The organism is Nocardia sp. bgisy134 (assembly GCF_057708325.1).
On the sequence record NZ_JBYIRW010000002.1, the window covers coordinates 517,472 to 573,253 of the forward strand.

At 69.0% G+C, this 55,782-nt stretch carries 54 protein-coding genes and 1 riboswitch (2 of these 55 only partly in view); of the genes, 33 read left to right on the plus strand and 21 right to left on the minus strand.

Annotated elements, in window-relative coordinates; all coding sequences use genetic code 11:
• Positions 1–377: the final stretch of a GuaB3 family IMP dehydrogenase-related protein gene (locus tag AC3ERS_RS05865; protein WP_141807277.1), read on the plus strand. It extends 784 nt beyond the left edge of the window; 377 of the gene's 1,161 nt are visible here — the last part of the coding sequence; the start codon falls outside the window, past its left edge; it ends in the stop codon at positions 375–377.
• Positions 378–458: 81 nt separating this feature from the next.
• On the opposite strand, the gene AC3ERS_RS05870 is transcribed toward AC3ERS_RS05865, so the two are convergent.
• Positions 459–1,259 (minus strand): alpha/beta fold hydrolase, encoded by an 801-nt coding sequence (locus AC3ERS_RS05870; RefSeq protein WP_431964237.1) that lies wholly within the window; start codon positions 1,257–1,259, stop codon positions 459–461.
• Positions 1,260–1,418: 159 nt separating this feature from the next.
• Between AC3ERS_RS05870 and guaA the strand changes: the two genes are divergently transcribed.
• Positions 1,419–2,999, plus strand: coding sequence for a glutamine-hydrolyzing GMP synthase (gene guaA / locus AC3ERS_RS05875; protein ID WP_431964239.1), 1,581 nt, complete (start codon positions 1,419–1,421; stop codon positions 2,997–2,999).
• Positions 3,000–3,061: 62 nt separating this feature from the next.
• On the opposite strand, the gene AC3ERS_RS05880 is transcribed toward guaA, so the two are convergent.
• From AC3ERS_RS05880 to AC3ERS_RS05905, 6 genes are all read right to left on the minus strand, one after another.
• Positions 3,062–3,235 (minus strand): hypothetical protein, encoded by a 174-nt coding sequence (locus tag AC3ERS_RS05880; protein ID WP_431964241.1) that lies wholly within the window; start codon positions 3,233–3,235, stop codon positions 3,062–3,064.
• A gap of 31 nt (positions 3,236–3,266) precedes the next feature.
• Positions 3,267–3,482, minus strand: a complete 216-nt coding sequence (locus AC3ERS_RS05885; protein WP_431964243.1) for a hypothetical protein — start codon at positions 3,480–3,482, stop codon at positions 3,267–3,269.
• Positions 3,475–5,040: a PspC domain-containing protein gene (locus tag AC3ERS_RS05890; protein ID WP_431964245.1), complete on the minus strand. Its 1,566-nt coding sequence runs from the start codon at positions 5,038–5,040 to the stop codon at positions 3,475–3,477. The genes AC3ERS_RS05885 and AC3ERS_RS05890 overlap by 8 nt, the downstream gene beginning before the upstream one ends.
• 88 nt (positions 5,041–5,128) lie before the next feature.
• Positions 5,129–5,770: an MspA family porin gene (locus AC3ERS_RS05895; protein WP_431964247.1), complete on the minus strand. Its 642-nt coding sequence runs from the start codon at positions 5,768–5,770 to the stop codon at positions 5,129–5,131.
• Positions 5,771–5,899: 129 nt separating this feature from the next.
• Complete coding sequence (locus AC3ERS_RS05900) at positions 5,900–10,180, minus strand: NACHT and WD repeat domain-containing protein (protein ID WP_431964249.1); 4,281 nt, start codon at positions 10,178–10,180, stop codon at positions 5,900–5,902.
• 17 nt (positions 10,181–10,197) lie between these two features.
• Positions 10,198–10,854 carry an MspA family porin gene (locus AC3ERS_RS05905; RefSeq protein ID WP_431964251.1) on the minus strand — a complete coding sequence of 219 codons (657 nt, stop codon included), beginning with the start codon at positions 10,852–10,854 and terminating at the stop codon, positions 10,198–10,200.
• Between the two features lie 540 nt (positions 10,855–11,394).
• On the opposite strand from AC3ERS_RS05905, the gene AC3ERS_RS05910 reads away from it, so the two are divergent.
• Complete coding sequence (locus AC3ERS_RS05910; RefSeq protein ID WP_431964253.1) at positions 11,395–12,816, plus strand: ATP-binding protein; 1,422 nt, start codon at positions 11,395–11,397, stop codon at positions 12,814–12,816.
• Positions 12,817–12,977: 161 nt separating this feature from the next.
• Positions 12,978–13,613 carry a response regulator gene (locus AC3ERS_RS05915; protein WP_357407925.1) on the plus strand — a complete coding sequence of 212 codons (636 nt, stop codon included), beginning with the start codon at positions 12,978–12,980 and terminating at the stop codon, positions 13,611–13,613.
• Between the two features lie 71 nt (positions 13,614–13,684).
• Here the strand turns inward: AC3ERS_RS05915 and AC3ERS_RS05920 are convergent, their stop codons facing one another.
• On the minus strand, positions 13,685–14,812 hold the full coding sequence (locus tag AC3ERS_RS05920; RefSeq protein ID WP_431964255.1) for a serine/threonine-protein kinase: 1,128 nt from the start codon (positions 14,810–14,812) through the stop codon (positions 13,685–13,687).
• A gap of 329 nt (positions 14,813–15,141) precedes the next feature.
• Between AC3ERS_RS05920 and AC3ERS_RS05925 the strand changes: the two genes are divergently transcribed.
• Together AC3ERS_RS05925 and AC3ERS_RS05930 are read left to right on the plus strand one after the other, a co-directional pair.
• A complete protein-coding gene (locus tag AC3ERS_RS05925) occupies positions 15,142–15,894 on the plus strand; it encodes a hypothetical protein (RefSeq protein ID WP_431964257.1) in 753 nt (250 codons plus the stop codon).
• Between the two features lie 85 nt (positions 15,895–15,979).
• Positions 15,980–17,554 (plus strand): DNA polymerase Y family protein, encoded by a 1,575-nt coding sequence (locus tag AC3ERS_RS05930; RefSeq protein WP_431964259.1) that lies wholly within the window; start codon positions 15,980–15,982, stop codon positions 17,552–17,554.
• Here the strand turns inward: AC3ERS_RS05930 and AC3ERS_RS05935 are convergent.
• Positions 17,545–18,417, minus strand: coding sequence for an NmrA family NAD(P)-binding protein (locus AC3ERS_RS05935; RefSeq protein ID WP_431964261.1), 873 nt, complete (start codon positions 18,415–18,417; stop codon positions 17,545–17,547). The two genes, AC3ERS_RS05930 and AC3ERS_RS05935, sit on opposite strands and share 10 nt — an antisense overlap.
• 57 nt (positions 18,418–18,474) lie before the next feature.
• Between AC3ERS_RS05935 and AC3ERS_RS05940 the strand changes: the two genes are divergently transcribed.
• From AC3ERS_RS05940 to AC3ERS_RS05955, 4 genes are all read left to right on the plus strand, one after another.
• Complete coding sequence (locus tag AC3ERS_RS05940; protein ID WP_431964263.1) at positions 18,475–18,831, plus strand: winged helix-turn-helix transcriptional regulator; 357 nt, start codon at positions 18,475–18,477, stop codon at positions 18,829–18,831.
• A 141-nt stretch (positions 18,832–18,972) separates the two neighbouring features.
• Positions 18,973–19,701: an alpha/beta fold hydrolase gene (locus AC3ERS_RS05945; RefSeq protein WP_431964540.1), complete on the plus strand. Its 729-nt coding sequence runs from the start codon at positions 18,973–18,975 to the stop codon at positions 19,699–19,701.
• Positions 19,698–20,612, plus strand: coding sequence for a ferredoxin family protein (locus tag AC3ERS_RS05950; RefSeq protein ID WP_431964265.1), 915 nt, complete (start codon positions 19,698–19,700; stop codon positions 20,610–20,612). The genes AC3ERS_RS05945 and AC3ERS_RS05950 overlap by 4 nt, the downstream gene beginning before the upstream one ends.
• 91 nt (positions 20,613–20,703) lie before the next feature.
• On the plus strand, positions 20,704–21,474 hold the full coding sequence (locus AC3ERS_RS05955) for a hypothetical protein (RefSeq protein ID WP_431964267.1): 771 nt from the start codon (positions 20,704–20,706) through the stop codon (positions 21,472–21,474).
• 7 nt (positions 21,475–21,481) lie between these two features.
• Here the strand turns inward: AC3ERS_RS05955 and AC3ERS_RS05960 are convergent, their stop codons facing one another.
• The gene (locus AC3ERS_RS05960; RefSeq protein ID WP_431964269.1) at positions 21,482–22,465 is read right to left on the minus strand and encodes an SDR family NAD(P)-dependent oxidoreductase; all 984 of its coding nucleotides are present in this window, start codon (positions 22,463–22,465) and stop codon (positions 21,482–21,484) included.
• Positions 22,466–22,618: 153 nt separating this feature from the next.
• Here AC3ERS_RS05960 and AC3ERS_RS05965 point away from each other — a divergent pair, with 153 nt between their 5' ends.
• The 6 genes from AC3ERS_RS05965 (at position 22,619) to AC3ERS_RS05990 (ending at position 28,599) form a co-directional block, all read left to right on the plus strand.
• The gene (locus AC3ERS_RS05965) at positions 22,619–23,074 is read left to right on the plus strand and encodes a hypothetical protein (protein WP_431964271.1); all 456 of its coding nucleotides are present in this window, start codon (positions 22,619–22,621) and stop codon (positions 23,072–23,074) included.
• Positions 23,075–23,209: 135 nt separating this feature from the next.
• Positions 23,210–26,572 carry an error-prone DNA polymerase gene (locus AC3ERS_RS05970; RefSeq protein WP_431964273.1) on the plus strand — a complete coding sequence of 1,121 codons (3,363 nt, stop codon included), beginning with the start codon at positions 23,210–23,212 and terminating at the stop codon, positions 26,570–26,572.
• 79 nt (positions 26,573–26,651) lie between these two features.
• Complete coding sequence (locus tag AC3ERS_RS05975; protein WP_431964275.1) at positions 26,652–26,894, plus strand: ribbon-helix-helix domain-containing protein; 243 nt, start codon at positions 26,652–26,654, stop codon at positions 26,892–26,894.
• Positions 26,891–27,325 (plus strand): type II toxin-antitoxin system VapC family toxin, encoded by a 435-nt coding sequence (locus tag AC3ERS_RS05980; RefSeq protein ID WP_431964277.1) that lies wholly within the window; start codon positions 26,891–26,893, stop codon positions 27,323–27,325. The genes AC3ERS_RS05975 and AC3ERS_RS05980 overlap by 4 nt, the downstream gene beginning before the upstream one ends.
• A gap of 115 nt (positions 27,326–27,440) precedes the next feature.
• Complete coding sequence (locus AC3ERS_RS05985; protein WP_431964279.1) at positions 27,441–28,412, plus strand: DUF4349 domain-containing protein; 972 nt, start codon at positions 27,441–27,443, stop codon at positions 28,410–28,412.
• Positions 28,366–28,599 carry a DUF167 domain-containing protein gene (locus AC3ERS_RS05990; RefSeq protein ID WP_431964281.1) on the plus strand — a complete coding sequence of 78 codons (234 nt, stop codon included), beginning with the start codon at positions 28,366–28,368 and terminating at the stop codon, positions 28,597–28,599. Before AC3ERS_RS05985 ends, AC3ERS_RS05990 begins: the two co-directional genes overlap by 47 nt.
• A 19-nt stretch (positions 28,600–28,618) precedes the next feature.
• Here AC3ERS_RS05990 and AC3ERS_RS05995 read toward each other — a convergent pair whose 3' ends face one another.
• The gene (locus tag AC3ERS_RS05995) at positions 28,619–29,083 is read right to left on the minus strand and encodes a tRNA (cytidine(34)-2'-O)-methyltransferase (protein ID WP_431964283.1); all 465 of its coding nucleotides are present in this window, start codon (positions 29,081–29,083) and stop codon (positions 28,619–28,621) included.
• 158 nt (positions 29,084–29,241) lie between these two features.
• Between AC3ERS_RS05995 and AC3ERS_RS06000 the strand changes: the two genes are divergently transcribed.
• Positions 29,242–29,487 (plus strand): DUF3017 domain-containing protein, encoded by a 246-nt coding sequence (locus AC3ERS_RS06000; RefSeq protein WP_431964542.1) that lies wholly within the window; start codon positions 29,242–29,244, stop codon positions 29,485–29,487.
• Between the two features lie 125 nt (positions 29,488–29,612).
• Here the strand turns inward: AC3ERS_RS06000 and metX are convergent, their stop codons facing one another.
• The 3 genes from metX to AC3ERS_RS06015 all read right to left on the minus strand — a co-directional run bounded on the left by metX (position 29,613) and on the right by AC3ERS_RS06015 (position 33,095).
• The gene (gene metX, locus AC3ERS_RS06005; protein WP_431964285.1) at positions 29,613–30,761 is read right to left on the minus strand and encodes a homoserine O-acetyltransferase MetX; all 1,149 of its coding nucleotides are present in this window, start codon (positions 30,759–30,761) and stop codon (positions 29,613–29,615) included.
• A gap of 2 nt (positions 30,762–30,763) precedes the next feature.
• A complete protein-coding gene (locus tag AC3ERS_RS06010; protein WP_431964287.1) occupies positions 30,764–32,092 on the minus strand; it encodes a bifunctional o-acetylhomoserine/o-acetylserine sulfhydrylase in 1,329 nt (442 codons plus the stop codon).
• Between the two features lie 87 nt (positions 32,093–32,179).
• Positions 32,180–32,290, minus strand: a riboswitch (SAM riboswitch).
• Positions 32,291–32,342: 52 nt separating this feature from the next.
• Complete coding sequence (locus tag AC3ERS_RS06015; protein WP_431964289.1) at positions 32,343–33,095, minus strand: TetR/AcrR family transcriptional regulator; 753 nt, start codon at positions 33,093–33,095, stop codon at positions 32,343–32,345.
• Positions 33,096–33,232: 137 nt separating this feature from the next.
• Between AC3ERS_RS06015 and AC3ERS_RS06020 the strand changes: the two genes are divergently transcribed.
• Both AC3ERS_RS06020 and AC3ERS_RS06025 read left to right on the plus strand, forming a co-directional pair.
• Complete coding sequence (locus tag AC3ERS_RS06020) at positions 33,233–34,726, plus strand: MFS transporter (RefSeq protein WP_431964291.1); 1,494 nt, start codon at positions 33,233–33,235, stop codon at positions 34,724–34,726.
• 362 nt (positions 34,727–35,088) lie between these two features.
• Positions 35,089–36,306, plus strand: a complete 1,218-nt coding sequence (locus tag AC3ERS_RS06025) for an NADP-dependent isocitrate dehydrogenase (RefSeq protein WP_431964293.1) — start codon at positions 35,089–35,091, stop codon at positions 36,304–36,306.
• 226 nt (positions 36,307–36,532) lie between these two features.
• Here the strand turns inward: AC3ERS_RS06025 and AC3ERS_RS06030 are convergent, their stop codons facing one another.
• The gene (locus tag AC3ERS_RS06030; protein WP_431964295.1) at positions 36,533–37,420 is read right to left on the minus strand and encodes an NAD(P)-dependent oxidoreductase; all 888 of its coding nucleotides are present in this window, start codon (positions 37,418–37,420) and stop codon (positions 36,533–36,535) included.
• 188 nt (positions 37,421–37,608) lie between these two features.
• Here AC3ERS_RS06030 and AC3ERS_RS06035 point away from each other — a divergent pair, with 188 nt between their 5' ends.
• From AC3ERS_RS06035 to AC3ERS_RS06045, 3 genes are all read left to right on the plus strand, one after another.
• The gene (locus AC3ERS_RS06035; protein ID WP_431964297.1) at positions 37,609–38,604 is read left to right on the plus strand and encodes a helix-turn-helix domain-containing protein; all 996 of its coding nucleotides are present in this window, start codon (positions 37,609–37,611) and stop codon (positions 38,602–38,604) included.
• A 113-nt stretch (positions 38,605–38,717) separates the two neighbouring features.
• The gene (locus AC3ERS_RS06040; RefSeq protein ID WP_431964299.1) at positions 38,718–39,971 is read left to right on the plus strand and encodes an MFS transporter; all 1,254 of its coding nucleotides are present in this window, start codon (positions 38,718–38,720) and stop codon (positions 39,969–39,971) included.
• Entirely contained in the window at positions 39,968–40,606 is a 639-nt protein-coding gene (locus AC3ERS_RS06045) for a TetR/AcrR family transcriptional regulator (protein ID WP_431964301.1), read from the plus strand. The genes AC3ERS_RS06040 and AC3ERS_RS06045 overlap by 4 nt, the downstream gene beginning before the upstream one ends.
• 191 nt (positions 40,607–40,797) lie before the next feature.
• Here the strand turns inward: AC3ERS_RS06045 and AC3ERS_RS06050 are convergent, their stop codons facing one another.
• Positions 40,798–42,423, minus strand: coding sequence for a hypothetical protein (locus AC3ERS_RS06050; protein ID WP_431964303.1), 1,626 nt, complete (start codon positions 42,421–42,423; stop codon positions 40,798–40,800).
• Between the two features lie 698 nt (positions 42,424–43,121).
• On the opposite strand from AC3ERS_RS06050, the gene AC3ERS_RS06055 reads away from it, so the two are divergent.
• From AC3ERS_RS06055 to AC3ERS_RS06075, 5 genes are all read left to right on the plus strand, one after another.
• A complete protein-coding gene (locus AC3ERS_RS06055; protein ID WP_431964305.1) occupies positions 43,122–44,378 on the plus strand; it encodes a lipid-transfer protein in 1,257 nt (418 codons plus the stop codon).
• 32 nt (positions 44,379–44,410) lie between these two features.
• Positions 44,411–44,845 carry a type II toxin-antitoxin system Rv0910 family toxin gene (locus AC3ERS_RS06060; RefSeq protein WP_431964307.1) on the plus strand — a complete coding sequence of 145 codons (435 nt, stop codon included), beginning with the start codon at positions 44,411–44,413 and terminating at the stop codon, positions 44,843–44,845.
• A gap of 8 nt (positions 44,846–44,853) precedes the next feature.
• Positions 44,854–45,732, plus strand: coding sequence for a MaoC/PaaZ C-terminal domain-containing protein (locus tag AC3ERS_RS06065; RefSeq protein ID WP_431964309.1), 879 nt, complete (start codon positions 44,854–44,856; stop codon positions 45,730–45,732).
• A gap of 120 nt (positions 45,733–45,852) precedes the next feature.
• Positions 45,853–46,734: an SDR family oxidoreductase gene (locus AC3ERS_RS06070; protein ID WP_431964311.1), complete on the plus strand. Its 882-nt coding sequence runs from the start codon at positions 45,853–45,855 to the stop codon at positions 46,732–46,734.
• Between the two features lie 28 nt (positions 46,735–46,762).
• Positions 46,763–48,025: an acyl-CoA dehydrogenase family protein gene (locus tag AC3ERS_RS06075; protein WP_431964313.1), complete on the plus strand. Its 1,263-nt coding sequence runs from the start codon at positions 46,763–46,765 to the stop codon at positions 48,023–48,025.
• Between the two features lie 114 nt (positions 48,026–48,139).
• On the opposite strand, the gene AC3ERS_RS06080 is transcribed toward AC3ERS_RS06075, so the two are convergent.
• From AC3ERS_RS06080 to AC3ERS_RS06090, 3 genes are all read right to left on the minus strand, one after another.
• Positions 48,140–48,424, minus strand: a complete 285-nt coding sequence (locus AC3ERS_RS06080) for a helix-turn-helix domain-containing protein (protein WP_431964315.1) — start codon at positions 48,422–48,424, stop codon at positions 48,140–48,142.
• Positions 48,421–48,708: a hypothetical protein gene (locus AC3ERS_RS06085; protein ID WP_431964317.1), complete on the minus strand. Its 288-nt coding sequence runs from the start codon at positions 48,706–48,708 to the stop codon at positions 48,421–48,423. The genes AC3ERS_RS06080 and AC3ERS_RS06085 overlap by 4 nt, the downstream gene beginning before the upstream one ends.
• A 68-nt stretch (positions 48,709–48,776) precedes the next feature.
• Entirely contained in the window at positions 48,777–49,673 is an 897-nt protein-coding gene (locus tag AC3ERS_RS06090) for an alpha/beta fold hydrolase (RefSeq protein WP_431964319.1), read from the minus strand.
• A 69-nt stretch (positions 49,674–49,742) separates the two neighbouring features.
• Between AC3ERS_RS06090 and AC3ERS_RS06095 the strand changes: the two genes are divergently transcribed.
• The 3 genes from AC3ERS_RS06095 to AC3ERS_RS06105 all read left to right on the plus strand — a co-directional run bounded on the left by AC3ERS_RS06095 (position 49,743) and on the right by AC3ERS_RS06105 (position 51,792).
• Positions 49,743–50,522: an exodeoxyribonuclease III gene (locus AC3ERS_RS06095; protein WP_431964321.1), complete on the plus strand. Its 780-nt coding sequence runs from the start codon at positions 49,743–49,745 to the stop codon at positions 50,520–50,522.
• A 281-nt stretch (positions 50,523–50,803) separates the two neighbouring features.
• Positions 50,804–51,301: a guanyl-specific ribonuclease gene (locus tag AC3ERS_RS06100; protein WP_431964323.1), complete on the plus strand. Its 498-nt coding sequence runs from the start codon at positions 50,804–50,806 to the stop codon at positions 51,299–51,301.
• A complete protein-coding gene (locus AC3ERS_RS06105) occupies positions 51,301–51,792 on the plus strand; it encodes a barstar family protein (RefSeq protein ID WP_431964325.1) in 492 nt (163 codons plus the stop codon). Before AC3ERS_RS06100 ends, AC3ERS_RS06105 begins: the two co-directional genes overlap by 1 nt.
• Positions 51,793–51,819: 27 nt before the next feature.
• On the opposite strand, the gene AC3ERS_RS06110 is transcribed toward AC3ERS_RS06105, so the two are convergent.
• Positions 51,820–52,455, minus strand: a complete 636-nt coding sequence (locus AC3ERS_RS06110) for a TetR/AcrR family transcriptional regulator (protein WP_431964327.1) — start codon at positions 52,453–52,455, stop codon at positions 51,820–51,822.
• Positions 52,456–52,579: 124 nt separating this feature from the next.
• On the opposite strand from AC3ERS_RS06110, the gene AC3ERS_RS06115 reads away from it, so the two are divergent.
• The 3 genes from AC3ERS_RS06115 (at position 52,580) to yhjD (ending at position 55,712) form a co-directional block, all read left to right on the plus strand.
• On the plus strand, positions 52,580–53,584 hold the full coding sequence (locus AC3ERS_RS06115; RefSeq protein ID WP_431964329.1) for an oxygenase MpaB family protein: 1,005 nt from the start codon (positions 52,580–52,582) through the stop codon (positions 53,582–53,584).
• Entirely contained in the window at positions 53,547–54,578 is a 1,032-nt protein-coding gene (gene trpS / locus AC3ERS_RS06120; RefSeq protein ID WP_431964331.1) for a tryptophan--tRNA ligase, read from the plus strand. Before AC3ERS_RS06115 ends, trpS begins: the two co-directional genes overlap by 38 nt.
• A 114-nt stretch (positions 54,579–54,692) precedes the next feature.
• Positions 54,693–55,712 (plus strand): inner membrane protein YhjD, encoded by a 1,020-nt coding sequence (yhjD, locus tag AC3ERS_RS06125; RefSeq protein WP_431964333.1) that lies wholly within the window; start codon positions 54,693–54,695, stop codon positions 55,710–55,712.
• A 27-nt stretch (positions 55,713–55,739) separates the two neighbouring features.
• Here yhjD and AC3ERS_RS06130 read toward each other — a convergent pair whose 3' ends face one another.
• A protein-coding gene (locus AC3ERS_RS06130; RefSeq protein WP_431964335.1) for a D-alanyl-D-alanine carboxypeptidase family protein crosses the window boundary here: on the minus strand, positions 55,740–55,782 show its 3' portion. Its footprint extends 1,265 nt past the window's final position; only the last 43 of its 1,308 coding nucleotides appear in the window; its start codon lies off the right edge, out of view — the gene reads right to left on this strand; the stop codon is at positions 55,740–55,742.

A 55,782-nucleotide genomic window follows, 5' to 3' on the forward strand; every position in this document is an offset into this window, starting at 1 on the left:
TGCACGTCATCGCGGACGGCGATATCGCCACCTCCGGTCAGCTGGCGAAGGCGATCGCCTGCGGCGCCGACGCCGCCATGCTCGGGGTGCCGCTGGCGCTGGCCGCCGAGGCGCCGGGCCGCGGCTGGTACTGGCCGTCGGCGGCCGCGCACCCGTCGGTGCCGCGCGGTTCGCTGCTGCACGTGGACGATCCGTGGGATCTGGGCGGCGAGTCCACCGAGCAGGTGCGCCCGAGCCTGGAGCGGGTGCTCTTCGGTCCGTCCGACGACCCGTTCGGCTCGCTGAATCTGGTTGGCGGCCTGCGCCGCTCGATGGCGAAGGCCGGGTACTCGGACCTGAAGGAGTTCCAGAAGGTCGGACTCAGCGTTCGCGCCTGAGGCCGTCCGCGTTCGCCTCGAGCCCGCGCCCGACCGATCGGGCGCGGGCTCAGCGCTGTTCGTCGGCTGTGCGAACCGGCGTCACCGCGCGTGCGTTGGCATCACGTGGTCGCGGAGGAACTGCCGGATCGTGTGATTCACCGGTTCCGGGTGGGTCATGGTGACCGCGAGGCGAGCGCCCGCGATCTCCACGTAGGTCGCCGACGCCAGGCCCGCGGCCAGTTGTTTAGCGCGGTCGTGCGTGATGCCGCTGTCGGTGGCGTGGATGACCAATGCGGGACAGGTGATTTCGGGAAGCCGGTCGAGCACCGACTCCCTGGCGAGCAGGCAGCCCGCGGCGACCTCGATGCCGTCTCGATCGCGGCCGAGCCAGCGTTTGGTCCAGATCGCCCGATACCAGTCGTCGTCGCCGATCAGCCAGGTGGCGAGCCGGCCGACCGCGTGCTCCCTGCTGTCGTCGTCGTACCACTCGTCGAGGAAGCGCTGGGTGGCCGTGGACTGCTCGGGCGTCGGTCCGTGCGCCTCGGTGCTGATGAGGATGAGTCCCGCGATCCGCTCGGGCGCGATGAGCGCGGCGCGCAGCGCGGTGAAGCCGCCCTGCGCCGTGCCGCCGAACACCGCGCGCTCGGCGCCGAGCTGGTCGAGCACGGTGAGCGCGTCGCGCGCCGCGGTCCAGTACGTGAAGGGTAGGCCCTGATCCCTGGTGCGTCCGTGCCCGCGAGCGTCCCAGGACACGATCCGGAATTCCGGCGCGAGCGCGGCCATCTGTGCAGCGAACATGGTGCGGTCCATGAGGAATTCGTGCGCGAGCAACACCACCGGACCGTTGCCGCCGCTGTCCTCGTAATGGATGTCGGCGTCTATCGCACGGGCGAAGGGCACGAGCAAGAGGATAACGAGCCGCGGCCCGGTCGATGCGGGATTCGAGCCGCCCGCTTCGAGATAGTCGGAGGAGGCCGAGGGCGCCCGGTGTGTCGGAGACAACGTGCCTGCACAGGGGACCTGCCCGTTGGTTCGGGCGCGCACCCGGCTCACTAGACTGTGGCTGTGGCAGAATCCCAGAGACCGGTCCTCGTCGTCGACTTCGGTGCCCAATACGCCCAGCTGATCGCTCGGCGGGTGCGCGAGGCAAGTGTGTACTCCGAGGTGATTCCGCATACCACCACCGTCGAGGAGATCGCCGAGAAGAACCCGCTCGCGGTGATTCTGTCCGGCGGCCCGGCCAGCGTGTACGCCGAGGGTGCGCCGCAGCTGGACGCGCGGCTCTTCGATCTGGGGCTTCCGGTCTTCGGCATCTGCTACGGCTTCCAGGCGATGGCGCAGGCGCTGGGCGGCACGGTCGCGCACACCGGCACCCGTGAGTACGGCCGCACCGAGCTGAACATCGACGGCGGCCTGCTGCACGGTGGTCTGCCCACCATCCAGCCGGTGTGGATGAGCCACGGTGACGCGGTCACCGACGCGCCGGAGGGCTTCGAGATCACCGGCACCACCGCGGGCGCGCCGGTCGCCGCGTTCGAGGACCGGGCCCGTCGCCTGGCGGGCGTGCAGTACCACCCCGAGGTGCTGCACTCGCCGCACGGTCAGCAGGTGCTCAGCCGCTTCCTGCACGAGCTCGCGGGCATCCCGTCAGCGTGGACGCCCGCCAACATCGCCGACGCGCTGATCGCGCAGGTCCGCGCGCAGGTCGGCGACGGGCACGCGATCTGCGGCCTGTCCGGCGGTGTGGACAGCGCCGTCGCGGCCGCGCTCGTGCAGCGCGCCATCGGTGACAGGCTGACCTGTGTGTTCGTCGATCACGGCCTGCTGCGCTCGGGCGAGCGCGAGCAGGTGCAGCAGGATTTCGTCGCCGCGACGGGCGCCAAGCTGGTCACCGTCGACGCGGTGGACAAGTTCCTCGGCGAGCTGAAGGGCGTCACCGATCCCGAGGAGAAGCGCAAGATCATCGGCCGCGAGTTCATCCGCTCCTTCGAAGACGCGGTGAGCGAGGTCGTCGCCGAGCACGGCGCCGAGGACGGGCAGGCGCCCGAGGTCGAGTTCCTGGTGCAGGGCACGCTGTACCCGGACGTGGTGGAATCCGGCGGCGGCAGCGGCACCGCGAACATCAAGTCGCACCACAATGTCGGTGGGCTGCCGGAGGATCTGGAGTTCGAACTCGTCGAGCCGCTGCGGCTGCTGTTCAAGGACGAGGTCCGCGCGGTCGGCCGCGAGCTGGGCCTGCCCGAGGAAATCGTTGCGCGCCAGCCGTTCCCGGGTCCGGGCCTGGCAATCCGCATTGTCGGCGAGGTCACCGGTGATCGTCTCGCCACGCTGCGGCAGGCCGACGCGATCGCCCGCGAGGAGCTCACCGCGGCCGGGCTGGACCGCCAGATCTGGCAGTGCCCGGTGGTGTTGCTCGCCGATGTGCGCAGCGTCGGCGTGCAGGGCGACGGCCGCACCTACGGTCACCCGATCGTGCTGCGCCCGGTGTCCAGCGAGGACGCCATGACCGCCGACTGGACCCGTTTGCCGTACGAGGTGCTCGAGCGCATTTCGACTCGTATCACCAACGAGGTCGCCGAGGTCAACCGCGTCGTGCTCGATGTCACGAGCAAGCCGCCGGGCACCATCGAGTGGGAGTGATCCCCTGAGACCTCGACGGCCCCCGCACACGAGGTGTGCGGGGGCCGTCGGCGTTTCGGGATTCAGTCCGTCTCGGCGCGGCTCCAGCCGAGGCCGAGGACGAGGTGGCCGAGTAGTGTGCCGCCTCCGGCGTGGGCCCTGGCCGGCGTGACCGGCACGACCCGCGCGACGGGCGTGCCCGGTCGTTGCGGCGGCGTCGGATCGGCCGCGTCGGTCTCGAATTGTTCTCGCGCCATGAGGTTCTCCTGTGCGACTCGGGCCATCGCGCTAGTGCCGTCTGCGGGGGGAGATCACCAGCAGGACGCCGACGACGATGGCGGCGATGACGACGATCCAGCCGAAGGAGATCGCTCCGCTGGCCGTCGCGGTGGGGCCGATGAAGCCCCAGACGCTCACCGCGAGGGCGAGCAGGCCGACTATCAGCAGGGACGCCGACGGTCCTCGGCCTTCGGTCGGGTCCTTGGGGCGGGGTTGTTCAGCCACGCTGCACCTCCACACTGCCGAGATGAATGTCCACATCGAGGTCGAGCACCGGGGCGCCCGGGGTGTTCGGACCGGTGACGCCCTGCGGGCACAGGTTCTCGCCCATGTTGACGGTGCAATCGGTGCGAACGGTCATACCCGCCGGCACCAGGATGCGGGCCTCGCCCATCTGCACATCGACGTTCACCGTCCGGTTCTCGGTCAGGTTCAGCGAACGCAGGTCGAGCGTTCCCGAACCCATCGAGATCCGGTAATCCTGCTGTAGTTCGGCCATCGTCGCGGGCGTCCAGACGTGATCGCCCATGGCGCCCCTGTCGAATTCGATGGGTCCGATCATCGAGGCGAGCATGACGAAGCCGGCGAGCGGAGCGGTGACGACCAGCAGGCCGTAGCCGCGCCGCAGGAACGCGCCGAGCACCAGGCCGAGGCCGATCACGGCCAGGGCCACCGAGGCGATCCGGCCGGGCGTCATCCAGTCCACGCCCGCGGCGGCGATCGCGCCCGTACCCGCCGCGGCCAGGATGGCCAGGCCGAGCACGACCGGGGTGAGCCGGGAACGGGGACGCTTCGGCGGCAAGGCGACCACCGGGCGGGCCGGGGTCGGCTCGGGCAGGTCCCAGGCCAGCGGCGCCACGCCGAGCGGATCCCACGACGGCGGGGTCACGCCGGTGAAGGCCGCGGGCGTCGGGTGGGCCGGGATACGGGCAGGCTGTTCCGCGAGCGTCTTCGGCTCGGTGGGGGCTTTCGGCTCGGCGTCGGGCTTCTCCAGCGAAAGCGATTCCCCGGCGCTCGGCTGCGGTGACGAGGTCCGCGCTTCGAGCACTTCGGTTTTCGCGTCGGTCACCTCGGCGGGTTCGTCGACGCTTTTGTCCAGCGATACGGTCTCCGGCGCATCGGCGCGCAGCACGGGGGTCTCCGCCTCCGGCTCGCGCGGTGTGTCGGGAACGTAGGCGTCCGGCAGCTTGGTGTACGGGCTGTACACCGGCGGGACGTCGGGGACCGGGTAACCGGGGTTGCGCAGCGGGCCGGTCGGGAACGCGGCTCCGGGGTAGCCCGTCGCGGCGAGGCCGTCGGCGAACCCGCTGTCGGCGAAACCGCCGTCGAGTGCGCTGGTGCCCGGCGGCGGCTGCGGGCACCGCATGAACAGCATCCACCAGCCCGCCAGCATCAGGGCCAGGCTGATCATTCCGGAGCCCGCCAGCCCGACGCCGAACGGGCCGACCGTCGTGACCGCGATGGCCAGCGCCACGATCAGCACGACCGTCTTCGTCTGCGACTGTGAGCTGTGTCCCTTGCCGAACAGCGATTCGGCGGCCGAGGACTGATCCCCGGATTCGTTCAGCAGCAGCCAGGCGAGCAGGTACAGCACGATGCCCGCGCCGCCGAAGAAGGTGGACACCACGAACGCGACCCGCACCAGCACCGGGTCGACGTTGTAGCGCTGCCCGAATCCTGCCGCGACGCCCGCGACCGGACCCTGCCGCGGCAACCGGACGGGCCGCGTCTGCCACATCTGCTGCAGCTGATCGCCGAAGGTTGTTCTCGTCATAATCCCCATGGTGCGGCTGACCAGCGGCGCGGCGCATCGGGGGGAACCCTGAAATACATCCTGATCCGGTTGGACGGGCGGGCGCGGGCCCCGGCGATCACATCGTGAACGGATCCCCGAACACCGCGCCGTCCGCGGTCACCTCCGGCGTTTCCGCCGTGATGATCGCGTAAGCCTGCACCGTCAACGGCCCGCCGCAATCCTCGACGTGGACGCGCCGGTCCCGGCTGAACACGTACCCCGTGCTCCCTGGCAGCAGCTCCTTCTCGCCGACCGGCACGTCGACCACCTTGCCCGGGCTGATCGAGAGATCGACGCCGATCCCCGCGCTCAGGTACGGCCCGACGCTCACGTCCACCCCGGGCAGCAGCGACTCCGGCGTCAAACCCAGGTGCGCGCTCGCATCCGCGTCGATGCCGACCTCGGCCCCGAGATCGAGCTTTGCCTTCAGGTCGACCGCGCAGGCCACGAAGTACCCGGTCTTCAGGTGACCGGTTCCGTCCGACACCTGCCCGTAGAACGTATTGTCCAGGAACACGTCCCGATTCGTCGGCATGCCGTTCAGCGATCCCGTCGGCCGGGCCGCATGCTCGGTGTGGCCCACCGTGAACTCCAGCCCGCCCGGGGCGGAGTACGTCTTCTCGTGCGGTGCGAGATCGACCGCCGCCGCCTGCGGTGCGAGCCCCGAGAGGCAACCCACCGCGATCGCGACAGCGGCCAGCCCAGACTTCCCATACATACGGGTATCCCCCTCGTTCCACGCCCGGGCTCCCTACCCGGCGCGACCACGGACTGCCCCCGTGGTCGCTTTCAGCATGGTCGGCGGTCCTGAAGGAATGCTTGGAAAGTCCCTGTAAGAGGGTGTGATTCAGGAGCAGGGTGGGCGGTAGGGGAGTTGGGGGAGGTGGCGTTGCCAGAAGTCCTCGGTCAGTAGGGAGCCGGTGACGTTGCAGATTCGATCGATGGCATGGGAGATGTCGAGGTCCCAGACGCGCAGCCCTCCGCCGGAGATGACGAGGTGGTTGCCGTGGGGGAGGAATTGGGCGGTCCAGTTCTCACCGTCGCGCGGCGGTGCAATGGGGGCGCCGACCTGTCGAGGATTGGCGTGATCTGTCAAGTCCCACAGGGTTATTCGGCTGTCGCCACCTGTGATGACGGCGCTGCGGGAGTCTGCGGCGAAGGAGATACGGTCGACCGAAAGGCTGTCCGCGACGATCGGCGCGCTGATCGGTTGGATGTGGCTGCGGTCGCCGATGTCCCACACCTGCATCAGCTGGTTGTTCACCAGGAGCATCGTCCGGCCATCGGGAGCGAACTGTGCGGTGCTCAGGTTGGTGTCCAGGTCGGGAAGGGCGTTGCCGAGCGGGATAGGTCGTAGCGGATCGGCGAAGTCCCACAACGTGAGTGGCTCCCACACGACATGGCCCGGCACTAATGTGCGGACCGCGAGGAGGCTGCCGTCGCTGCTGAATGCGATGTCTCTCGCGCCGGCGACCGACACCTTTTCGCCGAGCGGGGTGGGGTTGGCGAGATCCTGGAGGCTCCACACTTGGAGCGAGTCGTCGTGTGACGTCACGGCGACCCGCCAATCCGGCCGGATCGCGTAGTGGTCGGTGTTCTCCAGCATTTTCGCCCAGTCGCCGAGACGACGCACGTTCGCCGGATCGGAGATGTCATACAGCGCGATGGGGCGTCCGAGCGAAGTGATGAGCAGGGTAGTGCCGTCTGGGCTGACCTTGGACGGGTAGCTGCCGGATTGGTGCGTGAAGCGACCTAGCAGCCGCCACCGCAACGGATCTCGGGTGTCCCAGATCTCGCTCGCGTCAGCGCCCGAATAGGTGACCGCGCGGTGGCCTGCCGCGTCGAAGAACGGAAAAGCCGACTTCTCTGCCGCGCCCGACACCAGTCCAGGCGGCATCGACCAGACGCGCAGGTTGCCGTCCGGGCCGCTCGCTGTCAGGGTCCGCCCGTCGGAACCGAACGCCAGGTCGGTGGGACCGCCGCGGCAGGGCATCGCCAAGCCGTTCGAGTACCGACAGGTCACCGGACTGATCGCCAGCGGCTCGTCGATAGGTGCGGGCCGGGACGGATCCGCTACGGTCCACAGTGCCGCCCGTTTGGTGGTGGCGACTGCGAGCACCAGGCCGTCCGGGCTGAAGGCGAACGACGACAGGACGAACTCGCCGATATCCACCGGTGCGCTGATCGGTGCGGGCGATATATCTCGCCCGACCCGCCACAGCCTCACCGCCGCCTGTTCCGCCTGCCGGTTGGGTCGCAGCGACCCGTCGCCCGTGCCGACGGCGAGAATTCGCCCGTCCGGGCGGAAGTCCATGTGGCGCAGTGCCGCCGTGTCGGCCTCGATCGGCGATCCGATCGGCACGATGCCCTCGGGGCGGCCGACGTCCCACAGCTGAATCCGCCCGTCGCTGGGCAGCGTAGTCGTAGACAGCTTGTTCGTCAGGACGGCCAACACCGGCTCGGTGGGGCTGAACAGCACGTCGGCACTGATGTCTCGTCCAAGCGGCAGCACCTGCCGAAGCTGTGGGCGAACGGGATCGGTGACGTTCCACAGCGTGACCGAGTCGGCGTTCACGGCGGCGAGGATGTTGCCGTCCGCACTGAAGCTCGTGGCCACGTACGGTCCAGCCTCGGCGCGCGGCAGCTCGGCCAACTGTCGTGGTGTGCCCGGCTCGGAGATGTCCAAGAGCCGCGTGACCTCGTTGCCGCTCGTCGCCATCACGCGACGGATCGGACTGAACCCGACATGCGAGATCTTGCCGGGGAGCTGCGTCAGCTTGCGGGGGTGCTGTGGGTTGCGCGTGTCCCACAGGTAGGCGACGCGGTCGTGGTCGACCGAGGCCAACAGCGCACCCCCTGGCTGCTGAGTCACCTCGACGTACCCGTTGACGTGGGCCGAGACGGTGGTCGCGAGTGGTTGATTCTGCGCGCTGAGCAGCTGGGTTCGCACCGCCTCGTCGCCGGGCCGCATCCGTTCGGCGACGAGATAGAGCTGCGCGGACAGCGAGGGATCGATGGCGCGCAGGCGCTGAGCCTCGGTCAGCACGGCGGCGAAATTCTTCTCCGCACGCTGTCGTTCCCCGAATTCGGTCTGGGTGTAGGCGGTGAGGCCGAGCACCAACAGCACCACTCCCGCCAACGCGAGACCGAGCCGGGTCAGCGAGGTGCGTCGGCGGGTCCGGCCGCGCGATGCGCGCGAGGCGTGCAGGAAGTCGTGGACTACCCCGTCGGCCGCCACGGCGTGGTCGAGCGCCGCCTCCAACCGGGACCCCCGATACAGCAGCGCCGGATCACGCCCCATCGAATCCCATTCGACCGCATCGGCTTCCACCCGCTGCCGCACCAGATAGCCGACCCGGTTCTCATCGATCCAGGCGCGCAGTCGCGGCCAGGCGTCGAGCACGATCTCGTGGGTGAGGAACACCGAGTCGGCGTCCAACGTCACAAGCCGGGTGCGCACGAGCAATTCCAGCGCCGTGGCGGCGGAGAGCGGGTCGGGACTGCGCTGCTGGAGTGCGGGGCGCACCGCGATGCGCCGGGTGTCGCGGGAGTCGCGCGCCACGGTGACGAGTCCGAGCAGGACGTCCTTCGCGGCAGACTGCTGCGGATCGGACAGTTCGCTCCACGCCTGTTCCGCGGTCGCGGCGACGGAGCCGACCACACCGCCCGCCGCGCGATAGCCCGCGACGGTCAGTTTGCGTCCCTCCCGGTGCTGCCAGGTGGCGGCCACGACGTGGGAGAGGAGCGGCAAGGCGCCAGGGTCGTAGCTCTGGCGGGTCCGATGGTCGCCGAGGCCGCAGAGTTCGGTGATGACGAGTTCGTCGAGTCCGGGTTCGAGTTTCAGTCCCGCGCGTTCGGCGGGGCCGGTGATCGCCTCGGTGAGCTCGTCGACGCGCATGGGGCCGAGCAGATAGCTGCGCTTTTCCAGGGACTCTTGCAGAACGGGATAGTCGAGGCAGCGGGCGTAGAAGTCGGCGCGCAGGGCGAGCACGACGGCGACGTTGTCGGTCTGCGTGGCGTGCCGATCGAGCAGCGCCAGGAACTCGTCGCGCTCCTGTTCGTCGGCGCAGACGGTGAAGAGCTCTTCGAATTGGTCGATGATCAGCAGGAGCGATCCATCGGTCGACCTAGTCGCGGCGGCGCGGTCCTCGCCGGATGCTTTCACCGCGTCGGTGCTCGCGAAGTTCTCGCCCAGCACGCCAACAGTCTTCGCCGAGGCGATGCCAGCGGAGTCCTTGTCCTCCGTGCCGAATACTTTCGCCGAGTTGGTGTGGACAGAGTTCTTGCCTTGCGCGCCCGAGGGCTTCGCCGAGTCGGTGTCCGCGACGTCCCTGTCCTGTACGCCAGGAAACTTTGCCGTTTCCGTGCTCGCGGCGTTCTTCTCTTGCCCGCCAAGGGCCTTCGTCAACGAGTCCAGCGGATGCGCGCCGGGCGTCACTGTGACGATGTGCCAGTTACCTTGTCCCCGTGCGAGTTCGGACGACAACCCCGCCGCGAGCAGCGAAGACTTACCGGCTCCCGATGCGCCGATGAGCGTGACGATTCCGCCACCGTCGCGCCCAGTGTTCCGTACCAGCTCGGTGAGCTCCTCGGTCACCCGCTCGCGCCCGAAGAAGATGTCGCTGTCGGTGTTTCGATAGGACTGGAGGCCGAGGTAGGGGCACACGGCGTCGTCGGCGTCGTCGGGCGTCCAGGAGTTCGACGCGGTCCACAGCCGCTTCCACTCCTGCGGGTCCGCGAGTTTCGCGGGCAGCGCGGCGCCGCGCTTCTTCGCGAGATCGATGAGCGTCAGTACCACCGGCAGCAGGGATTCGAAGCGGGCGGGCACATTTCGGCCCGCCTTCCAGTCGCTGATCCGCTGGGCGGACGCCGGGTTCGCCGCCGCGGCGGCCCGCATGCGGTTCTCCGCCTGGGCGGCGACCCTGCGCAGCGTCGGGTTGCCCGCAGCGGCATACAGGTCGGCGAATCGTTCAGCGAAAATCGCTCGTGGCGAACGAATTTCCCCCCGCAGCGCGTCCCCTGTCACGCGTGCCCACGGAAACGTTTGGGCGGTACGAACACAGGGACAATTTACCCGGCCGGGCCGCCGCTCACCTCCTCGACAGAGGCGGTGCGCCGCATCGCGCACCGCCTTCCATCTCGACCTCACAGGAAGATCGGGTCGCCGTAGACCGCTTCGCGCCCGCTGACTTCCGACGACTGCGCGTCGACGATCGTGTACGAGCGGATGGTGAGCGGACCGCCGCAATCCTGCACCGAGACGTGGAAATCGCGGCTGACGAGGTAGCCGGTGCCACCGGGCGGCAGTTCCTTGGTACCGACCTCGAAGGGCTGGACCTTGCCCGGCGTGATCGACAGGTCGATGCTCGCGCCGATGTGCAGGTCGGGGCCGAGGCTCGCGTCCACGCTCGACGAGGCCGAGTCGCCGCTGCTGGAGCCGCCGACCTGGAATCCCGCGTCGAAGCCGATCGCCGCGCCGAGGTCGATGCCGACGGTCAGGTCGACCGCACAGGCGACCAGGTATCCGGCCTTCAGTGTTCCGGTCCCGCCCGCGTCGATCCGGCCGTAGAACGTGTCGTCGAGGAACACCTCCCGATTGGTCGGTATGCCGTTCAGCGGGGCCACCGGATGGAAGGCCTGATCGGAGTGTCCGACGGTGAACCGGAATCCGTTCGGCCCTTCGACCGTCTTCTCGTGCGGCGCCATCGGTGCCGCCCCGGCGAACGGGCTCCCCGTAAGGATCATGCAGACCACCAGGACGGCGGCCGAGAACAGCGACGCGAATACCGATATGTATTTCATGTGTTCCTCCCCGAAGTGCTTTCCCGCCGAAATGCGGGTGATCGAACCGGGTGATCCCGGTGGTGACCGGGTCTTCGGCGACCCAACGGAAAGGTATGGGGCGGTCGATGTCCGGGCCCAGCGCCGCAAGCGGGTCGTGAGCGGGAAAGCCCTGGTCGCGGCGTCGGTGCGGGTTTTCCGGACCGGCGAGGCGAGTGGGCGGGCCCGTGCCGCCGGTCGGGCTCGACGGCCGGGCGACAACTCGGCGGATGCTTGCATCTCCGCAGCTCAACAGGGTTCTTTGTCCGGTCCGGACGGCGTGGTGCGTCCGGATCGTGCTCCGGCTGGACCGGAAAGTCCGGGTTTCGGCGGGGCGGTTCTGCGTACCGGGATCGGTCAGCAGGCCGGGCGAACCGGTGGACCTTTGTTTCCGCAGTTCAACGGGATAGTCGGTCCAGAAGGACAACGTGGTGTGCCCGGATCGCGATCCCCGCGGGGATGAGGGCGAGATCAGGGTGATTCCTGATGGCCGGGGTCGGGGGAGCGTGCCAGTATCGAAGCATGCACCCGACTGGTCCCGCGTTCGACGCTGCCCGCGGCGCCGCTCCGGGCTTCGGGAGCGCGCCCGGGTACGACGCCTCCCGCAGCTTCGGCGGCGGGCGCGGTCTCGGACCCGCCCCGGTGCTCGATCTCGGCAGACATCCGCAGCTGCGGCTGGTGCGCCGGTCCGGCGGACGGATCGTCGGCGGTGTCGCAGGCGGTCTCGCCGACCACCTCGGGCTCGACGTGTTCAAGGTGCGGATGGCGTTCGTGCTGCTTTCCGCGCTGGCGGGGGCGGGCATCATCGCCTACGGCCTGCTGTGGATCTTCACCCCGAGCGGCGCCGATTCGGCCAAGCCGACCGGCACCGAGCGACGCCAGGCGATCGGTCTCGCGCTGCTCGGGCTCGGTCTCTCGGTGGCGGTCTCGTGGTTGATGAACGGCACCGTCGCGGCGAAGGTGATCGTGCCGATCGTCGTCGTCGCGGTAGGCGCCGCGCTGGTCTGGCGCGAATACGACACCGACGGCCCCCGTTCGCTGCTCGGCCTGCCCGCGCACCCCTCGGTGATCACCTGGGCGCGCGTCGTCGCGGGCGCCACCATGGTGGTGCTCGGGCTCGGCGTCGTCGTGCTGGCCAGGATCGATCTGAGCTCGCTCGGTTCGGCGCTGATCGCGGTGGCGGTCACCCTGATCGGCGCCGGACTGCTCACCGTCCCGCTGTGGCTGCGCATGATGCGCGCGCTGAACACCGAGCGCGCGGCCCGCATCCGCAACGAGGAACGCGAGGAGATCGCCTCGCATCTGCACGATTCCGTGTTGCAGACCCTGGCCCTGATCCAGCGTCAAGCGGACGACCCGCAGGAGGTGGCGCGGCTGGCCCGCAGCCAGGAGCGGGAACTGCGCAGGTGGCTGTTCGAGGATTCCGGTCCCGCGCAGTCGAGCTTGGCCGCGGCGCTGCGCACGATCGCGGGCGAGGTGGAGGACCAGCACGGCGTCAAGGTCACCCCCGTGACGGTCGGTGATGTCTCGATGGACGTCGACGACTCCGGAAACGGCCTGCCCAAGGAACATTTCACCGCGCTGCTCGGCGCCAGCAGGGAAGCGATGGTGAACGCCGCCAAGCACGCGGGCGTGCCGACCATCGATCTGTTCGCCGAGGCGGAGCCGCACCAGGTGAGCGTCTTCGTGCGCGACCGCGGTGCCGGATTCGACGTCGCCGCGGTGCCGCAGGACCGGCAGGGCCTCGCCAAATCCATCCGCGGCCGGATCGAACGCCGCGGCGGCCAGGTGGAGATCCTGTCGACTCCCGGTCGCGGCACCGAGGTGCGGATCTTCATGCCGCGCAGCGACTCCGGGGCGCACGAGGGCGCGGTCACCGACGCCGCGGGGGCCGGCGATCCGCCGACCGAGCGCGTCAGGCAGTCGGTGCGGTCCGGAAAGTAGTCGCGGAACCGGCAAGCGGTCGCACTCGGTCGAGTCGCGGGCGATGGACAACGTCGTGGCCGGGCCCGCGGTGTGGTACCGATGGAATGCGGACCTCCTCCTGGTGGGTCGGCGCAGTCAGGGTGGGTCGCTCCACCGAAGGTGAGGAGAAGCAGGTGAGCGTGCGGGTCTTTCTCGTCGACGATCACGCCGTGTTCCGTTCGGGTGTGCGCGCGGAGCTGAGCCGCGAGGCCGACATGGAGGTGGTCGGCGAGGCGGGCGGCGTGTCCGAGGCCATCGCCGGGATCAAGTCCACCCGTCCGGACGTGGTGCTGCTCGACGTGCACATGCCGGACGGCGGTGGCGTCGCGGTGCTGGCGGGTATCGAGGACGGCCCGGTGTGCTTGGCGCTCAGCGTGTCCGACGCCGCCGAGGACGTGATCGCGGTGATCCGCGCCGGCGCACGCGGCTACGTCACCAAGACCATCTCCGGCGCCGAACTCGCCGACGGCATCCGCAGGGTCGCCGGTGGTGACGCCGTCTTCAGCCCGCGACTGGCCGGATTCGTGCTCGACTCGTTCACCGGTAAGTCCCCGGTCCCCGAACCGCCGCTCGACCCGGAACTCGACTCGCTGACTCCGCGCGAACTCGAGGTCCTGCGCCTGCTCGCCCGCGGCTACACCTACCGCGAGATCGCCGAGAACCTCTTCATCTCGGTGAAGACCGTCGAGACGCACGCCTCCAACGTGCTCCGCAAAACCCAGCAGTCCAATCGCAATGCCCTCACCCGCTGGGCGCATCGCCGCCGCATCGATTAGTCCTCGCAAACCTTCCACACGCTTCGCAGCGGATACCCCTGCGAGGCGTGTGGAACGTCTGCGATGTGCCGTTACAGCGCGATGATGATGATGCCCATGATGATGAGCAGGCCGATGAAGAGGCCGATGGCTATGGCCAGGGGGGCGTTGTTGGGTTGGGATTTGGGAGCGCGCTGGGGGGCGGCAGGAGTAGTGGCTCTGGGGTTGGGAGCGGTGCGGTGAGGGCGGGGGAGAGGGGCCGAGTGCGGGCTGCGTAGGCCCGAGGCCGAATTCCGTGCCGCCCAGGGCGGGATGGTGCCGTCTTCGGTGCGCACGGGGGTGCCGAGGATATACGGCCCGGTACCGGGACCGAAAGCGGCGGTGAGGATTTCGTCGCGTGCCTCGGCCATGGTCGGCCTGCGCTGCGGCGCGGGCTCCATCATGTGCAGCAGGGCGTTGGTGAGGATGCCGCTGCGCGAGGGCGGAATGATCTGGGCCATCGCGGCGCGCTCCACCAGGACGTCGCTGTTCTCGTCCAAGCCGAACGGTGGCTGTCCTTCGATCGCGGTGTACAGCGTCGCGCCGAGCGAGAACACGTCGCTGGCCTCGGTCGGCTGCGCGCCGCGCGCCACCTCGGGCGGGAGGTAGGCGGGGGTGCCGGTGATGATCCCGTCCGGCTCGTCGGAGATCTCGCCTGCGCCGCGCGAGATGCCGAAGTCGCTGAGCTTGGCCATGCCGACGGCTTGGCCGCGGTCGGCGACGAGGATGTTGCCCGGTTTGATGTCGCGGTGGACGATGCCGACGGCGTGCGCGGCGGCCAGCGCGTCGGCGACCTGGGCGCCGATCTGTGCGACCTCGATCACCGGCAGCGTGTCGACCAGCGCCAGCGCCCGCGCCACGCTGCGCGAGGGCAGGTGTTCCATCACCAGCCATGGCTCGCCCGCTTCGAGCACCACGTCGTAGACGGCGATGGCGTGCTCGTGCGACAGCTTCGCCGCGACCCGGCCCTCGTGCATGATCTGATTGCGCACCTCGGTGGCCTCGGCCTCGGGCAGTTCGGCGGTGGAGAGCACCTGCTTGATGGCGACCTCCCGGTCGAGCAGCCGGTCGTGCGCGAGCCACACCGCGCCCATGCCGCCGCCGCCGAGCTTGGACTTCAGGCGGTAGCGGCCTGCGACCAGATACTCGGGGCCGACGATGGGACGGGGGCGATCGATCATGGTGTGCAGGGTATCCGAATATCCCCGCGTCGCCGCGCCTCTTGCGCCGACAAGTGGCGGTGCGAGAACAAGTTACGGCGATACCTCGCTTTTCGGGCGGCCTGGCGTTCGGCGCCGGAAAAAGCCGGGCGCGGGGTGCGCGGTGATCCCGGGCGCGTCCGGTGCTCTTGACGGCATTCCGGGGGTGGGTTTCTACTTGAGGCGTATCGAACGTATATTCGATCAGAGATCGATAGCTGGATCGGTGCTGGCTTCCGTTCCTCCGCGTGGAGGTGGGGTCGGTCCGCTCGCTTCGCCTCGGAGTCCATCGTGGGAAGTAGGTGGTTGTGATGGGTTCGGACGTGCGGGTGGGGGAGACAGATAGACAACAGAAGCTGGCCGAGCTGCGCAGTCGGATGGCCGCCATCCCCGGCCGCGGCGAGTCGGCGGCCGCGCGCGTCCCGCATGCCGAGGACATGCGCCGCGAACCGCTACCGGTGCCCCGGGCCCTTGCGGAATTGTTGCCGGAGGGCGGTCTCGGCAAGGGTTCCGTGGTCGCCTACACGGGGGCGCGTTCGCTGCTCGCCGGTCTGCTCGCCGCGGTGACCGAGCACGGCGGGCACGCCGCGGTCGTCGGGGTGCCGAGATTCGGTCTGCTCGCGGCGGCGGAGATGGGCGCCGAGCTGGCACGGCTGGCCGTGATCGCCGATCCCGGCCCCGACCCGGTCGAGGTGGCCGCGGTGCTGCTGGACGGCCTCGACCTGGTCGTACTCGGGCTCGGCGGCGTCGCCGTCCCCCCGGCGCGCACCCGCGTGCTCGCCGCTCGCGCCCGCAGCAAGGGCGCCACCCTGATCGTCGCCGACGGCGATTGGCCCAACCCCACTCTGCGCCTCGACGCCCGCATCGCCGGATACGTCGGTCTCGGCACCGGACACGGCCGCCTGCGTTCCCTCAGCCTCGAGGTCGAGGCGCGGCACCGGGCGAGCCTGCCCCGGCGCGGACGAGTCGAACTGCGCCCCAGCGGTGGTCGTGTCGAATGGTTCGCCCAGGAGACCTCGCCCGCGCCCGTCGAACTGCCGATCGCGCGGGGTGCGGCGTCATGAGTCACCCGGAGACCGGCGCCACGCGGCGTCTCCGAGAGGAGCGGTGCGGCGACCGCCGTGGTGTCCAGAGTGGTGGTGCGGCACCGTGATCCGGCCGCGTGGCGCGACGCGGGTGCTCGCGGTGTGGTGTCAGGACTGGCCCGCGGTCGCGGCGGCGGCCGTGGCCGAGCTGCCGCCGACGCGGCCGGTGGCGGTGCTGTCCGCCAATCGGGTGGTGGCGTGCTCGGCGGTGGCGCGGGCCGAGGGGGTGCGGCGCGGGCTGCGACGCAGAGAGGCGCAGGCGCGGTGCCCGGAATTGTTTCTGGTGCAGGCGGATCCGGATCGGGATGCGCGACTGTTCGAGCCGGTGGTCGCGGCCGTGGACGCCACGGTGCCCGGCGTGGAGGTGCTGCGGCCCGGGCTGCTCGTGCTCGGCGCGCGCGGGGCGGCCCGGTTCTTCGGGTCCGAGGAGACGGCCGCCGAACGGTTGGTCGACGCGGTGGCCGCGGTCGGGGTGGAGGCGCAGATCGGCATCGCCGACGAGCTGTCCACAGCGGTGATCGCGGCGCGGCGCGGGGCGATCGTGCCGTGCGGCGAGGGCGCGGAATTCCTGGCGCCGCTCGCGGTGTCCGAACTCGCGCTGGAGCCGAGCCTGGCCGCGCCGGAGCGCGCCGAGCTGGTGGACCTGTTGCACCGCTTGGGTTTACGCCGGATCGGTGATTTCGCGGCGCTCGGCCCCGCCGAGGTCGCCTCCCGCTTCGGCGCGGACGCCGTGCTCGCGCATCGCAGCGCGCGCGCCGTCCCGGAACGCCCGCCCGCCGCGCGCCGCCCGCCGCCCGAGCTCGCGGTGGAGCAGCGCTGCGACCCGCCGATCGACCGGGTCGACGTGGCCGCCTTCGCGGGACGCATGCTCGCCACCCGGCTGCACGCCAAGCTGTCCGACGCCGCGCTGGCCTGCACCCGGCTCGCGGTGTTCGCCGAAACCGAAGCGGGCGAACAGCTCTCCCGGATCTGGCGGTGCGCCGAGCCGCTCACCCCCGAGGACACCGCCGACCGGGTGCGCTGGCAGCTCGACGGCTGGCTGACCCGCCGCGATCGCCCCACCGCACCGGTTACATTGCTGCGCCTGGAACCCGTGGAGGTCGTGCGGGCGGGCGCGCTGCAACTCGGTCTGTGGGGCGGCGTCGGCGAGGAGGACGAGCGCGCCCGCCGCGCCCTGGTCCGGGTGCAGGGACTGCTCGGCGGCGAGGCGGTCCAGGTGGGAGTGCTCAGCGGCGGCCGCGGTCCCGCCGAACGCGTCACCATGGTCGTGCTCGGTGACGAACGGGTGCCCGCGGCCGATCCGGAGCTGCCATGGCCCGGCCGGCTACCGGAACCCGCCCCCGCGGTGCTGCTGCTGAACCGTCCCGTTGTGCGCCTGGAGGCGGCCGACGGAACGCCGGTCCTGGTCACCGAGCGCGGCCTGTTCACCGCCGACCCGGCCCGCCTGCACTGGGGCAGCCGCAGCTGGCCGCTGGCGGGCTGGGCCGGACCGTGGCCGATGGACGAGCACTGGTGGGTCCCCGATTCCGCCGCGGCGGCCCGCGCCCAGGTTCAGCTGGGCGGCGACGCGGGCGAGGTCCGGGTGTTGCTGCTCGTCTACAGCGACGAGTCGTGGCGAGCCGAGGGACTTTACGACTGATCCGCCCGCCAGTCCTGGCGCGCCGCCCAGTCACGCAGGCTGGTGGCTCCGGTCTCGAGCACCGACGGATCGGGTTCCGGAGGTGTCGGCGCTCCCGGGGGTGGCGGTGTGTATACCGAGGCGACGCCTTCGGCGGCCTCGATCCCGAGGTGCGGGGCGAGCATCTCCCGATAAGCGGTGGGAGATATGGAATTCCACCGCACCGGGTGTCCGAGGGCTGCGCTGAGTTCGGCGGCGACCTCGTCTCCCGTCAGTGCCTGTGGGCCCGCCACGATTCGCAGCGGGGGTCGAGCCGTCGCAGTGATCAAGGCCGCGACGGCTGCGCCGAGATCGTCCAGCGCGACCCATGGGACGGGTATTTCCCGCGGCAGCGGGTAGGCGATCTCTCCGGCGCGCACGAGCGGGGCGGACCAGGGCGCTACGAGGTTCTCCATGTACTGCCGAGCGGGTGCGACCACCGTGGCCGCCTCGATGTCGCGGGACAGTTCGGCGGACAGCAGCACGCGGGCATCCACGAACGGCACGCCGACGGGCGCGGGCGGCATCACGCTGCCGGTATTGAGAACGACTCGCCGCACGCCTGCCTTGCGGAGTCCGGCCAGCACGGACTCGGCCTGCCGGACGGCGAGGTCGGTGAAGACCAGCGGCAACTGCACGATCACGACGTCGGCGCCCGCGTACGCGGCGGCCAGCGACTCGGGTTCGAGTAGATCGGCCTGGACCGGCTCGGCATCCGGATGCAGCCGGGTAGAAGAAGAGCGGACGATGCCCCGGACGCGGTGCCCCGCCGACAGCAGCCCGCGGACGATGGCCGCGCCCTGCGTTCCGGTCGCGCCGTGGACGATCACGGTTGATGTGTTCATGCTCGCGACGTTAGTTTCCAGAATGAAGCAATACCTAGAAAGTGATATAGTTTTCCAATGGGAACTATTGGCGTTGAGCAGCTGAAACGCTTGCAAGAAGCCGCTTGTTCTGGCTGCGGTGTAGAACGCACGCTGAAGGTCCTGGACGGAAAGTGGACGACGCTGATCGTCCGAGAACTACTGTCCGGCCCCAAGCGCTTCGGCGACCTGCGCGCGGCACTCGGTTCGCCGAGCGCCAAGACCCTCACCGATCGCCTCCGCGCCCTCGAACACCAGCGGATCCTCACCCGCACCGTCTATGCCGAAGTCCCGCCCCGCGTCGTCTATCAGCTCACCGAAGACGGCGAGAGTCTCAGCGACATCCTCTACGCCATGTTGAAGTGGGGCGAGGAACACCCTCTCGTCGAGGACTGACAGCCGCGCCGAACGGTGCCTTCCGGCGAGTTCGGCGTCGCTCGGACGGCGTTCGGCCGCTGTGATACTGCCGACAAATCCTGGGTGGCGGCCGGGTGGTGGTCGGTACCCTCGAACATCGTGGATCTGACGGTTGCCCGGATGGCGTTCGGTGGGGTGCAGATCGCCTTTCGCGATTCGGGGGCGGTCGACGACACGCCCGTCGTGCTGGTGCACGGGATGGGCGGGGACGGGCACACCTGGGATCGCTTCGCGCGCCGGTTGGCGCGGACCGGGCGACGGGTGATCATCCCGGATCTGCGTGGGCACGGCCGCAGCGCGCACACCGATTCCTACCGATTCGACGAGTTCGGCGCCGACGTGCTGCGCCTGTGCGAACACCTCGACCTGCGCCAGGTGGATCTCGTCGGGCACTCGCTCGGCGGTTACGCGGTGTCCTGCGTCGCGCAGGAGCGGCCCGAGCTGGTGCGCAGGCTGGTGATCGAGGAGTGTCCGCTTCCGCTGCGCTCCGGTGACGAGGAACTGCGGCTGACCCGCCGTTTCCCCACCATCCCCGAACTCTGGCACGCCACGACCAGCCTGATCCGGCACCCGCGCGCCGTGCTGGCCTTCGACCGCTCGATGACCCGCACCGCACTGGAGCAGTTCCGCAAGCCGAACCCGGAATGGTGGGACCGGCTGTCCGACATCACCGCACCCACGCTGGTACTGCGCGGCGGGCCGGGCGGCATGGTCGATCCGGAGAAGCTGGCGGTGCTGCTCGACTTGGTTCCCGACTGCACCGCCACCCCGTTCTCCTGCGGCCACAGCATCCATCGCGACCGGTACCGCGAGTTCGAGGCCGTGGTGCTGCCGTTCCTCGCGCGGTGAACGCCTTCGACGGCTTGCCCTGTTCGTCGGCCTCGGCCGACGTCCCGCTGCCCGGCACCGCGACGCGGGTGAGCGGATGGCTCTGCGTCGAACATCCCGGCGCGTGGGGTCGTGACGTGATCGGCGACGAGGTGCTCGGTCCCGGCATCACCGCGGAACTCGCCGCGCGCACCACCGCCGCGCGGGTGCGCCCGACCCTGATCCGTCGCCCCGGACGCAGCGAATTCACCGGAGTCCGAACGGTTCTGCTGGTCAACTCGCGCGCCGAAGGCGGCTGGTGCGAGCGGCTCGAGATCGCCGACCTGAAGCAGTTGCTCGACATCGATCTCCACCTGCTCGACGGTCCGCCGCCGGGCCTCGGGGAACTGGTGACCGATCCGCTGGTCCTGGTATGCGCGCACGGCAAGCGCGATCAGTGCTGCGCCATGCTCGGTCGCCCCATCGCCGCGGCGTTGTCGGCCGCTCATCCCGGCCGGGTCTGGGAGTGCTCGCACACCGGCGGCCATCGCTTCGCGCCCGCCATGGTGCTGCTGCCTTCGGGACTCACCTACGGGCGCGTCGACGCCGCCGCCGCGAACGCTGCCGTGGCGGCCGTGCACCGCGGCGAGGTGGCGCTCACCGGTCTGCGCGGGCGCAGCGGACACAATCCCGTCGAACAGGTCGCCGAACTCGCGGTGCGCGCCGAGGTCGCCGCGGGCCTGGACGACCTCACGGTGCGCTCGGAACCCGAAAACAACTCCGTCGCAACAGATCCCACGTACGTGGGCAGCGCGCTCGTCAGCCACCACGACGGCAGGCGCTGGCGCGTCACCGCACGGACGGTCGCCTATGCCCCGCGACAGGCCAGCTGCGGCGCGGGCCCGAAACCGGTCACCGCGTTGGTCGCCGACCCCATCCAGCCGCTGCCCTGACCCCCGGGCTGGCGTGCTTCGGATGCTGGCGCGGCCGGGCGGCGCGGGGCAGGTAATGTCCCGACGACAAGCCGGTCGAGGGAGGGACGCGATGACGACACCGCCGTGGGGATCGAACATGCCGGGTTATCCGCCCGGACCACCGCACGGTGGCGTGCCGGGATATCCGCCGCAACCCCACGGTGCGCCTCCAGTTCCGCCGCCCGGCGGGTATCCCGTTCCGCCGCAAGGCCACCCGGCCCCGCCCGGCTATCCCGCCCCGCCACCGCATGGGCACCCGGCTCCGCCGCCCGGCTACCCGGCCCCGCCGCCGGGCTATCACCAACCGCCACCACCCGCTCAGCCGAACCTCGAATTCGCAGGCACCCCAGCGGTCAAGGCGTATCTCGCCGCGGTGACGCATCACATGACCGTCGGCCGGATGCAGATCGCGCAGCACATGGTCGGTCCGCTGATGAGCCTGGTCGGCGTCACCGCGGTGATCGCGACCGCGCTGAACCCGATCGATCTCGTGCTCTGCGTCGCCACGCTGGAGGAGATCTCGCCCGCCGCCGTCGACGACTTCCCGCGCCAGGTGGACGGTTTCGCCAAGAATCAGCGCAGACGGAGTGTGTTCGGGGTGAAGGGCGGCGCGATGGGAGTGGCGGCGCTGGTATCCGAACGCGTACACCCCGCCGCCGTGCAGGCGCTGCGCAATCGGCCGATGAGCTTCGGCTCGGTGGTGACGCCCGCGGTGGTGGATCTGGGGAATCGGCAGCTGCACATCGCCGCCAACACGCCCGCCGTCGGCCTGGCGATGTGGCACAGCGTGCGCTCGCAGGCGCGGGCCTACCTGCCGGAGCCGCGCCTGGTCCTGGGGTAGTCCCCGATCACCAGTGGGTGCCGGGGACCCAGCGCGCGGCGCGGCGCAGCACGGTGCCGGTGACTCGGCGCGCGGTGGATGGCTGCTGCGGTTCCGGTTGCGTGGCAACGGGCTCCACGTCGTCCTCGATGTCGGTGATCTCGCCCTTGGCGGCGGGGGAGTCCGGCAGCGCACGGTAGTAGCGGTGCAGCATGCGGTCGCGGAGCTTGGGTGTGAGCAGCGCGCCGTACTCGGCGAAGGTGCCGATCGGGACGTCGATCCGCTTGGGGCGCTCGGTGAGCGCGCGCACGATCGTGGCCGCCGCCCATTCCGGTGATTCCGACGGGCCCTGGTCGCCGCTCGGTGTGATCATCGGCGTGCGCACCAACGGCATGTGGATGGTGGTGAAGGTGACGCCGTCGGCCATGGTCTCCACGGCGGCCACCTCGGTGAACTTGTCCAGCGCCGCCTTGCTGGCCAGGTACGCGGCGAATCTGGGGGTCGCGACCTGCACGCCCGCGCTGCTGATCTGCACGACGTGGCCGAACTTGCGCTCGCGCATCTGGGGCAGCAGGGCGAGCGTCATGCGCAGCGCGCCGAAGTAGTTCACCGCCATGGTGCGCTCGAAGTCGTGCAGGCGGTCGGTGGAGCGGTGGATGGCGCGGCGGATGGAGCGGCCCGCGTTGTTCACCAGCATGTCGACGTGGCCGTGCTCGTCGAGGATGGTCTTGACGGTGTGGTCGACGGAATCGGAATCCGTGACGTCGCACTGGTATCCGTATGCCGAGCTGCCCGCGGCACGGATCTCGTCGACCACGGTCGCGAGCTCGTCGCCGCGGCGGGCCAGCAGGAACACGGTGGCGCCCTTGGCGGCCACGGCCGCCGCGGCGGCCCGGCCGATGCCGGAGGAAGCGCCGGTGATGAGGACGTGCCTGCCGGTCAGGTCCCGGTTGCGGCGGTTGCGTCGGCTCTGCCCGCGCGCACCGGCGTCGTCGGCGGAAGCTTGGGTCATCGGGTTGCTCCTTTGTCGCGGTCAACGGAGACGGCCAGGGTTGGCACGAACTTACTCTGAAGTAAGTTTACCCGCCAAGTGGCGCTCGTCACGCCCGAGGACATGGCCGAACGAACCTCGAATACATCGAACATATGTGCGATACTCGTGCGCATGGCGGACGATCGGATGGCGGACATCTTTGCCGCGGTGCGGCTCGGCAGCGGAAACCCGGAAGCGGCGCGGCGTGCGCTCGGCGCGCTGTGGGAGGAATTGGACCCGTCCGGTGATCCCTTGCAGCGCTGCGTGATCGCGCATCATCTAGCCGTCCTACAGGAAGCGGACGAGGACGCGCTGAGCTGGGATCAGCGCGCGCTCACCGCGGTGTTCGGGCCCGGTATCCCGCTGGACGAGGGCCTGCGCTGCTTCCTGCCCTCGCTGTATCTGAATCTGGCCGACAGTCACCGCAGGCTCGGCGACTTCGACGGCGCGCGAATGCAATTGGCGATCGCGCGCGGCCACCTGCGGATCCTGGCCGACGACGCCTACGGCGAGATGATTCGCGACGGGCTGGACCGGGTGGATGCCGCGGTGGCGGCCGGCTCCACCGCGCGCGTTCGCGGGGACTGATCGACCGGGGAAGCGGGCGGGCGGCGGATCGATGAGGGGTTCGCCGTCCGCCTGTTGCGACTCGGTATCCGTTGAGGATGCCCGCGCGCGTCTCTCTTCTATCGAATGTATGTTCGACTGAGGAGGTGATACGTCATGGGTTGGAGCAACGGGCCCCCGACCTGGGCGGAACTGGAGCGGGTGCTCTCCGGTCGGCCCGGCCGGACCAACCCGGACGCCATGTACCCGGGCGACGGCGGTGACAGCCCGGCGTGGTCGCGCAAGCGCGAGCCGTACGTGGCCGAGCCGATGCGCCCAGACGGCCCGACGGTGCCGTACGCGGAACTGCACGCGCACTCGGCCTACAGCTTCCTCGACGGCGCCTGCCAGCCCGAAGAGTTGGTGGAGGAGGCGGTGCGGCTGGGGCTGGAGGCGATCGCGCTCACCGATCACGACGGCTTCTACGGAACCGTGCGCTTCGCCGAGGCGGCCAAGGAATGGGGGATGACGACCGTCTTCGGCGCGGAACTGTCGCTGGGACCGCCGGACGCGCGTCGGCGCGCGACGGAAGCGGCCACGCACGCCGACGCGCCGGATTCGGCGCCGCGCACGGGCGAGCCGGACCCGGCCGGACCGCACCTGCTCGTGCTGGCCCGCGGCCAGGAGGGTTATCGGCGGCTCTCCCGCGAGATCGCCGCCGCCCACTTGGCCGCGGGGGAGAAGGGCATTCTCCGCTACGACCTCGACGTCCTCACCGCGGCGGCGGGCGGCCACTGGCACATCATGACCGGCTGCCGCAAAGGCCACCTCCGCCGCGCGCTCGCCGAGGACTTGCGCGCGGGCGACACCCGCCTGGTGCGAGCCGAGGCCGCGCTGCGCGAACTCACCGAACGCTTCGGCGTCGAACGGGTGGGCGTGGAACTCACCCACCACGGCGTCCCGGAGGACGACGAGCGCAACGCCCACCTGATCGACCTGGCCGACCGGCTCGGTCTTCCCGTGATCGCCACCACCGGAGCGCATTTCGCCGCGCCCGCGCAACGCCGCCGCGCCATGGCGCTGGCCGCCGTCCGGGCCAGGCGGAGCCTGGACGACATCGCGGGCTGGCTCGCGCCCACCGGCGGCGCGCACCTGCGCTCCGGCGCGGAGATGGCGCGGCTGTTCGCCGCCTGCCCCGACGCGGTGGCCAATGCCGCGGCGCTGGCCCGTGAGTGCGCCTTCGACCTGCGCCTCATCGCGCCCCAGTTGCCGCCCTTCGACGTGCCGGAGGGCCACGACGAGAACACTTGGCTGCGCGAACTCGCGCTCACGGGAGCGGGCCGCCGCTACGGCTCGCCGCGGGAGAACCCGGCGGCCTACCGCCAGATCGAACACGAGCTCGAGGTGATCGAGCAGCTCGGCTTCCCCGGCTACTTCCTGGTGGTGCACGACATCGTCAGTTTCTGCGCCGACAACGACATCCTGTGCCAGGGCCGGGGTTCGGCGGCCAACTCCGCGGTCTGCTTCGCCATCGGCATCACCAATGTCGATCCGGTGGCCAATCAGCTGTTGTTCGAACGCTTCCTCTCGCCGGAACGCGACGGCCCGCCCGATATCGACGTGGACATCGAATCCGATCGCCGGGAGGAGGCGATCCAGCACGTGTACGCCAAGTACGGCCGCGAATACGCCGCCCAGGTGGCCAATGTGATCACCTATCGCGGTAAGTCGGCGGTGCGCGATGCCGCACGCGCGCTGGGCTTCTCGCCCGGGCAGCAGGACGCGTGGAGCAAACAGGTGAGCCGCTGGTCCGGCGTCGCGGCCGAGACCGGCACCGACATCCCCGACGAGGTCCTGCGTTTGGCCGCCGACATCGAGGGGCTGCCGAGGCATCTCGGCATCCACTCCGGCGGCATGGTGATCTGCGACCGTCCCATCGCCGACGTGTGCCCGGTGGAGTGGGCGCGGATGCCAGGCCGCAGCGTATTGCAGTGGGACAAGGACGATTGCGCCGCGGTCGGGCTGGTGAAGTTCGACATGCTCGGGCTCGGCATGCTTTCCGCGCTGCACTACATGATCGATCTGGTGCGCGAGCACAAGGGCGTCGAGGTGGAGCTGCACAAGCTCGACCTGAAGGAAGCCGCCGTCTACGAAATGCTCTCGCGCGCCGACTCGGTCGGCGTCTTCCAGGTGGAGTCGCGGGCGCAGATGGCCACCCTGCCCCGGCTGAAGCCGCGCGATTTCTACGACCTGGTGGTGGAGGTCGCGCTGATCCGGCCCGGTCCCATCCAGGGCGGCTCGGTGCATCCGTACATCCGCCGCCGCAACGAGCGCGAAGAGGTGACCTACGACCATCCGGCGCTGGAGAATTCGCTCGGCCGCACCCTCGGCGTTCCGCTGTTCCAGGAGCAGCTGATGCAGATGGCCGTCGACGTCGCCGGTTTCACCGCCGCCGAGGCCGATCAGCTCCGCCGCGCGATGGGTTCCAAACGCTCACCGGAGCGCATGGAACGGATCAAGGCCCGTCTCTACCAGGGCATGCGGGAGCTGCACGGCATTACCGGCGAGGTCGCCGACCGTATCTACGAGAAGCTCTACGCCTTCGCGAATTTCGGCTTCCCGGAAAGCCATTCGCAGAGTTTCGCCGCGCTGGTGTTCTACTCGGCGTGGTTCAAGCTGCATTATCCCGCCGCGTTCTGCGCCGGATTGCTGCGCGCCCAGCCGATGGGCTTCTATTCCCCGCAATCCCTGGTCGCCGACGCGCGCAGGCACGGTGTCGCGGTGCACGGTCCGGACATCAATGCCAGTCTCGCCGACGCCACCGTGGAGGCGGCGGGCTCCGAGGTCAGGCTCGGGCTGGCCGCGGTTCGTCATCTCGGCACGGAGCCGGCCGAGCGCATCGTCGCTGCCCGCCGCGAAAGCGGTCCGTACACTTCGTTTCTCGATCTGACCGGACGGGTGCCGCTCACCGTCGCCCAGGCCGAATCGCTGGCCACCGCGGGCGCGCTCGGCAGCCTCGGCATCAGCAGGCGCGAGGCGCTGTGGGCGGCGGGCGCCGCGGCGGGGGAGCGCGCGGATCGGCTGCCCGGCACCGGGGCGGCGACCACCGCGCCCGCCCTGCCCGGTATGAGCGAGCTGGAGCTCGCCGCCGCCGACGTGTGGGCCACCGGGATCTCACCGGGCAGCTACCCGACCGAATTCCTGCGTCCCCAGCTCGACGCGCTCGGCGCGATCCCCGCCGCCGGATTGCTCGCCGTCCCCGACGGTTCCCGGGTGCTGGTCGGCGGAGCGGTCACCCACCGCCAGCGACCCGCCACCGCCGCGGGCGTCACCTTCCTCAACCTGGAGGACGAGACCGGCATGGTGAACGTGGTCTGCTCGGTCGGGCTGTGGACCCGCTATCGCCGCTTGGCCCAGGGCGCCACCGCCCTGCTCGTCCGCGGCCGGGTGCAGAACGCGGAGGGCGCGGTCAGCGTTGTCGCGGAACACCTTCAGCGGCTGCATCTGCGGATCGAGGGGAAGTCGCGCGACTTCCGGTGAGCGTGTCAACGCACATCGGCGTCAGCCAGGCGGCGCCGCACGCACCGTGGCGAGTTTTGCGGGTGGTACCCTATATGGCATGATCAAGACGACCGTGTACCTCCCCGAAGATCTGGAGGTCCGGCTCGACGCCGAAGCCGCCGCGACGGGGGTGAGCAAGGCGGAACTCATTCGACGGGGGATCACCATGCTGCTCGACTCATCGGACAGGCCCAAGGATGATCGACCGCTGCCGGTCTTTCGCAGCGGTCGATCGCGCAGTGCGGAAGAGATGGACGACGCGGTCTACGACCACATCAAGTCACGGGCGGCGCGGCGGTGATCATCGTTGCCGATACTTCAGCCCTCTTCGCGGCTTTCGATCAGGATCAGGTGGAGCATGAGCAAGCGCTCCTGGTCATGGAAACCGAGACATTGGTGATTTCACCACTGGTCATGAGCGAACTGGATCACCTCGTCCACCGCGACCTCGGATTCGAGGCGGCGATGCAGGTCACCGATGCTCTGCTGGGACGTCTGATAGACGGGCGCTACAAGCTTGCGGAGTTGAAGCACGTCGATCTCGCGGCCGCGCAGTCGATTCGCGCCAAATACGAGGGTCTCCGGCTCGACTTGGCGGACGCTGTCGGCGTCGCGCTCGCCGATAAGTATCGGACGGATTGCATATTCACGTTGGACCAGCGTGACTTCCGGGCGATCGAGCCGCTGACGCCAGGCGTTGACACCTTCCGAATCCTGCCCGCCGATCTCTGACACTTCGGATCGGGAAGTCGCGCGACTTCCGGTGAGCGTGTCCACGCGCTCGCGGCTCATCAACGCGGGGAACGAGTTCGGTGACCGTACGCACCGTGAGGGTTACGCTGCGATCATGCGGAAGCTTGCTGTGCTGTGCGTCGGTCTGCTCGGGTTGGCGCTGCTCGTCGGCTGCGGCGCCGACAAAAGTGCCGATTCGGGGGGGTCGACGGCAGTGACGGCCGGGCCCGCGCCGGTGTCGCCGCCCGGATTCCGGGAGCAGGCGCCCGCGCCGGGCGAGGGACGCGGACAGGACACCGACACCGTCGACCGCAAGGAGGTCGTCACCGGCAGTATCGAGCTCACGGCGGGCGATCCGATCGTGGCCGCGGCGCGGGTCGCCGACCGGGTGCGCGAGGCGGGCGGCCGGGTGGACAGCCGCACCGAGCAGCCCGGCACCGACGACATCGAGCCCAGCGCCTCGCTGACCGTGCGGGTACCCGCGGACAAGACCGACGCGTTCGTCAACGGTCTCGGCGGAATCGGCACCCTCACCCGGGTGAGCACCAACCGCGAGGACGTCACCATGCAATGGGAGGACCTGGACGCCAGGATCAAGGCGCTGCAAGCCTCGGTCGACCGCCTGCGCGCGCTGATCACCACCGCCGCCACCACCGCCGACCTCATCGCCGCCGAGCAGGCGCTGTCCAGCCGCCAGGGCGAGCTCGACAGCCTCACCGCCCAGAAACGCCTCCTCGACGATCAGGTCGCGCTGTCCACCCTCACCATCGAGATCACCACGACCGCCAAGGATTCCGACGAGGGACCGAGCAACTTCTGGGATGGCGTCGTCGCGGGCTGGAACTCCCTGGTCGACTGGCTGAAGGACGCGATCGTGTTCATCGGCAAGGCGATTCCCTGGCTCGGCTTCCTCGCGATCGTCGGCGGTATCGTCTTCGCCCTCGTCCGCGTCGTGCGTCGCAAGCGCCGGGCCACCCCCGAAACCCCGGCCGCCGCTACCCATTCCGCGCAGCCGGTGACCACTCAGACAGGAGCCCCCGATGCCCCCGACAGTGGTCAGGGCGATCATCAAACCCAACAGCCGTAAAGGCCCGCTCGTGGAAGCCCTCCCCGACGGCACGCTCCAGCTCTACGTCCGCGCGCCCGCGGTCGAAGGCAAGGCCAACAAGGCCGCCATCGAACTCCTGGCCGACCACTACGACGTCCCCAAAACCGCCGTCCGCCTCACAGCGGGCGCCACGTCCCGCCACAAGCGCTTCGAAATCGATACTTAGACGGTGCCGGAGGTACGCCCTAGACCCCGCCAGGGAAACCGAGCTGGCGCCAGGCTTCGTACACGGTGACGGCGGCGCAATTGGAGAGATTCATCGAGCGCCTGCCGGGCAGCATCGGGATGCGCACGTGGGCGGTGACGTGCGGGTCGTCGAGCACGTGGTCGGGGAGACCGGTGGGTTCGGTGCCGAAAAGCAGGACGTCGCCGGGTTGGTAGGCGATGTCGGTGTACCGGGTCGTCGCCTTGGTGGTGAAGGCGTAGACGCGTTCCGGCCGCAACGCCTCCCATGCCGCGGGCAGGCTCTCGTGCACGGTGACCGAGGCCAGATCGTGGTAGTCCAGTCCGGCACGGCGCAGCTTGGACTCCGAGAGATCGAATCCCAGCGGCTCGATCAGGTGCAGCTCACAACCGGTCCCGGCGACCAGGCGGATCGCGTTGCCGGTGTTCGGCGGAATACACGGCTCATGGAACATCAGGCGGAACACGGAATCAGTCAATCAGGCCGGCCGTGGAGGGTTTCGGAGCGGGTGCGGGTGGCAGGGGTTCATCTGCAAGAATCGGTGCCGTGACCGATGTCGACGCGTCCGCCGGACGACACGCAGGCGGTAGCCGTGCCGCGCAGTTCCTGCGCTGTCACCTGCCGATGGTGGCCGTGATGCTGGTCGTGCTGGTCGCGGTGGTGTTCGTGGCCTCGGATCGCTGGCGCCGCGGCGCGTTGTTCTTCGGCGGTGCGACGCTGTTGGCCGCGACCTTCCGTTTGTGCCTGCCGAGCGCGCGGGTGGGGCTGCTCGCGGTGCGCAGCAAACCGTTCGACGTCGGCGCGCTGAGCCTGCTCGGCTCCGCCATCGTCTTCCTGGCGGCCACCATCAACACCCTCGGTGTCGGCTGATCCCTCCGAGCGTTTCGACGCCGTCGCTGGACGGCGCGCGCTGGTTGGGTGGCACCGGCCGAGAAGCACAGCGACGCGCGAAACCGCTGTGTCCCAGCTGGTCTCGTGCGACGGGGAGGCTGTGGCTACCGGTTCTCGCGCGCCAGGCGCATGGTCTCGATGAGCAGTTTGGAAACGGCCGCGGCCTCGGTGAGGAATCCGTCGTGGCCGTCGCGGGAATGCACTACTTCCAGTCGATCGCAGCCGGGCAGCGCGTCGGCCAGTTCCTGCTGGGTGCGCAGCGGGTACAGGCGGTCGGAGTCGACGCCGCCCACCACGCACGGCACCGGCGTCGCGGCCAGCGCCGCTCGGATTCCGCCGCGTCCACGACCGACGTCGTGCCGGTTCATAGCCTCGGTGAGCAGCACGTAGGTGGCGGGATCGAAACGCTTGCAGAGCTTTTCGGCCTGGTGGTCGAGATAGCTCTGCACCGCGTAGCGGCCGCCGCGCCACGGGTCCTCGGAGCCCTGCGCCCGATTCTCGAAGCGGTGGTCGAGTTCGCCCTCGGTGCGGTAGGTCAGGTGCGCGATGCGGCGGGCGATGCCCATGCCGGTCCTCGGCGTGCGGCCAGTGTCGTGATAGTCGCCGCCCTGCCAGTCCGGATCGGCCTTGATGGCCGCGATCTGGGTGGTCTGGGTACCGATCTGGTCCGCGGTGGCGCGGGCGCCGACGGCGAGCACCAGCGCCGCGGCCACCCGCTCGGGCTTGCCGATCATCCACTCCAGCACCCGCATGCCGCCCATCGAGCCGCCGACCACCGCGGCGAGCCGCTCGATGCCGAGCAGATCCAGCAGCGCGGCCTCGGCGGTCACCTGATCGCGGATGGAGATCTCCGGGAAACGCGAGCCCCACGGTTCGCCGTCGGGCGCGGGCGAGGACGGTCCGGTGCTGCCTTTACAGCCGCCGAGCACGTTGGTCGCGATGACACACCATTCGTCGGTGTCCACCGGCGCGCCCGGTCCGACCATGCCCTCCCACCAGCCGGGCTGCGAGTGCACGTCGTCGGGCGTGCCGACGACGTGCGAGTCACCGGTCAGAGCGTGCTCGACGAGCACCACATTGTCCAGGGCGGGGGAGAGTTCGCCCCACCGCTGCACCGCGAGGTGCACGTCCGGGATCACCGTGCCGCTTTCCAGCCGCACGTCCCCGATGGCGATCACGCCCGGCCGACCGTCCGGCGGTGGCAGCAGGTCGACACCGGACGCCGGGCGGGCGGGGCTCTGATCGGTGCTCACGGTCACGTCGTCGCCGCCGTGAATCCGGCGCGCAGATCGGCCAGAATGTCGTCGATTCCCTCGATGCCGACGGCGAGACGGACCAGTCCCGGGGTGACGCCGGAGGCCAGTTGCTGCTCGGGCGTCAGCTGGGAGTGCGTAGTCGAGGCCGGGTGGATCACGAGAGAACGCACATCCCCGATGTTAGCGACGTGGCTGTGCAGGACTAATGCGTCCACGAACTTCTTGCCCGCGTCGACGCCGCCGCGCAGTTCGAAGGAGACGATCGCGCCGGTCCCCTTCGGCGCCAGCCGCTTGGCCCGCTCGTGCCACGGCGAGTCGGGCAGCCCCGCGTAGAAGACGGATTCGACGGCGGGGTGCTCGGCCAGGAATTCGGCGACCGCCTGCGCGTTGGCGACGTGGCGCTCGACGCGCAGGCTGAGCGTCTCGATGCCCTGCGCGATGAGGAAGGCGTTGAACGGCGAGACCGCCGCGCCCAGATCGCGAAGCAGCTGCACGCGGGCCTTCAGCGCGTACGCGGGTGCGCCGAGATCGGCGAAGACCGCGCCGTGGTAGCTGGGGTCCGGGGTGGTGAAGCCGGGGAAGCGGGACTCGCCGTTGTCGTCGCGGACGGTCCAATCGAAGGCGCCACCGTCGACGATCACGCCCGCGACAGCGGTGCCGTGCCCGCCCAGGTACTTCGTGGCCGAATGCACCACGATGTCGGCGCCGTGCGACAGCGGCTGGATCAGGTACGGGGTGGCGACCGTGTTGTCCACGATGAGCGGGATCCCGGCGGCGTGCGCGACCTCGGCGATGCCGGGGATGTCGAACACGGCGCTGCTCGGGTTGGCGATGGTCTCGCCGAAGAACGCCTTGGTGTTGGGCCGGATCGCGGCGCGCCACTGCTCGAGATCGTCCGGGTCCTCGACGAACGAGACCTCGATGCCGAGCTTGGGCAGCGAGTAGCGGAACAGGTTGTAGGTGCCGCCGTAGAGGTGCGGGCTGGACACGATGTGGTCGCCCGCGGCGGCCAGGTTCAGGATCGCGTAGGTCTCGGCGGCCTGCCCTGAGGACAGCAGGAGTGCCGCGACGCCGCCTTCCAGAGCGGCGATGCGCTGCTCGACCACGTCCTGGGTCGGGTTCATGATCCGGGTGTAGATGTTGCCCGGTTCGGCGAGCCCGAACAGCGCGGCCGCGTGGTCGGTGTCGCGGAAGGCGTAGGAGGTGGTCTGGTAGATCGGCAGCGCGCGGGCGCCGGTGCTCTGATCGGGGGCTTGGCCCGCGTGGATCTGCTTGGTCTCGAAGGACCACAGGGCAGGATCGAACTCGGCCGCGACGGGGTCGGTCATGTCATGCTCCACAAGAGTTGTTCGCCGGAACTAACGAGATCGGGAATGCGGTCTATCCACAACAACACAATTTCCGGGAACCTCCTGACAGCGCGCTTGCCCTCGACCGTCGAGGGCCCGGTCATCACCCGGAGCACCCCACCGCTGCTGGAGGGTTGCCGTCCAGCGAGCCGGGGCTTGGCGCTGGCACTCATGACCTGACGGACATGGTAGCTGGCGGGCGGTCAATGACCGAAATTCGTAGCCGATCTCACTTCGCCGATTCGGCAGGCGGTTCGGTGCAGACCCGCATGAACTCCGCGTACGCGTCGAGCAAGGTCTCCTTCGACGCACGCACCGCGGTGGCCGGATCGCCGTCCATGATCAGCGCATCGTGCGCGTCCATCGCCAAATGGCACAGCATCTGCCAGGTGGAGACGATCAGCCGGACGGAAAGCGCCCCCTGCGTGGTGTCGAGGCGCTCGGCCAGCACGGCGGTGATGGCGTCGGATTTGTTGTCGGCGAACTCCAGCGCGCGGCTGTTGACCGAAGGGCAGTCGCGCGCGATCCGCTGCATCTGCTGAAACCTGCGGAACGAGACCGGCGAGTTCTCGGTGGCAGCGTCATCGATCACCCGCAGGTAGGCATTGCACAGCGCGCGCAGTTCGTTGCCGCCACACGGCTCTTCTCGCAACTTGTCGGCAACCATTTCGCCGAAGTCGAGGACGGGCGCGAGGACGATGTCCTCCTTCGTCTCGAAGTAGCGGTTCACGGTGCGTGGCGAGACGTCGGCCGCGTTGGCGATCTGCTCGACCGTTGTCGCGTCGAAGCCCTGGGCCTCGCAGAGCTCCAGCGCGATGCTCGTGATCCGCATCCTGGTCTGCTGCTTCTTGCGCTCGCGCAGGCCGATCGGGCGTTCTCGCATCGCGGTATCGCCGCATCCTCGGTTCGCAGGCGCGGCGTTGTCCCCGGTCACGGCGGGATTGCCGACCGTGTCCGGACTCGGCGTCGGTGATTCGAGCATCTCCCCACTGTAACGCAGATCCCACATCAACTGTCCTATCCAGGCAAATGTCTGACTGCGACATTTTTCTATTGACGCCAAATGTCGGCCGATGACAGGATTGCTGCCACGCCACTTCGGACGATTGAGGAGACAAAGTGAGCGAGACTTCGACAGCCGTGCACGTGCCGGAGGGCCGGCGCGACTCGGCCCGCTGGCTGGCATTGGGGGTGATCGGTCTGGCCCAGCTGATGGTGGTCCTCGACGCGACCATCGTGACGATCGCGCTGCCATTCGCGCAACGTGACCTGGGCATCAGCGAGGGCGACAAGCAATGGGCCCTCACCGCGTACACACTGATCTTCGGCGGACTGCTGCTGCTCGGCGGCCGTCTGGCCGACTTTCTCGGCCGCCGCCTGATCTTCATGGTCGGCCTGGTCGGCTTCGCCGCCGCGTCGGCGCTCGCGGGTCTGGCGCAGAACGGCGCTCAGCTCTTCGCGGGCCGGGGACTTCAGGGCGCCTTCGCCGCACTGCTCGCACCCGCGGCGCTCGCGCTGGTCTCGGTGACCTTCACCGAGGCGAAGGAACGGGCCCGGGCCTTCGCGGTGTTCGCGGGCATCTCCGCGGGCGGCGCGGCCATCGGGCTGATCGCGGGCGGCGCGCTCACCGAATACGCGTCCTGGCGGTGGACCCTGCTGGTCAACACCCCGATCGCGATCATCGCGCTGGTCGGCGCGCTCGCGTTCGTGATCAAGGACGTGCCCGTCGCCCGGACCGGCGGCTACGACGTGCCCGGCGCCGTCACCGTGACGGCAGGCCTGATCGCCATCGTGTACGGCTTCAGCCGCGCCGCCGAGCACGGCTGGACCTCGGGCGGCACCCTCGGGCTGCTCGCGGCCGGGCTCGCGCTGCTGATCGCGTTCGTCGTGATCGAGCGTCGTTCCTCGAATCCGCTGTTGCCGCTGCGCATTCCCGGGGAGACCAACCGCGGCGGCGCGCTGCTCGCCGCGTTGCTCATCCCCATCGCGATGTTCGCGATGTTCCTGTTCCTGAGCTTCTACTTCCAGGTCACGCTCGGCTACTCGCCGCTGAAGGCCGGTGTCGCGTTCCTGCCGTTCCCCGCGGGCATCGCGATCTCAGCGGGCGTCACCAGCGCGTTGCTGCCGAAGCTCGGGCCGCGGCCGCTGATGGTGGTGGGCGCCGCGCTCGGCGTGGTCGGGCTGATCTGGCTCGCGCAGCTGAGCTACGGCGACAGCTATGCCGCGGGCGTGCTGCCCGCCCAGCTGCTGATCGCGCTCGGCATGGGTCCGCTGTTCGTCGGGATGCAGGCGGTCGCGCTGCACCGGGTGGACGAGGCCGACGCCGGTGTCGCGAGCGCGTTGCTCAACGCGGCCCAGCAGGTCGGCGGCGCGGTCGGCACCGCGCTGCTCACCACGATCTCGGTGCAGGCGGCGAAGGATTACTTCGCCGACAACCCGACCGTCAGCGACCTGGCCGCCCGCGCCGCCATCCACAGCTACGACGTCGCGTTCTACGTCGGTGCGGGTTTCTTCCTCGCCGCGATCCCGGTGATCGCGCTGATGATCAAGGCCGGACCGGAGCACTTCGCCGAGGACGCGGAGGAGGGCGCTCGGATTCCGATCGCGGTCTGATTCGGACCGGGCATAGCCCGCGCATCGGATCCTCGCAGATCCGGTGCGCGGGCGGTGTCGCCTCCGGCGGTCGTCCAGTTCCCGCCCAGGTCGGAGTGGTCGATCGCCCCGGGATGACATTATGGAGAAAGTGGTTGGGGTCACAGGGGGGCTACTCGTCGGTAACTCGGCGCGTCGTCCGCACAGTGGGCCCTCCCCGCACGGTGAGATCGTCGGCAGCAGTACGCTTGTCTTGCTTGCACCACACGTCCCGCAAACAACGCGGTACATATACGTTGTCTGTTGAACAGCTGGGGTCCGCTCACAAGCGTCTTCGCCTGGCCGTGCAATAAGGGCACCATCCTAGGAGGACACGAAGATCCATGTCCAAGATCAAGGTTGAAGGCGCCGTCGTCGAACTCGACGGTGATGAGATGACCCGGATCATCTGGCAGTTCATCAAGGACAAGCTGATCCACCCGTACCTCGACGTGAACCTCGAGTACTACGACCTGGGCATCGAATACCGGGACAAGACAGACGACCAGGTCACCATCGACGCGGCCAACGCCATCAAGAAGCACGGCGTCGGCGTGAAGTGTGCCACGATCACGCCGGACGAGGCCCGCGTCGAGGAGTTCGGCCTCAAGAAGATGTGGCGCTCGCCCAACGGCACCATTCGCAACATTCTCGGCGGCACCATCTTCCGCGCGCCGATCATCATCTCCAATGTTCCGCGACTGGTTCCCGGCTGGACCAAGCCGATCATCATCGGCCGCCACGCCTTCGGCGACCAGTACCGCGCCACCGACTTCAAGGTCTTCGAGGCGGGCACCGTCACCCTCACCTTCACCCCCGAGGACGGCAGCGAGCCGATCGTGCACGAGGTCGTGAAGATGCCGGAGGACGGCGGCGTCATCATGGGCATGTACAACTTCAAGAAGTCCATCGAAGACTTCGCGCGGGCGTCGTTCAACTACGGCCTGCAGCAGAACTACCCGGTGTACATGTCGACGAAGAACACCATCCTGAAGGCCTACGACGGCATGTTCAAGGACACCTTCCAGGAGGTCTTCGACGCCGAGTTCAAGAGCCAGTTCGATGCGGCGGGCCTGACCTACGAGCACCGTCTCATCGACGACATGGTCGCCTCCTCCATGAAGTGGGAGGGCGGCTACGTCTGGGCCTGCAAGAACTACGACGGCGACGTGCAGTCCGACACCGTGGCCCAGGGCTTCGGTTCGCTGGGTCTGATGACCTCGGTGCTGCTCACCCCGGACGGCCAGACCTGTGAGGCCGAGGCCGCGCACGGCACCGTCACCCGGCACTACCGCCAGCACCAGCAGGGCAAGCCGACCTCGACCAACCCGATCGCGTCGATCTTCGCCTGGACCCGCGGGCTCGAGCACCGCGGCAAGCTGGACAACACCCCCGAGGTGATCGGCTTCGCGCAGACCCTCGAGGACGTCGTCATCAAGACCGTCGAGGGCGGCCAGATGACCAAGGACCTCGCGCTGCTCGTCGGCGGCGACCAGGGTTACCTGACCACCGAGGAGTTCCTCGGCGCGCTCGACGCGAATCTGGCTCGCGCGCTGCGCTGAGTCCACACCGGGGGCCGGGCGTGATCCGTCCGACCCCGACCGGCGCTGGGACTTCCCAGCGCCGGGGGTTGAACCGGGCACCCGCCCACCTCGCGGTGAACGGGTGCCCGACGTGTATCCGGGAACGCCGCGGCGGATCCCGATGACGCCGGTGCGGCCGTCGCGTGCGGCACGCCGTGTGTGTCGGTCGAGTGCCGATGCGCCGCGGTCCATTCGCGCGGCGTGCTCAGCTCCCGGAAGACGCCGGTGTGTCGACCAGTCCGGCGAATGCCCTGGTGAAGCTGGCCGTTCCGTGCCCGCGTTCGACCTCGGCGTCGAACAGGCGCTGCAATGGATCGAGCAGATCCGTTGCCACGCCTTGGTTTCGGCTGGTGGTGCGGATGTCGACGAGCCCGGTTGCGTTGACCGCGAGATCGGAGAAGTTCACCGGGAACTCCCGCGAGTCGATCTCGGCGGCCAGCGTCGGCAGCATGTCGAGCAGCGCGCGCAACCAGGGCACCAGGAACGTATCGGTGAAGTCCACCGCGGAGACCTGCTCGGTGTGCACCATCGCCGTCGCCTGGAAGAACCCGCCGAACAGGCCGTACATCCCGCCGAGCACCGCCATGTCGTGCAGCGCCGCGAGGCCCGCGTCGGTCCCCACGTACCTCGTCGCGCCCAGTTCCCTGACGACGTCCGCGAATTCGGCCTCGGCGTCGGCCGCGCCGCTGTAGACGAGCAGCGTATCGGGTGTGCCCACTGTCTGCGGGACGCCGAAGATGCCGCCGTCCAGCAAGCGCGCGCCGTGCTCGGCGAGCCGGTCGGCCAGCTCGCGCGCGGTGTCGGGCCTGCCGGTGGCGACGTTCAGTACCGTGCGTCCGTTCAGCGCCGAGCCCAGCGGGGCCAGTTGGTCTCCGGCGGCCGCGGTGTCGGCGAGCACGGTGACGATCAGTTCGCCCGCCGCGACCGCGTCCGCGACGTTGTCGGCGCGCCGTGCGCCCAGCTCGTCGAGGTGAATCGCCTTGCCCGGCGTGCGATTCCACACCGTGGTCGGGTGCCCGTTGCGCAGGAAGACCTCGGCGATCGCCGTGCCCATCCGTCCGAGACCCAGCACGGTGACCGATGCCTTGCTCATGATTCCTCCGTCGTGTCGTTCTGTCGGGTGGGCGCCCGCCGACCAGTCTTCGCGCTCGGGTCGCCGAGACGTGAGTGGCAGAACTGACGCCGATCGAACTATTCCTGCCATACTCGAGGAATGAGCGAGCGAATCATGTGCCAGCGCGCAGAGCGAACGCCGAAGCCGAGCGTCAGCGGGGCGCGGGCATGAGTGGTCGAACCGTCGCCATGGCCATCGCTCCCGGCGCGCTGCACCCGTGGGATCTGTACGAATTGGGTGTCGTCGCCTCGATTTTCGGCACGCCGCAGCCGGATCTGGCGGAGCCCTGGTACGAGCTGAAGGTCTGCTCGGTGACACCGCAGCCGGAGACCCAGCCGATCGGTTTCGGCGCCTTCCTGCGCGCCGAGCGCGGTCTCGACGACCTGCTCACCGCCGACACCGTGATCGTTCCTTCGGTGGCCAACGAGTGCGTCACCGCTGAACGCGAACTGCCACCCGAATTGCTCGACGCGCTGGCGGCCGCGCATCGCGGGGGCGCGCGCATGGTCGGGCTCTGCGACGGCACCTTCGCGCTGGCGGCCGCGGGGCTGGTGGACGGGCGGCGCGTGGCCGCGCACTGGGTGCACGCGGAGATGCTGGCGAAGCGCTTCCCTGCCATCGAGGTCGACGACTCGGTGCTCTACGTCGACGACGGCGATGTGCTCACCAGCGCGGGCATGACCGCGGCGGTCGACCTGTGCCTGCACCTGGTGCGGCGCGATCTGGGCGCCGAGGTGGCCAACCAGCTGGCGCGCCGGATGGTCATCCCGCCGCACCGGTCCGGCGGTCAGGCCCAGTACGTGGACCGGACGGTGCCCGCGCACCCGGCGGACGACCTGGGCGTGGTGCTCCAGTGGGCGGCCGAACACCTCGACGAGCCGTTGACCGTGGACACGTTGGCGGCCAGAGCCAATATGAGCCCGCGCACCTTCCATCGCCGCCTGCACCGCTCCACCGGAGCCACTCCGATGCAGTGGTTGCTGAATCAGCGACTCGCGCATGCCCAATCGCTGCTGGAGACCACCGACTTCAACATCGAGCGGATCAGCCGCCTGTCCGGCCTGGGGACCGCGACCAACCTGCGCAGGCATTTCGCGTCCGTGATCGGCGTGACGCCCGCCGGGTACCGGAGGACCTTCGCGCGCCGGGAGTCGATCGGCTGACCTGTCCCACTTGCTGGAATATCGAGTGAGCTGGGCGAATACGGCGGCAGGCGGTGGTCTAACTCACGTCGGATCGGGGAGCGATCCGGCTCGCGCGCCGGTTACATGAAGACGTGACGAGCCAGGTAGCCACCCATCAGCCCGACCCGCCCGAGAAGGCGCGGACCGATTGGCATGTCCCCGCGATGCTGGCACTGGCTCTGGGCGGCTTCGGCATCGGCACGACCGAGTTCGTCACCATGGGATTGCTGCCTGATATCGCGCAGGCTATGAACGTCTCCGAGCCGATCGCCGGTCACGCGGTGTCGGCCTATGCGCTCGGTGTGGTGATCGGCGCGCCTGTACTGGCCGCGCTCTGCGCGCGGGTTCCGCGCAAGCGCCTGCTCATCGCCTTGATGATCGCGTTCACCGTGGGCAACGCGGCCACCGTGGTTGCGCCGAACTTCCAGACCTTGGTCGCCGCGCGCTTCGTCTCGGGTCTGCCGCACGGCGCCTATTTCGGCGTCGCCTCGCTGGCCGCCGCCACGCTCGCGCCGGCAGGCCGGCGCGCCAAAGCCATTGCCGCGGTTATGCTGGGGTTGAGCGCCGCCAATGTCGTCGGCGTTCCCACAGCCACCTGGCTCGGCCAGCATCTCGGCTGGCGGGACGCCTTCGTGGTGGTCGCCCTGATCGGCATCACCACGGTCGCGGCGCTCGTGCGATTCGTGCCGGAACTCACCGGCATCAAAACCACCAACCCGATGACCGAACTCGGCGCGCTGCGTCGTTCGCAGGTATTGCTGACCTTGGCGGTCGGGGCCATCGGCTTCGGCGGCATGTTCGCCGTCTACACCTACATCACCACCACCCTCACCGATGTGGCGGGCATGTCGCTCGGCCTGGTGCCGGTGGTGCTGATGCTGTTCGGTCTCGGCATGGTGGCGGGCAATATCGTGGGCGGCGTGCTCGCCGATCGCGGCGTCGATCGCGCGATCTTGCTCGCGCTGGTCGCCATGTCCGTGGTGCTGGCGGGTTTCGTCGCCGCGGCGCAGCACCCGGTCACCGCCGGGCTCGGCGCGTTTCTGGTCGGCGCGACCGGCGCGGCGCTCGCCCCCGCTTTGCAGACCCGCCTGATGGACGTCGCCGCCGACGCCCAAACCCTCGCCGCCGCACTCAATCACGCGGCCTTGAACATCGCCAATGCCGCGGGCGCTTGGCTCGGCGGCCTCGTCATCGCCGCGGGCCTCGGCTACACCGCTCCCGCCGCCGCCGGCGCGGGCCTCGCGGTGGGCGGTACGCTGCTGTTCGCCGTCACCGTGTGGATCGCCCGGCGCACCGAACCGCCAGAACATACAGATCTGTATGTAAGTGTAGAATCGTCGGAATGACCAGGACCGCCGCCGACAAGCCGCAGCGCCGAACCCAGGAGCAGCGCAGCAGCGAGATGCGCGTCCGGCTGCTCGACGCCACCATCGACTGCCTGGTCGAATACGGCTACGCGGGCACAACGACGCCGCGGGTCGCCGAGCGCGCGGGGGTCACGCGCGGGGCGCAGGTGCACCACTTCGGGTCCAAGAACGATCTCGTCGTCGCCGCGATCAGTCACCTGGCTCAGCGCCGCGCGGAGACCGCGATGCGGGAGATGGCCAAGGTCGAGAGCGGCGCCGATCCGGTCGCCGCGGCGCTGGACTTCCTGTGGGAGCTGCACCAGGGCCCGCTGTTCATCGCGACCGTCGAGCTGTGGGTGGCCGGCCGGACCGATCCGGTGCTGGCCTCGGCCATGGAGAAGGTCGAGCCGTTCGTCAACAACGCGGTGCTGATGGCCGTGGCCCGCTTCGTCCCGGACGAGATGCGCCGCAAGGACGCTCGCGATTTCGTCTACACCGCGATGGACGCCCTGCGCGGCATCCTCATCTCGAACTTCATCGAGCCCGACACCGACCGGGCTCGTCGGCGCTGGGTCCGCGCGTCGGCGAATCTGCGCGCCGCAGCGGTGGCGAGTCTCGTTCCGCGATTGCAGTGATGCGACGCGCGCCGACGCTGAATCACGCTGGCGCCGAAGCTCGCCGATGCCGGAGCTGCCCTGTCACTGTCTCCATCTCTGAGGCTCCGCAGGCTGCCTCCGGCAAGGCGTCATGTTTCACCGATGCCGACGCCGAAGCGCGCCGCGCCGAAGTGCCCCGATGCATCGGTCATGTTGTCGTCAAGTCCGTCTCATCTGATTCGGCGGATTTCTGAATGCCGCGGGTCGACGGAGGAGGCGGGGGTTGTCATCGCGGGCGCTCGGTATGCGGCGGCGGCTTCTTGCAGCTCGTTCAGGACGATGCGGCCGGGGTAGTAGCGGTGCGGGTATCGGTTTCGGTAGTAGCAGCGCCAGTAGCTGGCGACGCGTTGGCTGGTGAGGTGGAGGAAGTCGGGGTTGGCGGCGGCGAACCGTCCGTAAGCCTCGTGCTGGGCGGTGTCGACTGTGACGACATCGGTGAGTCCCCGCTTGATGTCGATGACAATGTCGACCACGTATTCACCGACGAGCTTGATGACGAAGGGAACGATCCACGGATCGGTGGCGCCGATGATCTGGTTGAGGTGGTGCTGGCGGACGTAGCCGTCGCTGTGGCGGCTGTAGAGGCAGTGCAGGATCTTGGTCTGCGTCGCAGACAGTTGGGCTGTGGTGTCGTCCGATGGAGCGGGGGTGCACAGGCGGTAAGGGATGGCGAGGTGCTCACCTTCGACAAGGACGTTGAAACCCCGAGAGAGCACCGGATATCGCGCTGGCGGCAGGCCCTGCGCGACGACGCGTACGTCATCGGCGAGGGCTGCGGGGAATGCTGCGAGAAGGACGAGTTCGAGTGCGGTGTTCAGATGGTTTATCGGGTGCGGCGAGATTGTAGGCCGGTCTGCACGAGGGGCTGGTCCGGCAGGCCAGCGTGACAGTCGGCCGGTGAAGGCCCGTGCGTCATGGACAGCGGAGGTTGGGTTGAAACCGAATTCGCCCCACTGCGGCTCGGTGAGCTCGGACCGGATCATGTCGGACCAGTCGGCGCGGGCCATCAGCGCCGAGTAATCGGCGGCCAGAGCGGCGACCTTGTCCGAGGTCCAATCCAGTTCCGGGGGCGAATCATTCAGCAATTCCGTGATGGTTCGCACGCTACGGATGCGTGGGAGGGTCGGAGCAGCGGCGGTGAGTAATTCGCAGTAGCGAACCAGCACTGGTAGCGCATCGGGGTAGTTCCGGATATCCGTGGTCGGTTCACCGACGATCAATGCGTCCAGGATGTCGGCAGCGCCGTCCAGTAGTTCGTCATCGACGGAGGACTCGAGCAGAGCGTCGCGGAGATCGCCTGTGGTGGCCGCGATGTGGGCGAGGTATGCGGTCATCACGTTGTTACGGAAGCCGGTCCGCAACAACCAAGCTTTGATCTCGGGATCTCGGGATCCCGTCAAACGCTGTACGGCGTGGACACGTCCCCATCCGTCGACCCGGCGAGCAAGCTGAAATACCGCACGATCACGATCGGGTTGGGAATTGGCCAGTGCGACAGCCGCGTAGAGCGTGAGTTCGCCCAACCCGCCCAGTAGTAGCAGCAACTCCCGATCCCGTTCGTCGCCGACCACGCCCAACATGACGATGCCGAGGGCCACCGCATTGCGGCGAGTGCCGCGTTCTGTCAGCTGCCGTGCTACCGACCGCACATCCTCGACGGGCAAGTCGATCGAGCGCAGCTCACGAACCAGGTCATCAGCCAGATCGAATGCGCGGCAATCAGCGAGTTGGTCGTGCAATACCTCGATCGCCGCACCACCGGGTGCCTCAACGATCTCTGCGATCGCCGTGACCACCGCAGCGGCAGAAGATGAATTGATTGGAGCCTTGAAGTATTGGCTCTCTACACCGACGAGGACAGTCGATTTCGGGAATTCGCATTCGTTGGGTAGGCCGTCCGGAAGCGGACTACCCCCGGCACTCCACGGCCCTGGACCGTGCAAGGCGCTGAGACCGACCGCATAAGCAAGAAGAGTGGTCTGATCATCGGAAACCAGCCACTCCCCGGGCGTCACCGGCAGGGGCGCGCGGCGCCCTTCCCACAAGAGAAGATCACGGCCACACCGTATCGGACTGTCATTCCGCCTGCAAGATTCGCGCTGCCCTCGTCACGGGCGTCCGCACCTGAGCATCCTCGCGGGTTCGAGTGAGAACTCGCCACGGTTGCGGCAGATCGCGTGAGAAACGACAGATCAGGTGAGAACTGACACCACGCGCTCGCCTGTGGGGTTGCCGAGTCGCGGGCAGTGGGGCGCATCCGGTTGACATGTCAGCGGCAGATGGCGCAGATACACAACTAGTTGTATGTCCGTCAACGCTCGATTGACCTGCCCATTCGCCATCTGGAACCACGAGTATCGGATAACCCTTGCGGTCTTACATACAGCTTTGTATGTTTGTTTCAGCTCGATCCGGTCGGATCGGACGCTGATGTCCGTCGCCCGCGCCACCGGTGCATCGCCACGGCGCGCGCAGGCCCGAAGTGAGGAGTTCGATGGCGAACAACGCCCACCCGTCGCCCGACCACCACCCCCCATCGACTCGCTTCGCGAGCAGGGTTTATGTCGTCGGCGTCGGCATGACGAAATTCGAGAAGCCGGGCCGTCGCAAGAACGAGGACGGCACCGACTGGGACTACCCGGACATGGCCCGCGAGTCGGGCACCAAGGCCCTCGCCGACGCGGGCATCGATTACCGCGAGGTCCAGCAGGCCTACGTCGGCTACGTCTACGGCGAATCCACCTCCGGCCAGCGCGCGGTCTACGAACTGGGCATGACCGGTATCCCCGTGATCAACGTCAACAACAACTGCTCGACCGGGTCGACCGCGCTGTACCTCGCGGCGCAGGCGATCCGCGGCGGGCTCGCCGACTGCACGCTGGCGCTCGGCTTCGAGAAGATGCAGCCCGGCTCGCTCGGTTCCACCTGGGACGATCGCGAGCAGCCGATGGCCAAGCACGTCATGGCGCTGGCCGAGATCTCCGAGGTGCTCTTCCCGGTGGCGCCGTGGATGTTCGGCGCGGCGGGCCGCGAGCACATGAAGGAGTACGGCACCACCGCCGAGCACTTCGCCAAGATCGGCTACAAGAACCACAAGCACTCGGTGAACAACCCGTACTCCCAGTTCCAGGACGAGTACACCCTCGACGACATCCTCGGCGCGCGGATGATCTACGACCCGCTCACCAAGCTCCAGTGCTCGCCGACCTCCGACGGTTCCGGCGCGGTCGTCCTGGCGAGCGAGGACTTCGTGAACTCGCACGATCTCGCCGGGCAGGCCGTCGAGATCGTCGGCCAGGCCATGACCACCGACTTCGCCTCCACCTTCGACGGCACCGCGAAGAACCTGATCGGCTACGACATGAATGTCCAAGCCGCACAGCAGGTCTACCGGCAGGCGGGCCTCGGTCCCGAGGACTTCCAGGTCATCGAGCTGCACGACTGCTTCTCGGCCAACGAGCTGCTGCTCTATGAGGCGCTCGGCCTCTGCGGCCCCGGCGAGGCGGGCGCGCTGATCGACGCCAACCAGACCACCTACGGCGGCAAGTGGGTCGTCAACCCCTCGGGTGGCCTCATCTCCAAGGGACACCCACTGGGCGCCACCGGCCTGGCGCAGTGCTCCGAGCTCACCTGGCAGCTGCGCGGCACAGCCGACAAACGCCAGGTCGAGGGCGTCACCGCCGCGCTACAGCACAACATCGGCCTCGGCGGTGCCGCGGTCGTGACCGCCTACCGGCGCGCCGACCGCTGACCGGCGAAAACCCTTACCCGACAGGAGCAATCATGGGACACATCGAAGCCACCAAGGACGTCAACGCCACTCCCGAGGCGCTGTGGGCGGTCGTCTCCGACCCGCAGACCTGGGACAAGTGGTTCACCATCCACGAGCGCTTCATGGAGGAACCGCCCACCGTCTTGGCCGAGGGGTCCAAGCTGGTGGCGAAGATCGTCATGCTCGGCATGGCCAACAAGCTGGAGTGGACCATCAAGGCGGTCGAGGCCCCGAACAAGCTGACCCTCGGCGGCACCGGAATGGCCGGGGTGAAGACCGAATTCACCTTCGACATCCAGCCCAAGGGCGCGGGCAGCACCATCCTGGTGTCCGGTGACTTCGAGGGCGCGCTGATCAAGGGCGCGCTCGGCAAGGCGGTCGAGAAGGACGGCATCAAGCAGCTGGACAAGTCGCTCGAGCAGCTCGACGCGCTGGCCTCGGCGTAGGTGTCGCGATGACAGCGGAAACCACCGCGTCCCGCGTCATCGAATTCGACGACGCGGGACTGGAAACCTGGTGCGACGAGGAACGTTTCTCGGTGACCGCCAAGCGGATCGCCGAATACGCCGCGGCGACCAACGATCCCATCGCGGCGCACCGCGCGGGCGAGGTCGCCTCGCCGGTGTTCGGCATCGTCCCGGTCTTCGAGGCCATGATGATGCCGGTGATCGATGTGGCGCCGATGGACATCTTCGGCCGGGTCGTGCACGGCGAGCAGGACTTCCACTTCCACCGCGCCATCCGGCCGGGCGACGAGCTGGTCACCCGGGCCAAGGCGGTCGGCTACGCGAGCAAGTCCAACGGCAGCACGATCACCATTCTCGTCGAATGCCGTGACGTGGACGGGGAACTGGTCAACGAGCAGTATCTGACCGCGTTCTTCCGGAACATCGACGCGGGCAAGACCGTCGGGCAGGCCGCGCCCGCGCACAAGTTCGACGAGTCGTTGCGCGGCACCGAGCCGTTCGCCGTCGTGGCTCAGCACGTCGACCACGACCAGACCTTCCGCTACGCACCGGCTTCCGGCGATCCGGTGCCGCTGCATCTGGACGAGCAGGTCGCCAAGGACGCCGGGCTGCCCGGCATCATCGCGCACGGTCTGTGCACCATGGCGTTCGCGTCGTGGGCGGTGCTCACCGAGGCCGCGGGCTCGGACGTGCACCGGCTGCGCCGCTTCGCGGTGCGCTTCGCCAAGATGGTCTTCCCCGGCGACGACCTGGAGACCCGGATCTGGAAGGTGGGCGCCGCCGACGGCGTCACCACCTACGGCTTCGAGACGGTGCGCGGCACGGACGTCGTGTTGAGCGACGGCCTCGCCGAGATCGCCGACTGAGCCGAGCGGCCCGCGGCTCGGACCGCCGCGGGCCGCTCTTTCGTTCGGCGCGAGCCGACACCCCATTCATCACACCTCGCCCTGTCCGGCGGGCGAGACCACAGCACAGGAGACGCACAGATGGGCGCATTGGAAGGAAAGGTCGCCGTCATCACCGGCGCGGGCCGGGGGATCGGCCGCGAGCACGCGCTGCTGTTCGCGAGCGAGGGCGCGCGCGTCGTCGTCAACGACCTCGGCGGCAGCAACGCGGGCGAGGGGACCGATTCCGGCCCGGCCCAGCAGGTGGTCGAGGAGATCGTCGCGGCGGGCGGCAAGGCGGTCGCCAACACCGATGACATCGCCTCCTGGGAGGGCGCGCGCAACCTGGTCCAGCAGGCGGTGTCGGAGCTGGGCGGACTGGACATCGTGGTCAACAACGCGGGCATCCTGCGCGACGCGTTCGTCGCGGGCATGGACGAAGCCCAGTGGGACGCCGTGATCGCGGTGCACCTGAAGGGTCACGCCGCGGTGCTGCACCACGCGGCGGCGTACTGGAAAGAGCAGAGCAAGGCGGGCAACCAGCCCAACGCGGCCGTGGTCAACACCGCGTCCGCGTCGGGCACCACCGTCCCGAACGCGGGCCAGGCCAACTACGGCGCAGCCAAGGCGGGCATCGCCGCGCTGACCCTTGTCGCCGCCGACGAACTCGCCCGCTACGGCGTGCGGGTGAACGCGATCGCGCCGATCGCGCGGACCCGGCTCACCCTCGCCACCCCCGGCATGGGCGAGATGATGGCGGCCGAGGCCGAGGCCGCCGAGGAAGCGGGCGGATTCGATGCCTTCAGCCCCGCCAATATCTCCCCGTTGGTCGCATACTTGGCTTCGGACAAGTGCCCGATCACCGGCAAGGTGTTCGCGGTGCAGGGCGGCGCCATCTCCGAGCTGGCGGGCTGGCACGACGTGAAGACGATCGAGACCGAGGGCCCCTGGCTCGTCGACGACATCGCCGCTCGGCTGCCCTGAGGCTGGGCCGCCAGAAAGGAGAACGACGATGTTCGAATGGTCCGAGACCGATGTGATGGTCCGCGACGCGGTGCGCACCTTCATCGACAAGGAGATCCGCCCGCACCTGGACGCGCTCGACAGCGGCGAGATGCTGCCGTATCCGATCATCCGGAAGCTGTTCAGCGAGTTCGGTATCGACGCGATGGGCGGCGAGGCGGTCGAGAAGCTGCTCGCCAAGCAGCGGGCCAGGGAGGAGGCGCTCGCCGCCGGTGCGGCCGCGCCGGAGAAGAGCGAGAAGCGTTCCGGCGGTAGTCCGTTCAGTGGCCAGGAGTCGCTGATGGCGGTGCTGATCAGCGAATTGTCCGGTGTCTGTATGGGTTTGGTCACCGCGATGGGGGTCAGCATCGGGCTCGGCGCGACCACCATCATCTCGCGCGGCACGCTGGCGCAGAAGGAGCGCTGGCTCGCGGACATCGTGACGATGCGGAAGGTCGCGGCCTGGGCGATCACCGAACCGGATTCGGGCTCGGACGCGTTCGGCGGCATGAAGACCTACGTCAAGCGCGACGGCGAGGACTATCTCCTCAACGGCCAGAAGACCTTCATCACCAACGGTCCCTTCGCCGACGTGATGATCGTCTACGCGAAGCTCGATGAGGGAGATTCGGTGGACAAGCGCGAGCGCAAGGTGCTGACCTTCGTCCTCGACAAGGGCATGGAAGGCCTCAGCCAGGGCAAGCCGTTCAAGAAGATGGGCCTGCACGCCTCGCCGACCGGTGAGCTGTTCTTCGACAACGTGCGCGTCGGCCGGGACCGGCTGCTCGGCGAGACCGAGGAGCACAAGGGCGGCGACGGCCGCGAGTCCGCGCGCTCCAGCTTCACCGCCGAACGCATCGGCGTGGCGTTCATGGCGCTCGGCATCATCAACGAATGCCACCGGCTGTGCCTCGAGTACGCCAAGAGCCGCAAGCTGTGGGGCCAGGAGATCGGGCGCTTCCAGCTGGTCCAGCTCAAGCTGGCCAAGATGGAGATCGCCAGGATCAACGTGCAGAACATGGTGTTCAACGCGCTCGAGCGCGGCCGTGCGGGCAAGCCGCCGACTCTCGCCGAAGCGTCCGCCATGAAGCTCTACTGCTCCGAAGCCGCCACCGACGTGGCGATGGAAGCGGTCCAGCTCTTCGGCGGAAACGGCTACATGACCGAATACCGCGTCGAACAACTGGCCCGCGACGCCAAATCCCTCATGATCTACGCGGGCTCCAACGAAATCCAGGTAACCCACATCGCCAAGGCCCTCCTGTCCCGCTGACATTTCCCGCACACGCCCCGCATAGGAACCCGCCTGTGTGGGGCGTGCGGAGGGTGAGTGAGGACGGCTGGACCGCTTACAGATGGGTTCGGCCTGAGTCCAGGCGGGGTTCTCCTATGCCGCCAGCGACACCGACAGCTCGGTTTCGAGGGCGGCGGCAATCCGTTCGAGGGTGGTGATCGTCGGCACCACGTCCCCGGCCTCGAGTCGGCTCACGGCGTGTTGGCGCATACCGGCGCGGGTCGCCAGTTCGGTTTGCGACCACCCGCGTGCTTCACGAGCTTCGCGGATCTGGCGGCCGAGTTCGTGCGCGAGCGCGTAGGCGCGGGCGGCTGCCTGGTATTCAGCGGTGGCACGGGTCGCCTCGAGGTGCGCATCGAATTCCTTCTGGCTGGTCATGATTCGGTGCCTCCTGTTGGGTCGAAGGTCAAGCGCGCCGGTTCGGTGTGCGCCGATTCGCACAGCTTGCGGGCCATTTTCGCGCGGTCGATCTGGGCTGTCTCCCGTTGTTTCGTCTTTTGAAACGCCACCCCGTCGCCGAGGTAGCGGCAATACGGTTCGCCGAGTTCAGGGCCATATGCGGCGAGAAGTCCGGCGGCGAAGTCGGCGCGAGCGAGATCGGTCGGTGACAATCCAGCCAGGAACGAGCGAACCTCGGGCTCGATCTCGATCGCGCACAGCATTACCTGGGGTTATCACATCTGTGTGATGGGACTTGCGATCGTGGGTTGCCGCCCGTACCTCTGCGCGCTCAGACCGCGCGTAGGTGGTTGCGGCTGGCGTAGACGTGTTCGGCGATGAGGGTGGCGATGCGGTCGGGGGCTTCGAGCATGGGGACGTGGCCGACGCCGTTGACGACGATGCGGTCGGCGGAGTCGGGGAGTTCCTTCAGGTAGCGGCGGGCGTAGACGCGGTTCGGGATGATGCGGTCGTACTCGGAGAGCAGCAGGCGGACCGGGGTGGTCAGGTCGGACAGGTCGGCCAGAGCGGGGGCGCGCAGGGCGCCCACGATCATCGGCAGCATCGCGGTGCAGTTCAGCGCGGCGCGCAGGACGTTGGCGATCTCGCGGCGCGGCACCGCGGAGGCGTGCTTGCTCAACAGGAACAGCGCGAAACGCTGCGGGATGACGTTGTCGGTGGCGAAATCGCCCAGCCGCCTGCCGATTCGGACGAGCGGAATCATCGAAAGGAACTTCAGCCCTACCCGGAACTGGGTGATCGAGGGGACATTCCAGCCACCGGCGGGCGCGATCAGCGTCAGCGTGCGGGCCCGGCCGCGGCGGGCGAGCTCGATGCCGACCCAGGCGCCGAGCGAGTTGCCCGCGATATGGCAGGTGCGCCAACCCAATTCGTCGAGCTGAGCTTCGACCGCGTCGGCCAGCGTGGCGACGCCGACCAGTTTGCCCTCGGCGGGCGGGCCACCCCAGTGACCTGGTAGAGCGGGGGCGTACACCTCGCAGTGTGAGGACAACCGGTCCGCCGTGCGTTCCCAGCAGTGCGGCGAGAGCATGAAGCCGTGCAACAGCAGCAGCGGATCACCGGAACCCAGGTGCAATGCCTTGATCCGTTTGTCGGCCGCGCGGGCGGCGGTTCGCGATCGGTCGGAGCGCGGGGCGGCGGCCGGGGACTTGGAGGTGTCGGACGTCATCGTCAGCACCCCTTCCTGGACGGCGGTGTCCGGGGGCGATATCTCTGACCAGCATTGTACGGTCGTTGCGTGCCCTACATCATCTCCACGGTCAACGTAAACGGCGTCCGAGCTGCCACGGGCAAGGGCATGCTCGAGTGGCTCGCGACCACCGAGGCCGACATCGTCTGCCTGCAGGAGACCCGCGCCACCGACGAGCAGACCCGCGCCGCGCTGGCGCCCACGCTGGCCGACGGCTGGTGGCTGGCGCACGCGGAGCCCGAATCCAAGGGCAGGGCCGGTGTCGGCATCCTGTCCAGGCGGGAGCCGAAGGCGGTGCGGATCGGATTCGGCAGCGCCGAGTTCGGTACCTCCGGGCGCTACCTCGAGGCCGAATTCGACGAGCTGACCGTCGCCAGCGTGTACGTGCACTCCGGTGACGCGGGCACCGCGCGCCAGGACGAGAAGTACCAGTTCATGGCCGAGTTCGGCGCCTACCTGAAGACCCGCGCCGGCGACTTCGTGGTCAGCGGCGACTGGAACATCGCGCACACCGAACGCGACCTGAAGAACTGGAAGGGCAATCTGAAGTCGGCCGGGTTCCTGCCCGAGGAACGCGCCTGGATCGACGAGCTGATCGCCGCGGGCTATGTCGACGTGGTGCGTCAGCTGCACCCCGGCGTCGACGGGCCCTACAGCTGGTGGTCCTACCGCGGCCGTGCCTTCGACAACGATTCCGGCTGGCGCATCGATTACCAGCTGGCGCGCGGGGAGCTGCCCGGCCGCGTCAAGCAGGCCGTCGTCGAGCGGGCCGCCGCCTACGATCAGCGCTGGTCCGACCACGCTCCGGTCACGGTGCAGTACCGATGAACGAACATCGCTTCGCGCATGCGGGAGCAGGGCGTCAGTGAGGTGAGGGCATGAGCGAGCGGGGTGAGCGAGTCGTGTGCGAGCGCGCTTCGCGGATGCTGGAGCCGGGTGTCAGCGAGGTGCAGGCATGAGCGAGCGGGGTGAGCGAGTCGTGTGCGAGCGCGCTTCGCGGATGCTGGAGCCGGGTGTCAGCGAGGTGCAGGCATGAGCGAGCGGAGTGAGCGAGTCGTGTGCCAGCGCGCTTCGCGCATGCCGGGGCCGGGCGTCATGGAGGTGAGGGCATGAGCAACAAGGTGATTCGGGCGCTGGCGGCGCTCGGCGCGGTGGCGGTGGTTCTGTTGCTCGCGGTGCTCACGTCGCGCGGCGGCTCCTACACCGACCGCACGGCGGGCTCGGCCACCGCGACGACCCGCGCCACGGCGACCGCCTCGAACGTCTCCGCGCGTCCGACGGCCTTCCCGCCCGCCGCGGTCACGGCTTCGCCGAGCCGGGCACAGGGCGTTCCGGACCGCGCCTACGTCACGTTGGCCGAGATCGATGCGCGCCGCTGGCCGGATTCGGCGAACGCGCCAGGCACCAAAGGCGGCGAGCGCTGGATGAATCGGGAGGGCACGTTGCCGCGCACCGACGCCACGGGCGGGTCGATCACCTATCAGGAGTGGGACGTCAATCCCAAGCAGCGCAACCGCTCCCGCGACGCCCAACGCATCGTCACCGGCAGCGACGGCACGGCCTGGTACACCGGCGACCACTACGAGACCTTCACGAGGATGCGCTGATGCCACGTCCGGTTCCGCTCTCGCGGTTCCTCGCCCGCACCGGCGACGGCGCGCCTTCCGCACCGGGCGGCAGGTCCGAGCCGGTACTCGGCGCGCTGCCGGTCGACGCGCCGGAACTGAGCGAGGTCCGCTACCGAGCGCCCGCCGGGTACCTGGTGCGCGAGTTGCGCGGGCGCAAGATGCGCGGCACCGGAGGCGTCTTCGACGAGTGGGCGGCGGCCTTCCAGTTCCCGTACTACTTCGGCGCCAACAAGGACGCCTTCGACGAATGCCTGCGCGACCTGGACGATTTCGTCGGGGAGGCGAGCGGTTACGTCGCCGTGGTGCGCGATGCCGACGCGCTGCTCGCCGATCAGCCCGACGAGCGGGACTGGTTCGAGCAGGCGATGCGTGAGTGCGCCGACTACTGGGCGCGGCGCGACGTCGCGTTCCGCGTGGTCTATCAGAGCGCACCGTTCTCGCCCGAGGTCGTCGCGCTGACCATGGCCTGATCGGCCCGCGTCACCCGAGCGGCGCGGTCACCCCAAGCGGCGCGCGAGGTCCTCGCCGAGCAGGACGAACACGTCCGTGGTGTGGTCGATGAGCTCCTCTTTCGTGAGGGGCAGTTCGCCTTGCAGCCACGTGGTCAACGTCTGCACCAGCCCGCCGACCAGGTAGGTCGCGCGGAAGAAGATGGCGGGATCCGGTTCGGGATCGGTGATGCCGTAGAAGTCGATGCCCTCGGCGGCGACCATGCGCGCGAAGACCCGGATCGTCTCGGTGGTCCTGGCCCGCAGCTCCGGTGTGGCCATGCCCGCGACCAGCGCGACCTTGGCCTTGCGCGGATCGTCGGTGAGCACATGGATGCCCGCGGCGATGGCGGCGTGTGCCTTGGCGCGCGATTCGTCCGGCGCGCCGCGCAGGCTCTCCAGGATCGCGATCGCCAGCTCCTCGGCGATCCGGTCGGTCAGCGCGGTGAGCACGGCGTCGCGGCTGTCGAAGTTCTCGTAGTAGTACCGCTCGTTGAGCCCGGCCTGCGCGCACAGCCCGGAGACGGTGAGCTTGGCCAGGCCGTGGACGCCGATGATCTCGAGTGCGGCGTCCAGCAGTGCGGTGCGCCGTTGTGCCCGGCGTTGGTCGGCGGAGACGCCGCCGTAGGTCCGCTGCGCTGTCACAGCACGATTCTGGCACGGACACAATTCTGGCATTGAGTATTGCCAGAAGGTTTGATCTGGAGGATTCTATTGCCAGATGCTGTCGGTTTCGGCTCGGGCCGGGACCTTCGATGAGGAGACAACGATGTCCGCACACTCGTCCCAGCCCGGATACTTCGCCGACAACTCCATGGCGCGACGCGTCATGAGCAAGCGCGCGGTCGGCCTCACCTACGGACAGCGGGCGCTGGTGATCGGCGCCGTGCACCCACGGCTCTACGTCGGGACGGCCGAGAACACCGAGCACCGCGGCACGCCCTACACCCGGCTGGCGCTCACCGGGAAACTGTTCGAGGCCGTCTTCCTCGGCAGCAAGGAGGAGGCGGATCGGGCGCTGGCTTTCACCACCAAGAAGCATGCCAGGGTCGTAGGCGAGCTGCCCGAGGACGCCGGGCCGCACCATCCGGCGGGAGCGTCGTACTCGGCCCTCGATCCGCACCTGATGTTCATGACCATGGCGTTCACCTTCGATTCCGCCGAGGTGATGTACGACCTGCTGGTCCGCAGGCTGACCGACGGCGAGCGTGCGGGGCTGTACCAGGACTACGTGCGCTGGGCGGAGCTGTTCGGCATGCCCCGCGACGCCGCGCCCGCCGACTATCCGGCCTTCCGCCGCTACTTCGACGGCTACCTCGCCTCCGACGAGCTGTTCCTCACCGACGAGGCCCGGTTGGTCGGGTCATATCTGGCGGGTCAGCGCGTCCCGTATCCGCAGCGTGCGCCGTTGCAGCAGGTCGCATCGGCGTTCTTCCTGCTGGTGCAGGGCAGTCTGCCGCCGCGCATCCGCGCCATGTACGGCATGCGCTGGGGAACGGCCGACGAGCTCGCCTTCCGCGCGCTGGCGGGCGGTGTGCGCACCGCGCACTTCGCGCCGCCGCTCGCCCCCAGGGTGCTGCGCGGCACGCTCGCCGGTCCGAGCGGCCCGGTCTACCGGCTGGTCTCCGACCGCGAGCGCAGGCTCACGCGGACCGGCAGGCCGAGCATGCCAGGCGTCGACCCGCGCAACTGGGCGGCTCGAAATTCCGCTGGACTCCCATGGAAAGATCGGGGGCATGTCGAGTCCCGCACCAGCCCCGGCCGCCGAGCGTAAACAGCGCGTGCTGTCCGGGATCCAGCCGACCAGCTCCTCGTTCCACCTGGGCAACTACCTTGGGGCGCTGCAGTACTGGGTCACCATGCAGGACGACTACGACGCGCTGTACTTCATCCCGGACATGCACGCCATCACGGTCCCGCAGGACCCGAAGGAACTGCGGGCGCGCACCAGGGCCGCGGCGGCGCAGCTGCTGGCGATCGGCATCGACCCCAAGAAGTCGACGCTGTTCGTGCAGAGCCAGGTGCCCGAGCACGCCGAGCTGGCCTGGGTCCTCAGCTGCATCACCGGTTTCGGCGAGGCCAGCCGGATGACCCAGTTCAAGGACAAGTCGGTCAAGCAGGGCGCGGAGAACGCCACCGTCGGCCTGTTCACCTATCCCGTGCTGATGGCCTCCGACATCCTGCTCTACCGCCCGCACCAGGTGCCGGTCGGCGAGGATCAGCGCCAGCATCTGGAGCTGACCCGAAACCTGGCGCAGCGCTTCAACACTCGCTTCAAGAAGACCTTCGTGGTGCCGGAGGCGCACATCGTCAAGGGCACCGCGAAGATCTACGACCTGCAGGACCCGACCGCCAAGATGAGCAAGTCGGCCGCCACCGACGCGGGCTTGATCAACCTGCTCGACGACCCGAAGATCACCGCCAAGCGGATCCGCTCCGCGGTCACCGACACCGAGCGCGAGATCCGCTACGACCCGGAGGTGAAACCGGGCGTCAGCAACCTTCTGGTCATTCTGAGCTCGCTGGGCGGAACGCCGATCGTCACGCTGGAGAAGGATTACGAGGGCAAGGGCTACGGCGACCTGAAATCCGACGTTGCCGACGCGCTGGTGGAATTTGTCACGCCCTTGCGCGCCAAGGTGGAAGAGTATCTGGCGGACAAAGGCGAACTCGACCGTATCCTCGCAGCCGGTGCGGAGCGGGCGCGGGAGATCGCCGGCAACACTCTCGCACAGGTCTACGACCGGGTGGGTTTCCTGGCCCGCTAGCTCGGGTACGACGCTTGCGAGGGCCGGGCGTGATTCCGCCTTCGCTTCGGCTGTGCGCGAGCCGGTGACGGACTGCGCCCGGCCGCGTTCATCGGGTGTCGAAGGGGCGAGCACGTGCAGGCGATCGACAACGTCAAGGCCGGGATCGAACATCGTGTGCAGGCGCGGCCCTGGCTGGATCATCTGATCCGGGCCGGCGGCCGCTACCAGCGCCAGCGCGGCGACTACTACGCGGCCGGGATCACGTATTTCACCGTGCTGTCGCTGTTTCCGTTGCTGATGGTGGCGTTCGCGGTCGCCGGCTTCGTACTGGCGGGCAACGAGGAGCTGTTCCGAGAACTTCAGGACAAGATCGTCGAGAACATCCCCGGCGAGCTGGGCACCCAGCTCAACGGGCTCATCGATCAGGCCGTTCGTTCCCGCGGCACGGTCGGTGTGCTCGGCCTGCTCGCCGGTCTGTACGCCGGACTCGGCTGGATGGCGAATCTGCGCGCCGCGCTCACCGAGCAGTGGGAGCAGAAGCACGAGGAAGGCAACTGGTTGCGCACCAAGATCTCCGACCTCGGCGCGCTGATCGGGCTCGGCCTGGCCTTCGTGGTGTCGCTCGGGCTTTCGGCGCTGGGCTCCAGCAATCTGGGCGCCCAGTTGCTGGCGCGCTACGGTCTGGACGAGTTGCCCGGCGCCCGGCTGCTGTTGACGCTGCTGTCGATCCTGTTCGCGCTGCTGGCGAGCTGGGCGGTGTTCGCGTGGATCATCGCGCGGCTGCCGCGCGAGCCCGTCACGCTGGCCAGCGCCGCGAAGGCCGCGTTGCTCGCCGCGCTGGCCTTCGAGGTCTTCAAGTTCGTCGCATCGATCTACCTGCAGATCGTGCTGCGCAGTCCGGCGGGCGCGGCCTTCGGGTCGATCATCGGTCTGATGGTGTTCAGCTACATCACCTATCGCATCATCCTGTTCGCGACGGCATGGGCCGCCACCGCTTCCGAGAACGAGCCCGAGGTCGCCCCGCCCGCTACGGCGGCCGTCATCCGGCCCCGCGTCGTCAACACCGCCGGGGCGTTCGGCAGCGGCGCGGCCTACTTCGGCGCGGGCGCGCTGGCTGCCCTCGGGCTGGCGACCTTGCGCAGGCGTCGCTGAGCTCGCCCGCGCCGGATCGATTCCGGCTCAGCGGCGTTGGCGATTGACGCGCCGCGCCTTGAGCAGCAGG

What these genes read in the sequence shown, in the direction of transcription:
- AC3ERS_RS05880 (WP_431964241.1), bottom strand. Translation starts at nt 3,235, where the DNA reads ATGGCGCGAGAACAATTCGAGACCGACGCGGCCGATCCGACGCCGCCG.
- AC3ERS_RS05890 (WP_431964245.1), bottom strand. Translation starts at nt 5,040, where the DNA reads ATGGGGATTATGACGAGAACAACCTTCGGCGATCAGCTGCAGCAGATG.
- AC3ERS_RS05895 (WP_431964247.1), bottom strand. Translation starts at nt 5,770, where the DNA reads ATGTATGGGAAGTCTGGGCTGGCCGCTGTCGCGATCGCGGTGGGTTGC.
- AC3ERS_RS05905 (WP_431964251.1), bottom strand. Translation starts at nt 10,854, where the DNA reads ATGAAATACATATCGGTATTCGCGTCGCTGTTCTCGGCCGCCGTCCTG.
- AC3ERS_RS05910 (WP_431964253.1), top strand. Translation starts at nt 11,395, where the DNA reads ATGCACCCGACTGGTCCCGCGTTCGACGCTGCCCGCGGCGCCGCTCCG.
- AC3ERS_RS05920 (WP_431964255.1), bottom strand. Translation starts at nt 14,812, where the DNA reads ATGATCGATCGCCCCCGTCCCATCGTCGGCCCCGAGTATCTGGTCGCA.
- AC3ERS_RS05925 (WP_431964257.1), top strand. Translation starts at nt 15,142, where the DNA reads ATGGGTTCGGACGTGCGGGTGGGGGAGACAGATAGACAACAGAAGCTG.
- AC3ERS_RS05935 (WP_431964261.1), bottom strand. Translation starts at nt 18,417, where the DNA reads ATGAACACATCAACCGTGATCGTCCACGGCGCGACCGGAACGCAGGGC.
- AC3ERS_RS05940 (WP_431964263.1), top strand. Translation starts at nt 18,475, where the DNA reads ATGGGAACTATTGGCGTTGAGCAGCTGAAACGCTTGCAAGAAGCCGCT.
- AC3ERS_RS05945 (WP_431964540.1), top strand. Translation starts at nt 18,973, where the DNA reads ATGGCGTTCGGTGGGGTGCAGATCGCCTTTCGCGATTCGGGGGCGGTC.
- AC3ERS_RS05955 (WP_431964267.1), top strand. Translation starts at nt 20,704, where the DNA reads ATGACGACACCGCCGTGGGGATCGAACATGCCGGGTTATCCGCCCGGA.
- AC3ERS_RS05960 (WP_431964269.1), bottom strand. Translation starts at nt 22,465, where the DNA reads ATGACCCAAGCTTCCGCCGACGACGCCGGTGCGCGCGGGCAGAGCCGA.
- AC3ERS_RS05965 (WP_431964271.1), top strand. Translation starts at nt 22,619, where the DNA reads ATGGCGGACGATCGGATGGCGGACATCTTTGCCGCGGTGCGGCTCGGC.
- AC3ERS_RS05970 (WP_431964273.1), top strand. Translation starts at nt 23,210, where the DNA reads ATGGGTTGGAGCAACGGGCCCCCGACCTGGGCGGAACTGGAGCGGGTG.
- AC3ERS_RS05975 (WP_431964275.1), top strand. Translation starts at nt 26,652, where the DNA reads ATGATCAAGACGACCGTGTACCTCCCCGAAGATCTGGAGGTCCGGCTC.
- AC3ERS_RS05985 (WP_431964279.1), top strand. Translation starts at nt 27,441, where the DNA reads ATGCGGAAGCTTGCTGTGCTGTGCGTCGGTCTGCTCGGGTTGGCGCTG.
- AC3ERS_RS05990 (WP_431964281.1), top strand. Translation starts at nt 28,366, where the DNA reads ATGCCCCCGACAGTGGTCAGGGCGATCATCAAACCCAACAGCCGTAAA.
- AC3ERS_RS06000 (WP_431964542.1), top strand. Translation starts at nt 29,242, where the DNA reads ATGGTGGCCGTGATGCTGGTCGTGCTGGTCGCGGTGGTGTTCGTGGCC.
- AC3ERS_RS06010 (WP_431964287.1), bottom strand. Translation starts at nt 32,092, where the DNA reads ATGACCGACCCCGTCGCGGCCGAGTTCGATCCTGCCCTGTGGTCCTTC.
- AC3ERS_RS06015 (WP_431964289.1), bottom strand. Translation starts at nt 33,095, where the DNA reads ATGCTCGAATCACCGACGCCGAGTCCGGACACGGTCGGCAATCCCGCC.
- AC3ERS_RS06025 (WP_431964293.1), top strand. Translation starts at nt 35,089, where the DNA reads ATGTCCAAGATCAAGGTTGAAGGCGCCGTCGTCGAACTCGACGGTGAT.
- AC3ERS_RS06030 (WP_431964295.1), bottom strand. Translation starts at nt 37,420, where the DNA reads ATGAGCAAGGCATCGGTCACCGTGCTGGGTCTCGGACGGATGGGCACG.
- AC3ERS_RS06035 (WP_431964297.1), top strand. Translation starts at nt 37,609, where the DNA reads ATGAGTGGTCGAACCGTCGCCATGGCCATCGCTCCCGGCGCGCTGCAC.
- AC3ERS_RS06045 (WP_431964301.1), top strand. Translation starts at nt 39,968, where the DNA reads ATGACCAGGACCGCCGCCGACAAGCCGCAGCGCCGAACCCAGGAGCAG.
- AC3ERS_RS06055 (WP_431964305.1), top strand. Translation starts at nt 43,122, where the DNA reads ATGGCGAACAACGCCCACCCGTCGCCCGACCACCACCCCCCATCGACT.
- AC3ERS_RS06060 (WP_431964307.1), top strand. Translation starts at nt 44,411, where the DNA reads ATGGGACACATCGAAGCCACCAAGGACGTCAACGCCACTCCCGAGGCG.
- AC3ERS_RS06065 (WP_431964309.1), top strand. Translation starts at nt 44,854, where the DNA reads ATGACAGCGGAAACCACCGCGTCCCGCGTCATCGAATTCGACGACGCG.
- AC3ERS_RS06070 (WP_431964311.1), top strand. Translation starts at nt 45,853, where the DNA reads ATGGGCGCATTGGAAGGAAAGGTCGCCGTCATCACCGGCGCGGGCCGG.
- AC3ERS_RS06075 (WP_431964313.1), top strand. Translation starts at nt 46,763, where the DNA reads ATGTTCGAATGGTCCGAGACCGATGTGATGGTCCGCGACGCGGTGCGC.
- AC3ERS_RS06080 (WP_431964315.1), bottom strand. Translation starts at nt 48,424, where the DNA reads ATGACCAGCCAGAAGGAATTCGATGCGCACCTCGAGGCGACCCGTGCC.
- AC3ERS_RS06085 (WP_431964317.1), bottom strand. Translation starts at nt 48,708, where the DNA reads ATGCTGTGCGCGATCGAGATCGAGCCCGAGGTTCGCTCGTTCCTGGCT.
- AC3ERS_RS06090 (WP_431964319.1), bottom strand. Translation starts at nt 49,673, where the DNA reads ATGACGTCCGACACCTCCAAGTCCCCGGCCGCCGCCCCGCGCTCCGAC.
- AC3ERS_RS06100 (WP_431964323.1), top strand. Translation starts at nt 50,804, where the DNA reads ATGAGCAACAAGGTGATTCGGGCGCTGGCGGCGCTCGGCGCGGTGGCG.
- AC3ERS_RS06105 (WP_431964325.1), top strand. Translation starts at nt 51,301, where the DNA reads ATGCCACGTCCGGTTCCGCTCTCGCGGTTCCTCGCCCGCACCGGCGAC.
- AC3ERS_RS06115 (WP_431964329.1), top strand. Translation starts at nt 52,580, where the DNA reads ATGTCCGCACACTCGTCCCAGCCCGGATACTTCGCCGACAACTCCATG.
- trpS (WP_431964331.1), top strand. Translation starts at nt 53,547, where the DNA reads ATGTCGAGTCCCGCACCAGCCCCGGCCGCCGAGCGTAAACAGCGCGTG.